Source organism: Pseudomonas fluorescens group sp., assembly GCF_020093335.1.
In the GTDB taxonomy this organism is placed as follows: domain Bacteria; phylum Pseudomonadota; class Gammaproteobacteria; order Pseudomonadales; family Pseudomonadaceae; genus Aquipseudomonas; species Aquipseudomonas petroselini.
The window spans coordinates 1-57,671 of the sequence record NZ_JAIOKW010000029.1 but is presented as its reverse complement, the minus strand read 5'-3'; the positions used below and the strand labels follow the sequence as shown (position 1 = coordinate 57,671).

Sequence of the window (57,671 nt, the reverse complement as noted above, 5' to 3'; positions counted from 1 at the left end):
GCCAACCGTTTCCATGACCTTCCAGGTAAACGACTCGCCTTTCTGCGGTAAAGAAGGCAAGTTCGTGACGTCCCGTAACATCAAGGAACGTCTGGACAAAGAGCTGCTGTACAACGTTGCTCTGCGCGTTGAAGAAGGCGACTCGGCCGACAAATTCAAGGTTTCCGGCCGTGGTGAGCTGCACCTCTCGGTACTGATCGAAACCATGCGTCGCGAAGGCTTCGAAATGGGCGTTGGTCGTCCAGAAGTGATCATCCGTCAAGTTGACGGCGTGAAGCAGGAACCGTTCGAAAACGTCACCATCGATACCCCTGAAGAATCCCAGGGCAAGGTCATGGAAGAGATGGGCCTGCGTAAGGGCGACCTGACCAACATGGTGCCGGATGGCAAAGGCCGTGTACGTCTGGAATACAACATCCCTGCTCGCGGTCTGATCGGTTTCCGTAACCAGTTCCTGACCCTGACCAACGGTGCTGGCATCCTGACCTCGATCTTCGATCGCTACGACACCATGAAGTCCGGCGACATGTCCGGCCGTCAGAACGGTGTTCTGGTATCGGTAGAAACCGGCAAGGCGCTGACCTACTCCCTGGAAACCCTCCAGGCGCGTGGCAAGCTGTTCGTTGAACACGGTCAAGAGATCTACAACGGCCAGATCGTTGGTCTGAACAGCCGTGACAACGACATGGGCGTCAACCCAACCAAAGGCAAGAAGCTCGACAACATGCGTGCTTCGGGTAAAGACGAAACCATCGCTCTGGTTCCACCTGTTCGCTTCACCCTGGAACAGGCCCTGGAATTCATCCAGGACGACGAGCTGTGCGAAGTCACGCCTAAGTCGATCCGCCTGCGTAAGAAGATCCTGGACGAAGGCGAGCGTACCCGCGCTGCCAAGAAAGCCAAGAACTGAGTTAACTCAGGCTGAATGAAAAACGCCCCCGGTCGAAAGGCCGGGGGCGTTTTTTTGTGCCTGCAGTTTGTGTGCAGAGCGCGCTCTTGTAGTGAGCGGGCTTGCCCCGCGCTGGGTGGCGAAGCCGCCCCAAAACTTGATACCTCGTTCTAACTGGAGAAACGCTGTGCCTGGGTTGGGGCGGCTTCGCCACCCAGCGCGGGGCAAGCCCGCTCACTACAGGGGATCAGAACTTATCGAGGGTCTTGAACGTGGTCTCGCGCACTACTTCCTTTGGCTTATACGCACAGTACCCCGGGCGCGGCCCGATTTTCGGGTGGTTGCGGCAGGTATCCGGGCGCTTGTCATAAATAGTGCAGAAGCGCGTCTTACGATCCAGGTACAGGCAGTCGTTGTTGCTCATGCGCTGCAGGGTAAAGATCTCGGATTTGGAATTGAAACGCTCGACGATGCCTTCCTTCTGCAACCGCTTGGCGATGTTCTTCGGCGGGTCGCCGCGCTCGAATTCATCGACGATGCCGATGCGGATCAGGTCCTTGATCTTCACTTCGACCGGCAGCGTGCAGCAGCTGGACACGCAACCACCGCACATATGCGCGGAATATTTCTGCCACGTTTCAAGACGGTCGAGTTCCGCGGCGGCGATCAATTGAGGCTTCATCAGGGTTCCAAAGGTGGGGCTATATCCGGGCGCGCGATCATACCGGGATTGGTGATTTTTTGAACAATATTTTGCTGTTTTCAGCTCAAAGGTTTGCCGGCGGGCTGAACGGGCACGACCCCTGCATCTAATTCGCGTAAAGGTGAATGAGTTAAAAAACTGCCGAACCAGAGCGTCTACCGTCTGTCAGACCGTCTAGGCTCTAGCAACTCCTTCTATCTCGCCCGAGGTCGCAATTGATGTCTCAGGAACCACTTGCACGAGAAGCAGAGGTAGCCGCATTTCGCGATGCCGTCTTGACCAAACTCACCTACGCGGTGGGCAAGGACCCGGATCACGCCTTCGACCATGACTGGTTCGAAGCCATTGCCCTGGCCGCACGCGACCAGATGGTCGACCACTGGATGGACCATACCCGGCGGATTTACCGCAAAGGCCAGAAGCGGGTGTATTACCTCTCGCTGGAATTCCTTATCGGTCGTTTGCTCTACGACAGCCTGAGCAACCTTGGCGTGCTCGAAATCGCGCGCGAAGCACTGTCCGAGCTGGGCGTCGACCTGGAGCGCATCCGCCTGCTGGAGCCCGACGCGGCGCTCGGCAACGGTGGCCTGGGCCGCTTGGCGGCGTGCTTTATGGAGAGCATGTCGACCTTGGGCATTGCCGGCCACGGTTATGGCATCCGTTATGAACACGGCTTGTTCCGCCAGGCGATTGTCGATGGCTGGCAACAGGAGCAGACCGAACGTTGGCTGGATTTCGGCAACCCGTGGGAGTTTGAACGGGCCGAAGTGATTTACCCGATCGGCTTTGGCGGCAGCGTCGAAACGCTGCCGGATGCCTCCGGCAAGCAAATCCAAGTGTGGTCGCCGAGCGAAACCGTACGCGCCGTTGCCTACGACACGCCCGTCGTCGGCTGGCGTGGCGCCAGCGTCAACACCCTGCGCCTGTGGCGTGCCCGGGCGGTGGAAGACTTGCACCTGGAGCGCTTCAACGCCGGTGACCACTTGGGCGCCGTCGCCGAAGTGGCCCGCGCTGAAAGCATCTCCCGAGTGCTGTACCCGGCCGACAGCACCGAAGCGGGGCAGGAGCTGCGCCTGCGCCAGGAATATTTCTTCGTCTCCGCGTCCCTGCAGGACCTGCTGCGCCGCCACAAAAACATGCACGGCTCAGTGCTGAGCCTGGGCGAGCACGCCGCGATCCAACTCAACGACACCCACCCGTCGATCGCCGTGGCGGAGTTGATGCGCCAATTGGTCGACCTGCACGACATTCCATGGGAAGCCGCCTGGGACGTGACGGTCGAAACCTTGTCGTACACCAACCACACCCTGCTGCCTGAAGCGCTGGAAACCTGGCCGGTCGGCCTGATGGAACGCATGCTGCCCCGGCACATGCAGATCATCTACCTGATCAACGCCCAGCATATCGACTCGCTGCGCGCCAAAGGCATCCACGACTTTGATGTGCTGCGCGCGGTGTCGCTGATCGAAGAAGACAACGGGCGTCGCGTGCGCATGGGCAACCTGGCATTCCTCGGTTCTCACAGCGTCAATGGCGTGTCCGGCCTGCACACCCAACTGATGCGCAGCACGGTGTTTTCCGAGTTGCACAAGCTGTACCCGGACCGTATCAACAACAAAACCAACGGCATCACCTTCCGCCGCTGGCTGTACCAGGCCAACCCGAAGCTCACCCAGATGCTGGTGGAGGCATTGGGCCCGGACATTCTCGACAACATGGAAACCCGCCTGGGCGAATTGGAAACCTTCGCCGAGAAGCAGACTTTCCGCAAAGCCTTCGCCGACCAACGTTTGCACAGCAAGCGCGCGCTGGCCGACATCATTCACGAGCGCCTGGGGATTGCGATCAACCCGGCGGCGATGTTCGATGTGCAGGTCAAGCGTATCCATGAATACAAACGCCAACTGCTGAACCTGTTGCACACCGTGGCGCTGTACCAGGCCATTCGTGCCGAACCTGGCACCGATTGGGTGCCGCGCGTGAAGATCTTCGCGGGCAAGGCAGCGGCGAGTTATCACCAGGCCAAGTTGATCATCAAGCTGACCAACGATATCGCCCGCACCGTCAACAACGACCCGACGGTGCGCGGGTTGCTGAAGGTGGTGTTCCTGCCTAACTACAACGTCAGCCTGGCGGAAAGCATCATCCCAGCGGCGGATTTGTCGGAGCAGATTTCCACGGCCGGCTTTGAAGCCTCGGGCACCAGTAACATGAAGTTCGGCCTCAACGGTGCGCTGACCATCGGCACCATGGACGGCGCCAACGTGGAGATGCACGAGCGCGTGGGCGCCGATCACATGTTTATCTTCGGCCTCAGTGCGCAGCAGGTGGAAGCCCGCAAGCATGCCGGTGAATTCAACGCCGGGCCGGACATCGCCGCGTCCCATCGTCTCAACGATGTGCTGCAAGCGATCCGCGGCGGGGTGTTCTCGCCGGATGACCCGGGCCGCTATGTGGGCTTGATCGACGGGTTGATCGACTACGACCGCTTCCTGGTGTGTGCCGACTTCGATTCCTATTGGGATGCCCAGGCGCGGGTCGAAGCGCATTGGCATGACTCCAAGGCGTGGTGGCGTTCGGCGGTACTCAATACCGCGCGTATGGGCTGGTTCTCTTCGGACCGGACGATCCGCGAGTACGCTACTGAGATCTGGAAAGCGCTCGACTAAACACGGCTGATCCCAAGGTGTGGGAGGGGGCTTGCCCCCGATAGCAGAGTGTCAGTTTGCAGATATGTCGACTGGTGCACCGCTATCGGGGGCAAGCCCCCTCCCACATTGGGCCCGCGTCGATATACTGAGCGCCGGTTTGCCTAGGGAATATCGACCATGCAATGGATTTTCATGCTGATTGGCCTGGTGCTCGGCTGGACGCTCGATGAGTCGTTCAGTGATGCGGGCATCGGTGCGCTGCTGGGGTTGGGCATTGGCCAGGCGATTCGCCTGGCGAAGCTGTCGGCCCAGGCGGACCAGCAGGCTCGTCAGTTGGAAACCACGCAGAAATCCCTGATAGCCCTGGGTGAGCGCCTGCGCCAACTGGAAGTGCCCACGCCCACGCCTGCGAGCACTGCGTTTGTTGAACCCTCTATTGCGCAACCAACACCTGTCGCTAAGACGCCCGAGCTGGTGTGGGAACTGCCTGCCGAGTTGACGCCCGTCGCGGTGGTCGCCGAGCCGAGCCAGCCGCTGCCGGACGATGTCTGGACGCCCGCCCCGACCCCGCGCCTGCAAGAGCCCGCCATTCCCCGTGGCCCCAACCTGATCGAGCGTGCCATCAGTAGCGCGCGCAACTGGCTGTTTGGCGGCAATACCGTGTTGCGGGTCGGCGTGGTGCTGTTGTTCCTCGGCCTGGCCTTCCTGCTGCGCTATGCCACCGAGGGCATGGTAGTGCCGATCGAGGTGCGCTACGCCGGCGTCGCCGCAGCTGCATTGGGGCTGCTCGGCCTGGGCTGGTGGCTGCGCCTGCGTAACAGCCATTACGGCTTGATGCTGCAAGGCACCGGTATCGCCGTGCTGTACCTCACGGTGTTCGCCGCGATGCGTTTGCACCCGCTGATTGATCCGAGCGCGGCGCTTGGGCTGCTGGTGGCGGTCACGGTGTTTTCGGCGATCCTGGCGATTACCCAGGATGCACTCGGGCTCGCGTGCGCAGCGGCGCTCGGCGGTTTTGCCGCACCGATCCTCACGTCGACCGGCGCCGGTAACCATGTGGCATTGTTCAGTTACTTCGCCCTGCTCAACGCCGGCATTCTTGCCATCGCCTGGTTCAAGGCTTGGCGGCTGCTCAACCTCATCGGTTTTGTCGGCACCTTTGGTATTGGCTTCGCCTGGGGCATGCGTTCCTACACACCGGAACTGCTGTGGAGTACCGAGCCGTTCCTGATCCTGTTTTTCCTGATGTACCTGGCCATCGGCCTGTTGTTCGCCCGGCGCAAATTGCTCGAGCTGCGCGACGCGCCTGAGGATGACAGCCGTGGCGCGCTGCTGCGCTGGTCGGCGGCCAAAGGTGATTATGTCGACGGCAGCATGCTGTTCGGCCCGCCGCTCGTGGGCTTCGGCCTGCAGTTCGCCCTGGTGCAGCACCTGGAATTTGCCGCAGCGTTCAGCGCCTTGGGCCTGGGCATCCTCTACATGGGCCTGGCCCGACTGCTGAGCGGCGGGCGTGCCTTGCTGCTGGCGGAAACTTGCCTGGCCTTGGGCGTAATCTTTGCCAGCCTGGCGATCCCCCTGGGCCTCGACGCACGTTGGACGGCGGCGGCCTGGGCGGTGGAAGGTGCCGGCATCTTCTGGCTCGGCTTGCGCCAGCAGCGGCCATTGGCGCGGGCCTTTGGCGTGTTGATGCAAGTGGGCTCGGCGCTGGCGTTCCTCAGTGAACTGCGCGTCGGTGAACAGGCGTTGCTCGACGGCGCTCCGCTGGGGGCGTTGCTGTTGGGCGCGGCGCTGTTGTTCAGCTTTGATCAGCTGCGTAAGGCTTCGCCCGAGCAGGCGGCGGATTGGGAGCGCAAAGGTCTGCCCGTGCTGGCGAGCCTTGGCTTGAGCTTTTTGTACCTGCTCGCGCCCTTGCTGTTGCAGACCCAAGGCACCGCCATCAGTTGGGCCATCGCTGGGCTGGTGACGCTGGTCATCGGTCTGCGCATCGGCTCGCGTACCTTCCTGTTCGCCGCGTTTGCTGTGCAATTGTTGGGCGGCGCGTTGTTCCTGCTGCGATTGCAAGGTGGCGACGGGGCGGCTGTGTTCAATGCGGGCTGGAGTGGTTTGTTGACCGCTTCACTGATCGGCCTGGCCTTGATCGGCGGCATGCTGCTGGCGGCACGCGATGACAGGGTGCGCGGCGATGTCCGACTGCTGCGCGGGTTGTCGGTGGTGCTGCTGGCGGGTCTTGTACTGATCAATCTTGCCGTGTTGTTCGTGCTGCCATGGGAAAGCGCCAGCGGCGTGTGGGCGGCCAGCGGTTTGTTGATTATCTGGCTGAGCCTTTACCTGCAACAACGCGTCAGCTTTGTGTTCGGCTTGCTGCTGCAACTGATCGGCGGCGGGTCTTTCCTGCTGGCGGTACCCGAATTGCTGGGGCCATTGACCCACGAGGGTTTGCGCCCGCTGGCCCACAGCGGTTTCTGGACGCCGATGGTGCTGGGCCTGGCCGCACTGGTCGGCGCCTGGCGCTTGCAGCGTGAACCGCATGCGCCGGTGTTTGCCGTGTTGAAACTGCAACGCCTGTCCGACCTGCTGTTGGTGTGGGGCGCGGCGTGGTGGACGTTGGCGCTGGTCAGCGAAGTGTTGCGCTTTATTCCACAGGAATTGCAGGGCGCGTTCCTGCTGGGCGGCGCGGCGATCAGCGTGGCGATCTGGATGCTGCTGGCATCGCGTTTGAACTGGGCGTCGCTGGGCACATTGTGCACGTTGCTGATGCCGGCGGTGGGCGTGGTGTTGCTGGTGTGCGCGCATACCTATTACCACCCGGCGGCGCAGTACGGCTGGCTGGCATGGCCGGCGGTGTTTGCGGTGCATTTCATCTCGCTGCGGCGTTTGGCGGCGATCGCTCCCGCCAAGGCGCTGAGCGTGGCCCACGTGCTGGGCTGCTGGATGCTGATCGGCCTGTTGGCGCTGGAGTTGCGCTACGGTCTGCTGAGGCTGTCGGCCGAGTACAACGCCTGGCGCTGGCTGGGTTGGGCGATTCTGCCAAGCCTGTATCTCGTGCTGGCTGCTGCGCCGCGCAATTGGCCATGGCCGGTGGCGGCGTATCCAAAGGAATATCGAGTGTTGGCGGCCTTGCCATTGGCGGTGCTGATGCTCGGCTGGTTCTGGCTGGCGAACAGCTTCAGCGACGGTACGGCCAAGCCGCTGCCCTTTGTGCCGCTGATCAACCCTCTGGACCTGGGCCTGTTGTTCGCGCTGCTGGGTGTGTACCTGTGGTCCCGCAGTGTGGCGCCACAGCGCGGGCCGCGCGCCGAGCTGATCGCCCAGGGTGTCGCGGGCGTCTCGCTGTTTGCTTTCTTTACCGCGCTGGTGATGCGCACCGCCCATCATTGGGGCGGCGTGCCGTTTCACTTGGACGCGTTGCTTGAGTCCATGCTGGTACAGGCAGGTCTGTCGATCGTCTGGACCTTGATCGCCCTCGGCCTGATGATCGGCGGCCACCTGCGCCATCGTCGTGACGTGTGGCTGATCGGCGCGGCGCTGATTGCGGTGGTGGTGGCCAAGCTGTTCTTTGTCGAACTGAGCAACCGCGGCGGCCTGGCGCGGATCGTGTCGTTTATCGGTGTGGGCGGGTTGTTGCTGGTGGTAGGTTACTTTGCACCACTGCCGCCCAAGCGTGCCGAACCTGCGTTGGAAACTGAAGGAGCATCCTCTTGATCGGTAAGTTGAGCGTGGTCGTGGTCGGCTTGTGTACGGCCTTGTCAGTGTGGGCGCAGGAAACGCCTGCCGACTTCACCACCCAGGTGCCACTGAGCATCAGCGGCAGTGGGCCCTGGTATCGCCTGGAACTGCCGCTGGCCGTGCAATTGAATGCGCGCCAGGCTGATCTCAGCGATGTGCGGGTATTCAACGCTGCCGGCGAGCCGCAAGCCTACGCGTTATCGCGTCAGTCCTCACAGCGCACCGAAAGCCGCAATGTCACCGACGTTAAGTGGTTTCCGCTGTACGCCGCCGACACCCAGCAAGCCTTGCCCGACGTGGTGATGAAGGCCACTACCGCAGGCACCCTGGTTGAAATCAAGCCGTCCACCGCGACGAAACCCGGCAAGCAAGTGCTGCGTGGCTGGGTGCTGGACGCCAGTGCAATCAAGGCGCCGCTGCGGCAACTGAGCCTGGACTGGAGCCGCGAGCAGGAGGGCTTCCAGCGTTTCAGCATTGAAGCCAGTGATGACTTGCAGCACTGGGACGCCTGGGGCGATGGACAGGTGGCGCGCTTGTCGTTCGCCGACGAACGGGTCGAGCAGCATGACGTGAGCCTGCCTGGGCAACCGGCGCGTTACTTGCGGCTGGTCTGGCAAGGCCAGGCGGCGCCGTTGCTGACCTCGGCCAAGCTGGTGAGCGCGACCAGTAGCAGCTTGCCGCTGCCATGGGTCTGGTCGCAGCCACTGGCAGGCATGCGGCTCAAGGCCGGTGAATACAGTTGGCAGTTGCCCATGGGGCTGAGTATCGAGCGGCTGCGCATCGAGTTGAAGCAACCCAACACGTTGGCGCCCGTGACGTTGGCGGGGCGCAGGGACAGCAAACAGGCGTGGCAGCCGCTGAGCAACGGTTTGCTGTATCGCCTGACCCAGAATGGCAAAGACGTGGTGCAGGATGAACTGCAGCTGCCGGGCCAACCGGTTGCCGAGCTGAAATTGCAGGTGGATGAACGCGGCGGTGGCCTGGGCGTTGAAGCCCCGGCGCTGCGATTTGCGGTGCGCGCCACGCAGTTGGTGTTCCTGGCTCGGGGTGAGCCGCCGTTTACGCTGGCGCTGGGGAGTGCGTCGGCCAAGGCGGCGAACCTTCCGCTTTCCACCCTGATCCCGGACTACAACGCCGAGCGTCTCAAGACAGTGGGGCAGGCCAAGGTTGTCGGTGAAGTGGTGGTCACGTCACCTGCCGCCGCCGCTGCTGTCGAGGCCGGGACGGACTGGAAAAAGCTCGGCCTCTGGGCCGTGCTGCTGCTCGGCGTGGCGGCACTGGGCGCCATGGCCTACAGTTTGCTGCGCAAGCCGCCGGTGGCACGTTAAATAAAGTCCATGAACTCTATTGGGTTTAAATCCTCTGATAGGAGGAAATACGCCCCGACTCGCGCTAAACTGCGCGGGTTTTTAGCCCCCCATTCTCCGGAGCCTTCCATGTCCCGCGTTACCTTGAGTCGCTATTTGATTGAGCAGACCCGCAGCAACAACACGCCTGCCGATCTGCGCTTCCTTATCGAAGTGGTGGCGCGTGCCTGCAAGGAAATCAGCCACGCCGTGTCCAAAGGCGCACTGGGTGGTGTCCTGGGCAGCATGGGCACTGAAAACGTGCAAGGCGAAGTGCAGAAGAAGCTCGACGTCATCTCCAACGAGATCCTGCTCGAAGCCAACGAATGGGGCGGTCACCTGGCCGGCATGGCGTCCGAAGAAATGGACAATGCCTACCAGATCCCGGGCAAATACCCGAAAGGCGCGTACCTGCTGGTGTTCGACCCACTGGACGGCTCGTCCAACATCGACATCAACGCACCGGTTGGCACCATCTTCTCGGTACTGCGTTGCCCGAACGAATACCTGAGCCAGAACGAAGCCCTGAACGAAAAGGCCTTCCTGCAGCCAGGCACCGAGCAGGTGGCTGCCGGTTACGCCATCTACGGCCCACAGACCATGCTGGTGCTGACCCTGGGCGACGGCGTCAAAGGCTTCACCCTGGACCGCGAAATGGGCAGCTTCGTACTGACCCACGAAGACATCACCATTCCTGCATCCACCCAGGAATTTGCGATCAACATGTCCAACCAGCGCCACTGGGAAGAGCCGGTCACGCGTTACGTGGGCGAGTTGATGGCGGGCGAAGAAGGCCCGTTGAAGAAGAACTTCAACATGCGTTGGGTCGCCGCGATGGTGGCTGACGTGCACCGTATCCTGACGCGTGGTGGCTTGTTCATGTACCCACGTGACAGCCGCGAGCCGTCCAAACCAGGCAAACTGCGCCTGATGTACGAAGCCAACCCAATGTCCTTCCTGGTCGAGCAAGCGGGCGGCGCGTCCACCGACGGCCACCAGCGCATTCTCGACATTCAGCCCGAAGGCCTGCACCAGCGTGTGGCGGTGTTCTTGGGTTCCAAGGAAGAAGTTGAGCGCGTGACGGCCTACCACAAGAAGTAAGTCTTCGCGATAAGTGATCGGCGTTGTTGTGAGCCGGTTCACCCTTGAAGAAGCCCCGAAACGTTTCAGCGTTTTCGGGGCTTTTTTGTTTTTGCTCATCGGGAACCAGAAACCTCTTTTCCCTTCTAAGCTTCTGGCAGACCCCCATGCTGCTCAGTCCCTCCAGGAGTTTTTCCATGTCGTTACGCCGTCTCTCCCTGCTGGCTTTTTGCGTGCTGTTGGCCGCTTGCAGCAAGGTCAACCAAGAAAATTATCAAAAATTGTCGGCTGGCATGGCCAAGACAGAGGTCGAGTCGTTGCTGGGCAAGCCGACTGATTGTTCCGGCGCACTGGGCATGTCCAGTTGCACCTGGGGCGATAAAAACAGCTTTATCAGCGTTCAATATGCCGGTGACAAGGTTCTGATGTTTTCCGGGCAAGGCCTGAAGTAAACCGGGGCGAAAGCCTGCGGGAGAAGAAGAATGATCCGTTTTGTTTTGTTCCTTTGCGCCAGCCTGTTTTTGGCGGGCTGCGCCAGCCATTCTGGCGATGATCTGCAACCCAAGACCGCGAACAACGTCAACCTCAAGCGTTACCAGGGCACCTGGTATGAGTTGGCGCGATTGCCGATGTACTTCCAACGCAACTGCGCACAGTCCGAGGCGCGCTACACGCTGCTGCCGGATGGCGATATGTCGGTGTTCAACCGCTGCCTGACGACCGAATGGAAGTGGGAAGAAGCCAAGGGCACGGCTACGCCGCAAGTGCCGGGCAAGACCGACAAGCTCTGGGTGGAATTCAATAACTGGTTTACCGCCCTATTGCCGGGCGTTGCCAAGGGCGATTACTGGGTGCTGTACGTCAGCGATGACTACAAGACCGCGATTGTCGGCAGCCCGAGCCGGCGTTACATGTGGATATTGTCGCGCACGCCGACGGTCAATGCGGACACCCGCGAAGACCTGCTGAGCAGGGCGCGGCAGCAGGGGTATGACACCACACGGCTGATCTGGCGCACGTCGGACAAGCAGATGGCGAAGACTTCGCAGTAACTCTGGACCAGCGCCAATCCAATGTGGGAGGGGGCTTGCTCCCGATTGCAATGTGTCAGTCAGCACGTCTGAAACTGATACACCGCCATCGGGAGCAAGCCCCCTCCCACATGGGTTATGGGTTGCCGGTTAGCCCAGCAAATCCCTCAAGACCTGCGTGAACGCACGGCCGCTTTCTTCCTCGCCGGCATGATGCCCGTCCCGCACCACCCACTTGCCGTTGACCAGCACATCACGCACTTGCCGATCACCGCCTGCGAACAGCCAGCGATTGAGAATCCCGTCCTCTGTCGCTGTCGCCAGGTAAGGGTCGTTACCGTCCAGCACAATCCAATCCGCACGCTTACCCACTGCCAACTGACCAATCGGTTGTCCCAATGCCTGGGCACCACCGTCCAGGGCGGCATCAAACAGCGTGCGGCCGACCATCGGTTGATCGCTGCGATACAAGCGATTGCGCCGTTGATCACGCAAGCGCTGCCCATATTCCAGCCAACGCAGTTCTTCCACCACGCTCAATGAAACATGGCTGTCGGAACCGATGCCCATGCGTCCGCCCTGGGCGAGGTAGTCCACCGCCGGGAAAATCCCGTCACCGAGGTTGGCCTCGGTGGTCAGGCACAAGCCGGCAATGGCGCGGCTCTTGGCCATCCGTGTCACTTCGTCTGCGTCGGCATGCGTGGCGTGCACCAGGCACCAGCGTTCATCGATGTCGACATTGTCATAGAGCCATTGCAGCGGGCGCTTGCCGCTCCAGGCCAGGCAGTCGTCGACTTCTTTCTGTTGTTCGGCGATGTGGATATGCACCGGGCACGCCTTGTCGCTGGCGGCCAGCACGTCACTGATTTGCTGTGGCGTGACCGCGCGCAACGAGTGGAAGCACAGGCCCAACTGCTGCGCCGGTTGCGCCGCGAGGACCGGCTGCAGGCGTGCTTGCAGGTCCAGGTAGTGTTCAGTGCTGTTGATAAACCGGCGCTGGCCCTCATTGGGCGCCTGGCCGCCAAAACCGGAATGGGTATAGAGCACCGGCACCAGCGTCAGGCCGATCCCGCTGCTGGCCGCTGCCTGGCTGATCTGACGCGACAGTTCCGTGCGGTCGGCATACGGCTGGCCGCTGACGTCATGGTGCACATAGTGAAACTCGGCCACGGACGTGTAGCCGGCCTTGAGCATCTCGATGTACAGCTGGCGCGCGATCACCTGCAATTGATCCGGGCTGATCTTGCCCACCATGCGGTACATCAGGTCGCGCCAGGTCCAGAAACTGTCATTCGGGTTGCCGGCGACTTCGGCCAAACCGGCCATGGCACGTTGGAATGCATGGGAGTGCAGGTTCGGCATGCCCGCCAATACCGGGCCTCTCAGCCGTTCGGCACCCTCTGCGCTGGCATTGGCCTCAACCTGTGTCAGCAGCCCATCGGCGCTGACTTCAAGACGTACATCATTGGCCCATCCATTAGGCAGCAGCGCGCGTTCGGCAAAGAAAGCGGACATGATCAAGGCACCCCGGTCGTGTGTTTATTTGTATATACATATACAGACGTTTGCCTGCTCGGTAAACTCCGGCAATCTATGCATCTTTTCCCCCTGCAAGGATTCCCTGTGCCGACTCCGCCCGCCAAGTCTCCACTGGCTGCCCACATGGACGAAAGTCCGGCGCCCTTGTATGCCCGTGTCAAACAGATGATCAGCCAGCAGATCCTCAACGGCAACTGGCCGCCCCATTACCGCGTGCCGTCGGAGAGCGAACTGGTCAGCCAGCTGGGTTTCAGCCGCATGACCATCAACCGCGCCCTGCGCGAGCTCACCGCCGAAGGTCTGCTGGTGCGCATGCAAGGCGTGGGCACCTTCGTCGCCGAGCCCAAGAGCCAATCCGCGCTGTTTGAAGTGCACAACATTGCCGATGAGATCGCCTCTCGCGGTCATCGCCATACGTGCCAGGTCATTACCCTGGGTGAAGAGGCCGCCGGTTCCGAGCGCGCTGTCGCCCTGGAAATGCGCGAAGGCGGTCGGGTGTTCCACTCGCTGATCGTGCACTTCGAAAACGATATCCCCGTGCAAATCGAAGACCGCTTCGTCAACGCCCTGGTCGCGCCGGAATACCTGCAGCAGGATTTCACCCAGCAGACGCCCTATGCCTATTTGAACCAGGTGGCGCCGCTGACCGAAGGTGAGCACGTGGTTGAAGCCATCCTCGCCGACGCCGCCGAATGCAAGTTGCTGCAGATCGAGCCTACCGAGCCATGCCTGTTGATTCGCAGGCGCACCTGGTCTGGCCGTCAGCCGGTGACTGCCGCGCGTTTGATCCACCCCGGTTCCCGTCATAGCTTGGAAGGACGTTTCAGTAAATGAGTGCAATAAGCGTCTGGCGCGCCGTCGATTACGTGCGCATGCCGTGGAAAAACGGCGGTGGCAGTACCGAAGAAATCACCCGTGATGCAGGCACTGGCCTAGAGGGCTTTGGCTGGCGCCTGTCGATTGCCGATATTGGAGAGTCGGGCGGGTTTTCCAGCTTCGCCGGCTACCAGCGCGTGATCACCGTGATCCAAGGTGCCGGCATGGTGTTGACCGTTGATGGTGAAGAGCAGCGCGGGTTGTTACCGCTGCAACCCTTTGCGTTCAGGGGTGACAGCCAGGTGTCCTGCCGATTGATCACGGGGCCGATCCGCGATTTCAACCTGATCTATTCGCCAGAGCGTTACCACGCGCGGTTGCAGTGGGTGGATGGCGTGCAGCGGTTTTTCAGCACGGCGCAGACGGTGTTGGTGTTCAGCGTGGCGGATGAAGTGAAGGTGTTGGGCGAGAAACTCGGCCATCACGATTGCCTGCAAGTGGACGGTAACGCTGGCTTGCTGGATATCTCGGTCACGGGCCGTTGCTGCCTGATCGAACTGACCCAGCGCGGTTAAAAAATGTGGGAGGGGGCTTGCCCCCGATGGCGGTGGATCAGTCGGTACATCTATGACTGAAACACTGCTATCGGGGGCAAGCCCCCTCCCACATTTGTTTTTGCGCTGTTTACATAATCTGTTTCCAGTCCTCGCACCAATTTGTTACCGAATGCCCCAGCGTGGCGCAAAACCTCGCTCTGGTGACAAACCTCCCTCGCCGTAAACCTGCCTCTTAAGAAATTTCATCATGCCTTGAAGCCTTAATTTCCAAGGCTTGCACGCACTTTCCAAAAAAATCCAAACACCTCGCCCGGAAAGTTGGCCGCTCGATTGCATATGCTTGTATGTACAAGTAAAGATGTGTGCGTAAGAGTCGTCTTCGCACTCACCAAGCATGCGCGTCGATCGCCGAGGAGTCCTAGCTGTGACCAAGCCTACAAAATACCGTGACGTCGAAATCCGTGCCGCCCACGGTAACAAGCTCACCGCCAAAAGCTGGCTGACTGAAGCGCCGCTGCGCATGCTGATGAACAACCTCGACCCGCAAGTGGCCGAGAACCCAAAAGAATTGGTGGTGTACGGCGGTATCGGCCGTGCGGCACGTAACTGGGAGTGCTACGACCAGATCGTCGAGAGCCTCACCCACCTGAACGACGACGAAACCCTGCTGGTGCAATCTGGTAAACCGGTCGGTGTGTTCAAGACCCACAGCAATGCCCCGCGTGTACTGATCGCCAACTCCAACCTGGTGCCGCACTGGGCGAGCTGGGAACACTTCAACGAACTGGATGCCAAGGGCCTAGCCATGTACGGCCAGATGACCGCCGGCAGCTGGATCTACATCGGCAGCCAAGGCATCGTCCAGGGCACCTATGAAACCTTCGTCGAAGCCGGTCGCCAGCACTACGATTCAAACCTCAAAGGCCGTTGGGTCCTCACCGCCGGTCTCGGCGGCATGGGCGGTGCCCAGCCGTTGGCTGCAACCCTGGCCGGTGCGTGCTCGCTGAACATCGAGTGCCAGCAGGTCAGCATCGATTTCCGCCTGAACAGCCGTTACGTCGACGAACAAGCCACCGACCTCGACGACGCCCTGGCGCGTATCGCCAAATACACCCAGGAAGGCAAGGCTATCTCCATCGCCCTGCTGGGTAACGCGGCGGAAATCCTGCCGGAACTGGTCAAGCGTGGCGTACGCCCGGACATGGTCACCGACCAGACCAGCGCCCACGACCCACTCAACGGCTACCTGCCGGCCGGCTGGACCTGGGACGAATACCGCGCCCGCGCCAAGACCGAGCCCGCCGCCGTGATCAAGGCCGCCAAGCAATCGATGGCCGTGCACGTCAAAGCCATGCTCGCGTTCCAGAAACAAGGCATCCCGACCTTCGACTACGGCAACAACATCCGCCAGATGGCCCAGGAAGAAGGCGTGGAAAACGCATTCGACTTCCCAGGCTTCGTACCGGCCTACATCCGTCCACTGTTCTGCCGTGGCGTCGGCCCGTTCCGTTGGGCGGCTCTGTCCGGCGACCCGCAAGACATCTACAAGACCGACGCCAAAGTCAAAGAGCTGATCCCGGACGACGCCCACCTGCACAACTGGCTGGACATGGCCCGCGAACGCATCAGCTTCCAGGGCCTGCCGGCGCGTATCTGCTGGGTTGGCCTGGGCCAGCGCGCCAAGCTCGGCCTGGCGTTCAACGAAATGGTGCGCAGCGGCGAGCTGTCGGCGCCGGTCGTGATCGGCCGTGACCACCTGGACTCCGGCTCGGTCGCCAGCCCGAACCGCGAGACCGAAGCTATGCAGGACGGCTCCGACGCTGTGTCCGACTGGCCGCTGCTCAACGCCTTGCTCAACACCGCCAGCGGCGCGACCTGGGTCTCGCTGCACCACGGCGGCGGCGTGGGCATGGGCTTCTCCCAGCACTCCGGCATGGTGATCGTCTGCGACGGTACCGACGAAGCGGCTGAGCGGATCGCCCGCGTACTGCACAACGACCCGGCCACCGGGGTGATGCGTCACGCCGATGCCGGCTACCAGATCGCGATCGACTGCGCCAAGGAACAGGGCCTGAACCTGCCGATGATCAAGTAACCCAGGGGGGAGGGGCAAGCCCCCTCCCACATTTGATCTGCAGTGAACCAGAAAACAATCCATCAGAGGTTGAACAACATGGCTGCAAATGACACCACCCCGTTGATCGAAAGGCGTTCGATCGACTACATCCCGGAAGTGGAAAGACACGGTCGTCTGTTGAGCCAGTTCACCCTATGGATGGGCGCCAACCTGCAAATCACCGCGATTGTCACCGGGGCCCTGGCCGTGGTGCTGGGCGGTGATGTGTTCTGGTCGTTGATCGGTCTGTTGATCGGTCAACTCATCGGCGGCGGTGTCATGGCGCTGCATGCGGCGCAAGGTCCCAAGCTTGGCCTGCCCCAGATGATCTCCAGCCGGGTTCAGTTCGGCGTTTACGGCGCGGCCATCCCGATCGTGCTGGTGTGCCTGATGTACCTCGGTTTCACCGCCACCGGCACCGTGCTTTCCGGCCAGGCGCTGGGCCAGTTGTTTGGGGTCAGTGACAGCGTCGGCATCCTGATCTTCGCCAGTGTCATTGTGCTGGTCACCGTGCTGGGTTACCGGGTAATCCATTTCATCGGCCGCGTCGCCAGCGTCATTGGCGTGATTGCCTTTGTCTACCTGTTCAGTCGCCTGGTGAGCCAGACCGACGTTGGCGCCCTCCTGCAAATCCGCCACTTCAGTTGGAGCAGCTTCCTGCTGGCGGTGTCGCTCGCGGCCTCCTGGCAGATCGCTTTCGGCCCTTACGTGGCGGACTATTCACGTTACCTGCCGAGCGCGACGTCTTCGGTGAAAACCTTCCTTGCCGCCGGCGCCGGTTCGGTCATTGGCGCGCAGGTGGCGATGGTCCTCGGCGTGTTTGCCGCGGCCATGTCCAACGGGCAGTTCGCCGGTCACGAAGTGGCCTACATCGTGGGTTTGAGCGGCACCGGTGCCACCGCTGCGCTGCTGTATTTCAGCATCGCGTTCGGCAAGGTCACCATCTCTACGCTGAACTCCTACGGCAGCTTCATGTGCATTGCGACCATCATCAGCGGCTTCCGTGGCCGCCTGGAGGTCACGCGCCTGCAGCGTCTGGTGTTCGTGTTGGTCATCGTCGGTACCGCGACCCTGATCGCGTTGCTGGGCCAGCACTCGTTCCTCGGTGCGTTCAAGTCTTTCATCCTGTTCCTGCTGGCGTTCTTTACGCCCTGGAGTGCGATCAACCTGGTGGACTACTACTGCATCACTCGCGAGCGTTATGACGTGCCGGCGCTGGCCGACCCGAACGGTCGCTACGGCCGCTGGAACCTGCTCGGTATCAGCGTCTATGTGTTCGGCGTGCTGGTGCAATTGCCGTTCATCTCCACCAAGTTCTACACCGGCCCCTTGGTGGCCGCGCTGGGTGACGTGGACATTTCCTGGATCATCGGTCTGGTACTGCCTGCAGCCCTGTATTACCTGTGTGCGAAAAAATGGCACGGCACAGTGCCCGATCACCTGATCCTGCCGGTAGAGCAGGGCGCTACACCAACAACAAACGGGCTGGCCGCACAAGCCTGATGGGACGTGGACAGGGCAGGATGCCTACTGACTGCCGTAATCCATTTCAAGATTGGGAGCGTCACAACAATGAAAATGCATAAGACCCTGCTGGCCACCTTGCTCTCTGCAGGTTTGCTGGCCAGCGCTGGCGCCCAGGCGGCCGGCTGGTGCGAATCCGGCAAACCAGTGAAATTTGCCGGCCTGAACTGGGAAAGCGGCATGCTGCTCACCGACATCCTGCAAACCGTGCTGGAAAAAGGCTACGACTGCAAAACCGACAGCCTGCCGGGTAACTCCATCACCATGGAAAACGCCCTGAGCAGCAACGATATCCAAGTGTTTGCCGAAGAATGGGTCGGCCGCAGTGAAGTCTGGAACAAGGCCGAGAAGGCCGGCAAAGTCGTCGGCGTCGGTGCCCCGATTGTCGGCGCCATCGAGGGCTGGTACGTGCCGCGCTACGTGATCGAAGGCGACGCCAAGCGCAAGTTGGAACCCAAGGCGCCGGACCTGAAGAACATCGCCGACCTGGCCAAATACGCCTCGGTGTTCAAGGACCAGGAAGAGCCGTCCAAGGGCCGCTTCTACAACTGCCCGGCCGGCTGGACCTGCGAGCTGGACAACAGCGAAATGCTGAAGAGCTACGGCCTGGAAAGCACCTACACCAACTTCCGCCCAGGCACCGGCCCGGCACTGGATGCGGCGGTGCTGTCGAGCTACAAGCGCGGCGAGCCGATCCTGTTTTACTACTGGTCGCCCACGCCGCTGATGGGCCAGGTCGACCTGGTCAAGCTGGAAGAAAAACCCGGCGTGGATAAAAGCGTGAGCATCAAGGTTGGCCTGTCCAAGGCTTTCCACGAGCAAGCCCCGGAATTGGTGGCCGTGCTGGAAAAGGTCAACCTGCCCATCGACCTGCTGAACCAGAACCTGGGTCGCATGGCCAAGGAGCGAATTGAGTCGCCGAAACTGGCGAAAATTTTCCTCAAGGAACATCCTGAAGTCTGGCACGCCTGGGTGAGTGAAGACGCAGCCAAGAAAATCGACGCGGCCTTGTAGGTCAAGCGTGCCCGGCTACCCTGAGGGGCAGCCGGGCGCCTGGCCACAACCCACTGGATCGAGAGCACGCTATGTTTCCTGAGAGTTTTACGTTTTCCATCGCCGACTGGGTCAACGGTTGGGTGGACTCACTGGTCACCAACTACGGTGATGTGTTCCGGCACATCTCCGACACCCTGCTATGGGCCATCGTCAACCTGGAAGGGTTGCTGCGCGCAGCCCCCTGGTGGCTGATGCTGGCCATCGTCGGCGCGGTTGCCTGGCACGCCACCCGCAAGGTGGTGACCACGGCGGTGATCGTCGGTTTGCTGTTCCTGGTGGGCGCGGTTGGCCTGTGGGACAAGCTGATGCAAACCCTGGCGCTGATGATGGTCGCCACGGTGATCTCGGTGCTGATCGGCATTCCGTTGGGCATTCTGTCGGCGCGCAGCAATCGCCTGCGTTCGGTGCTGATGCCGTTGCTCGACATCATGCAGACCATGCCCAGCTTCGTGTACCTGATCCCGGTGCTGATGCTGTTCGGCCTGGGCAAGGTCCCGGCGATTTTTGCCACGGTGATCTACGCCGCGCCGCCGCTGATCCGCCTCACCGACTTGGGCATTCGCCAAGTTGACGGCGAAGTCATGGAAGCGATCAACGCCTTTGGTGCCAACCGCTGGCAGCAACTGTTCGGCGTGCAGCTGCCGCTGGCGTTGCCGAGCATCATGGCCGGTATCAACCAGACCACCATGATGGCGCTGTCGATGGTGGTGATCGCCTCGATGATCGGCGCCCGTGGCTTGGGTGAAGACGTACTCGTCGGCATCCAGACCCTCAACGTTGGCCGAGGCCTCGAAGCCGGACTGGCGATCGTGATTCTCGCCGTGGTCATCGACCGCATTACCCAGGCCTATGGTCGTCCACGACACGAGGCGAGCAAATGACTACTGTCAGTAAAATCGAAGTTAAAAACGTCTTCAAGATCTTCGGCGCGCGCTCCAAGGATGCGCTGGCCATGGTCGGGCAGGGCAAGACCAAGGACCAGGTCCTGGCCGAGACCGGTTGTGTGGTCGGCGTGAACGACCTGTCCCTGAGCATCGGCACCGGTGAGATCTTCGTGATCATGGGCCTGTCGGGCTCGGGCAAATCCACCTTGGTGCGCCACTTCAATCGCTTGATCGACCCGACCAGCGGCGCGATCCTGGTGGACGGCGAAGACATCCTGCAACTGGACATGGAAGCCCTGCGCCAATTCCGTCGGCACAAGATCAGCATGGTGTTCCAGAGCTTCGGCCTGCTGCCCCACAAGAGCGTGCTCGACAACGTCGCCTACGGCCTCAAGGTGCGTGGTGAAACCAAGCAGGTGTGCGCCGAACGCGCCCTGCACTGGATCGAAACCGTGGGCCTCAAGGGCTACGAAAACAAATACCCGCACCAGCTTTCCGGCGGCATGCGCCAGCGTGTGGGCCTGGCTCGCGCACTGGCGGCCGACACCGACATCATCCTGATGGACGAAGCCTTCAGCGCCCTCGACCCGCTGATCCGCGCCGAGATGCAGGACCAGCTGCTGGAGCTGCAAAAGACCCTGCACAAAACCATCGTATTTATCACCCACGACCTCGACGAGGCCGTGCGCATCGGCAACCGCATTGCGATCCTCAAGGACGGCAAGCTGATCCAGGTCGGCACGCCTCGGGAGATCCTGCATTCGCCGGCGGATGAGTATGTGGATCGGTTTGTTCAGCGGCGGGCGGCGGTGGTCTGACCCAAAAGATCGGGTGCGGCGGCTGGCCCTATCGCAGGCAAGCCCCTCCCACATTGGCCCTGTGTTAACCCGATCAAAGGTGGGAGGGGGCTTGCCCCCGATAGGGCCGGTAAGGCTGCACAAGAATTGAAGAGAGTATGAAGATGCCCCAGGCAACAACAATCACCCTCCCCGACACCCCAATGCGCTGGCAGGACGTAGTCGCCGTCGCCCGCCACGGCGCGGTGCTCGAACTCTCGGGCCAGGCCTGGGCGCGCATCGACAACGCCCAGGCCATCGTGCAGCGCATCGTCACCCGCGGTGAGCGCGCCTATGGCGTGAACACCGGCCTGGGCGCGCTGTGCAATGTGTCGCTCAAGGGCGAGCAACTCAGCCAGCTGTCGCGCAACACCTTGCTCAGCCATGCCTGCGGCGTCGGCCCGGCATTGAGCGACGAGCAGACCCGCGCGATCATCTGCGCGGCCATCATCAACTACAGCCACGGCAAATCCGGCCTGCATCCGCAAGTGGTGCACTCGCTGCTGGCGCTGCTCAACCACGGCATCACACCGCAAGTGCCGTCCCAGGGCTCAGTGGGTTACCTGACCCATATGGCCCACGTCGGTGTGGCCTTGCTGGGTGTGGGCAATGTGAGTTACCGCGGTCAGATCGTTCCCGCTCAAGAGGCATTAAGTGCGGAAGGCTTGCAGCCGGTGGTGCTCGGCGCCAAGGACGGCCTGTGCCTGGTCAACGGCACGCCGTGCATGACCGGCCTGAGCTGCCTGGCCCTGGCTGATGCGCATCACTTGCTGCAATGGGCCGACGTGATCGGCGCCATGAGTTTCGAAGCCCAGCGCGGGCAGATCGATGCGTTCGATGAAGAAATCATCGCGCTCAAGCCGCACCCTGGCATGCAGCACGTGGGGATGAACCTGCGCGCCTTGCTCGATGGCAGCGAAGTGATCGCCAGCAGCAAAGGCATTCGCACCCAGGACGCCCTGAGCATCCGCTCGATCCCGCAGATCCACGGTGCGGCGCGCGACCAGGTGGAGCACGCCACCCGTCAAATCGAGACCGAACTCAACAGCGCCACCGATAACCCGTTGGTGCTCGGCACACCGGACAACTATCGCGTGGTGTCCCAGGCCAACCCGCATGGGCAATCCGTGGCGTTGGCGGCGGACATACTGGCGATTGCCATGGCTGAAATCGGCTCAGTGGCCGAACGCCGCCTGGATCGCCTGATCAACCCGCACGTCAGCGGCCTGCCGGCGTTCCTGGTGAGCAACCCCGGGGTCAACTCCGGGATGATGATCGTGCAGTACGTCGCCGCTTCACTGTGTGGGCAAAACCGCCAACTGGCGCAACCGGCGGTGCTCGACAACTTCGTCACCTCGGGCCTGCAGGAAGACCACCTGAGCATGGGCACCAATGCCGCGCTCAAGCTGCATCAGGTATTGGCCAACGTTACTCAGATCCTCGCCATCGAGTATTTGCTGGCGGCCCAGGCGTTCGAATTTTTGAAAGACCAGCACTTCGGCGTGGGCACCGACCGCGCCTGGCGCCTGTTGCGTGAAGTGGTGCCGGCTTATGAACAGGACCGCTGGCTGGCGCCGGACATTGCGGCGGCTGCCCAGGTGCTCAAAGACACCGCATTACCCAATTTGCACTGAAGACTTATTCAACAGAAGTATTCAAAAAGAACAATTCACAAGGAGTATGAATGTGACTGCGCTAAACCTGATTCCAGGCCAGCTGAGCCTTGCCCAACTGCGCGCCATCTACCAGCAGCCGGTAACCCTCCGCCTGGATGACAGCGCCACGGCGCAGATCGAAGCCAGTGTGGCCTGCGTGGAGCAGATTCTCGCCGAGAACCGCACCGCCTACGGCATCAACACCGGTTTTGGCCTGCTGGCCTCGACCCGCATCGCCAGCGAAGACCTGGAAAACCTCCAGCGTTCGCTGGTGCTGTCCCACGCCGCGGGCGTCGGTGAGCCGATCAGCGATGCGCTGGTGCGACTGGTCATGGTGCTCAAGGTCAACAGCCTGAGCCGTGGGTTCTCCGGGATCCGCCGCCAGGTGATCGACGCGCTGATCGCGCTGATCAACGCCGAGGTGTACCCGCACATCCCGTTGAAAGGTTCGGTCGGCGCGTCCGGCGACCTGGCGCCGCTGGCGCACATGTCCTTGGTGCTGCTCGGCGAAGGCAAGGCGCGTTACAAAGGCGAATGGCTGGAAGCGACCGAAGCGTTGAAAGTCGCGGGCCTGACGCCGCTGACCCTCGCCGCCAAGGAAGGCCTGGCGCTGCTCAACGGCACCCAGGTGTCCACCGCCTATGCCCTGCGTGGGCTGTTCGAAGGCGAAGACTTGTTCGCCGGCGCCCTGGCCTGCGGCGGCCTCACCGTGGAGGCGGTGCTGGGTTCGCGTTCGCCGTTCGATGCGCGCATCCACGCGGCTCGCGGCCAACGCGGCCAGATCGATTCCGCTGCGGCCTATCGCGACCTGCTGGGTGAAAGCAGCCAGGTGTCCCAGTCGCACCAGAACTGCGACAAGGTCCAGGACCCGTACTCCCTGCGCTGCCAGCCACAAGTCATGGGCGCGTGCCTGACCCAGTTCCGCCAGGCTGCTGAAGTGCTGGTGGTCGAAGCCAACGCCGTGTCGGATAACCCGCTGGTGTTCGCCGCTGAAGGCGACGTGATTTCCGGCGGCAACTTCCACGCCGAACCGGTGGCCATGGCTGCCGACAACATGGCGCTGGCCATCGCCGAAATCGGTTCCCTGAGCGAGCGTCGTATCTCGCTGATGATGGACAAGCATATGTCGCAACTGCCGCCGTTCCTGGTCGGCAATGGCGGGGTGAACTCCGGTTTCATGATCGCCCAAGTGACCGCCGCCGCACTCGCCAGCGAGAACAAGGCACTGGCTCATCCCCATAGCGTCGACAGCCTGCCGACTTCCGCCAACCAGGAAGACCATGTGTCGATGGCCCCGGCTGCCGGCAAACGCCTGTGGGAAATGGCCGAGAACACCCGTGGCATTCTCGCCGTGGAGTGGCTGGCCGCGTGCCAGGGCCTGGACCTGCGCGAAGGTCTGAAAACCTCACCGAAGCTGGAAAAAGCACGTGGGATTTTGCGCGACAAAGTGGCGTTCTACGACAAGGACCGCTTCTTCGCCCCGGACATCAACGCCGCCAGCGAATTGCTCGCCACTCGCTGCCTGAATGAGCTGGTGCCGGCCAATCTCCTGCCGAGCCTGTAACCGCAACACCCTGTAGTGAGCGGGCTTGCCCCGCGCTGGGCTGCGCAGCGGCCCCAAAACCTGCCGTCGCGTTCTGTCTGAAGACATGCGGTGGCCATTTCAGGGCTGCTTCGCAGCCCAGCGCGGGGCAAGCCCGCTCACTACAGTTGTCAGGCGCCAGGTTTGGATTTTTCTCAGGATAAGAATAATTAAGGACGAGAAATGCAACAGCAAGAAAAGGGTTTGAAACGCGGGCTCAGCGCCCGACATATTCGCTTCATGGCACTCGGTTCCGCGATCGGCACCGGGCTGTTCTATGGCTCTGCCTCTGCGATCCAGATGGCGGGCCCCGCTGTGCTGCTGGCCTACCTGATCGGCGGCGCCGCCGTGTTCATGGTGATGCGCGCCCTCGGCGAAATGGCCGTGCACAACCCGGTCGCCGGCTCCTTCGGCCAGTACGCCAGCACCTACCTGGGCCCAATGGCGGGGTTTATCCTCGGTTGGACCTACGCCTTTGAAATGATCATCGTCTGCCTGGCCGACGTCACCGCCTTCGGCATCTATATGGGCTTCTGGTTTCCCGACGTCGCGCGCTGGGTCTGGGTCCTCGGCATTGTGTTTCTGATCGGCGGCCTGAACCTGTGCAACGTCAAAGTGTTTGGCGAAATGGAGTTCTGGCTGTCGCTGCTCAAGGTCGGCGCCATCGTCGCGATGATCCTCGGCGGTTTCGGCATCATGCTGTTCGGCATCCATTCGGCCGGTGACACCCAGGCCAGCGGTCTCAGCAACCTGTGGGCCCACGGTGGCTTCATGCCCAATGGCATCGGCGGCCTGATCGCCTCATTCGCGGTGGTAATGTTCGCTTTTGGCGGCATTGAAATCATCGGTATCACCGCCGGCGAAGCCAAGGACCCGCAACGCGTGATCCCCAAGGCGATCAACGCGGTGCCGCTGCGTATCCTGTTGTTCTACGTATTGACCTTGTTTGTGTTGATGGCGATCTACCCATGGCCGCAGATCGGCAGCCAGGGCAGCCCGTTCGTGCAGATCTTCAGCAACCTGGGCATCGGCTCGGCGGCGACCATCCTCAACATCGTGGTGATCTCGGCAGCCGTCTCGGCCATCAACAGCGACATCTTCGGCGCCGGCCGCATGATGTACGGCCTGGCCCAACAAGGGCAGGCGCCCAAGGGCTTTGCGCAGTTGTCCAAGCACGGCGTGCCGTGGATGACCGTGGTGGTGATGGGCGCGGCGCTGCTGGGCGGTGTGGTGCTCAACTACCTGATCCCGGAAAACGTGTTCCTGCTGATCGCCTCGATTGCGACCTTCGCCACTGTGTGGGTCTGGCTGATGATCCTGTTCACCCAGGTCGCGATGCGCCGCTCGATGACCCAGGAACAAGTCGCCGAGCTGAAATTCCCCGTGCCGTTCTGGCCTTATGCGCCAGCGGCCGCCATCGTCTTCATGCTGTTCGTGTTTGGCGTGCTGGGTTACTTCCCGGACACCCAGGCCGCTTTGCTGGTCGGTGCCGTGTGGATCGTGCTGCTGGTGGTTGCCTACCTGTTGTGGGTCAAGCCTGCAGCCGGGCAAGCGGCCAAGGTGCACTACGACCCGGCTTTGTCTCATCGTTAATCTAGGGAGGCGTTGATGAAAACGCTTTGGCAACACTGCCACGTCGCAACCATGGCCCAGGGCAAATACTCGATCATCGAGGACGCCGCCCTGGTGACCGCCGGTTCGCTCATCGAGTGGGTCGGCCCCCGCAGCCAGGTACCGACGGCGGATTACGCCCAGGTGCATGACCTGCACGGCGCGTGGGTCACCCCCGGGCTGATCGACTGTCACACCCACACGGTGTTCGGTGGCAACCGCAGCGGCGAATTCGAGCAGCGCCTCGAAGGTGTCAGCTACGCCGAGATCGCCGCCAAGGGCGGCGGTATTGCCAGCACCGTGCGTGCCACCCGCGCTGCGACGGAAGATGAGCTGTTTGCCAGCGCTGAAAAGCGCTTGCGCAGTCTGCTGCGCGACGGCGTCACCACGGTGGAGATCAAGTCCGGCTATGGGCTGGACCTGGTCAACGAACGCAAATTGCTGCGCGTCGCTCGTCGCCTCGGCGAAGCGTTGCCGGTCAGCGTGCGCGCCACGTGCCTGGCGGCCCACGCGTTGCCGCCGGAGTACAAGGACCGCGCCGACGATTACATCGACCACATCTGCACCGAAATGCTGCCGGCTTTGGCGGCCGAAGGCTTGGTGGACGCGGTGGATGCGTTCTGCGAATACTTGGCGTTCTCCACCGAGCAGGTGGAGCGCGTGTTCAAAGTCGCCCAGCAACTGGGCCTGCCGGTGAAGCTGCACGCCGAACAGCTTTCGTCGCTGCACGGCTCCAGCCTCGCGGCGCGTTACCACGCGTTGTCGGCGGACCACCTGGAATTCATGACCGAAGAAGACGCCATCGCCATGGCCGCCTCCGGCACCGTCGCGGTCTTGCTGCCCGGCGCGTTCTACTTCCTGCGCGAAACCCAGTTGCCGCCGATGGAGGCCTTGCGCAAACACGGTGTGAAAATCGCCATCGCCAGCGATCTCAACCCCGGCACGTCCCCAGCGCTGTCGGTGCGCCTGATGCTCAACATGGCCTGCACGCTGTTCCGCATGACCCCGGAAGAAGCCCTCGCCGGTGCTACGCAACATGCCGCCACTGCCCTGGGCATGGGCGACACTCATGGTTCGTTGGAAGTGGGCAAGGTCGCGGACTTTGTGGCCTGGCAGATCGATCGCCCTGCCGACCTGGCCTATTGGCTGGGTGGCGAGCTGGATAAACGCGTCGTGCGCCACGGCGTCGACGTCACTGTTTGAGGAGTATTGCTTGTGGATAAGGTTCTGAACTTCACACAAGGCCGCGTGCCGCTGCTGATCAGCATGCCCCACGCCGGCCTGCGCCTCACACCCGCCGTCGAGGCAGGGTTGATCCCCGAGGCGCAAAGCCTGCCGGACACCGACTGGCACATCCCCACGCTGTATGACTTCGCCGAAGCCCTGGGTGCCAGCACCCTGTCGGCCGAATATTCGCGGTTTGTGATCGACCTGAATCGGCCCTCCGACGACAAGCCACTGTATGCCGGTGCAACCACCGGCCTGTACCCGGCCACGTTGTTCGAGGGTGTGCCGTTGTTCCGTGAAGGGCTGGAACCGAGCGAGACCGAGCGCGCCAGTTACCTGCAAAAGATCTGGGGCCCCTATCACCGCACGCTGCAAGAAGAACTGGCGCGGCTCAAGGCCGAGTTCGGTTATGCCTTGCTGTTTGACGCGCATTCGATTCGCTCGGTGATCCCGCACCTGTTCGACGGCAAGTTGCCGGACTTCAACCTTGGCACCTTCAACGGCGCTGCCTGTGATCCAGGACTGGCCAGCCAGTTGGAGGCCATCTGCGCCACCCATCCGCAGTACACCCATGTACTCAACGGACGTTTCAAGGGCGGCCATATCACCCGGCATTACGGTGACCCGGCGCAGGATATCCATGCTGTGCAGCTGGAGTTGTGCCAGAGCACTTACATGGAAGAGGTTGAGCCGTTCCGTTATCGCCCGGACGTGGCCGAGCCGACGCGGGTGGTGCTCAAGCAATTGCTGGAAGGGGTGTTAGCTTGGGGGCAAGCGCGCTATCGGTGAGTGGTGGTGTTGCTGAAATAGCTATCGGGGGCAAGCCCCCTCCCACATTGAACCGCGGTCATCCAGACAAAACGCGGGCAAGTGTGGGAGGGGGCTTGCCCCCGATGACGGTCTCACTGTCGCTCCTTTGCCGGCAGGCTCTACACGCCGCGGGCGTATCCACTCTGTGGACCCCGATGGCCGGGGGAGAGAAGGGCTGACACAGGTCTAAGCGCGCAAGGACATGCTCATTGCACAATTCGGGTTTATAGTGCCAGACGGCAAAATAAAAGACGTCCCCCCAGGGATGAACCCGACCCCTTACGGAGCGCGCAATGCAGACTTGGTACCCGCAGATCAAACCCTACGCCCGGCACGATCTGGCAGTCGATGACACCCACACGCTGTACGTCGATGAAAGTGGCTCCCCCGAAGGTTTGCCCGTCGTATTCATCCATGGTGGCCCTGGCGCAGGTTGCGACGCACAGAGCCGCTGCTATTTCGACCCGAACCTGTACCGCATCGTCACCTTCGACCAGCGTGGTTGCGGGCGCTCCACCCCTCGCGCCAGCCTGGAAAACAACACCACCTGGGACCTGGTCGCCGACCTGGAGCGCATCCGCGAGCACCTGGGCATCGACAAATGGGTGCTGTTCGGCGGTTCCTGGGGCTCGACCCTGGCCCTGGCCTACGCGCAAACCCATCCAGAGCGTGTGCATGGCCTGATCGTGCGTGGCATTTTCCTGGCCCGCCCGCAGGATATCGAATGGTTCTACCAGGCCGGTGCCAGCCGTCTGTTCCCGGATTACTGGCAGGATTACATCGCGCCAATCCCGGCGGAAGAGCGCCACGACATGATCGCGGCCTATCACAAGCGTCTCACCGGCAACGACCAAATCGCCCAGATGCACGCGGCCAAGGCCTGGTCCGGCTGGGAAGGCCGCATGCTGGGGCTGTGCCCGAGCCCGCAGCACGTGGAGCGGTTTTCCGAGCCGCAGCGCGCGCTGTCCATCGCGCGTATCGAATGTCACTACTTCACCAACAACTCCTTCCTGGAGCCCAACCAACTGATCCGCGATATGCACAAGATTGCGCATCTGCCTGGCGTAATCATCCACGGTCGCTACGATATGATCTGCCCGTTGGATAACGCTTGGGAGCTGCATCAGGCGTGGCCCAACAGCGAGCTGCAGGTGATTCGCGAGGCAGGCCATGCGGCGTCGGAGCCCGGTATTACCGATGCGCTGGTCCGCGCGACCGCTGAAATGGCACGGCGCCTGCTTGATCTTCCGCCTGAAGAAGCATGAAGGGCCTGTTGCAACGGGTGCGAGGCGCCCGGGTCGAGGTGGCGGGCGAAATCGTCGGCGCCGTCGATCAGGGGTTGCTGGTGCTGGTGGCTGTCGAGCCTTCGGATACGCCGGAGAGTGCCGATAAACTGCTGCACAAGCTGCTGAACTACCGGGTATTCAGTGACGACGAAGGCAAGATGAACCTATCGCTCAAGGATATCGACGGCGGTTTGTTGCTGGTGTCGCAGTTCACCCTGGCGGCGGATACCAAGAGCGGGCTGCGGCCGAGCTTCTCCACAGCGGCCCCGCCGGCCCTGGGAGCAGCGCTTTTCGATCATTTGCTGTTACAAGCGCAACAATTGCATGGCAAGGTGGCGTCGGGGCGTTTTGGCGCCGATATGCAGGTGCATTTGGTCAATGACGGGCCTGTCACCTTCCTCTTACAGACGTGAATGTATTAAAAACGACTTTTAATGCCTAAAAACGTAGGGTTTCGCTACAAATACTTCGTTATCCCTGATGCGTTGTTTCGCGGGCTACTAGATAATCGCGCGCTACGGGGATCAGCGTTGTTTGGTCCATTTTTGACTTAGGTAGAGACTTGTCCGACAACCGATGGGGAATCATTTTGCCCAAGGGGAGTCGGAACAATGCTCGCCAACCTGGCATATAGATAGCTGGCCGTTGGTTTTTTGATCTGTTTTCGGCGAGGGTTGCTCGTGATTGTTAGTCCCTGTAATGCACCAAAATTGTCAGCCAAACGGTTACGAAACGCACTGGTGACGGGCTCTGCCCTGTTTTGCCTGTTCGGCGCGGGTCAACTGTGGGCATTCAGTCTGGATGATGTGTCGGCCAAGGCAAAAGAGCTGGCCGGGCAGAAATACGAAGCTCCGCGCAGCAATCTGCCGAACGAATTCCGCGAAATGAAATTCGCGGACTACCAGAAGATTCGTTTCCGCAACGAAAAAGCCGAGTGGGCCGATCAGAACACCCCGTTCAAGCTGTCCTTCTATCACCAGGGTATGCACTTCGATACACCGGTGAAAATCAATGAAGTCACCGCCGACAGCGTCCAGGAAATCAAGTACGACCCGACGCGTTTCGATTTCGGCGACGTGAAGTTTGATCCTAAAGCCACCGAACAACTGGGTTATGCCGGCTTCCGTGTGCTGTACCCGATCAACAAGGCCGACAAGCAAGACGAAATCATGACCATGCTCGGCGCGAGCTACTTCCGCGTGGTCGGCAAGGGTCAGTCGTATGGCCTGTCCGCCCGTGGCATGGCGATCGATACTGCCTTGCCGTCCGGCGAAGAATTCCCGCGCTTCACCGAGTTCTGGATCGAACGTCCAAAGCCGGGTGAGAAACAACTGGTGATCTTTGCCCTTTTGGACTCGCCACGGGCTACCGGCGCTTATCGCCTGATCCTGCGTCCGGGCACCGACACCATTGTCGATGTGAAATCCCAGATGTTCCTGCGCGACAAGGTCACCAAACTGGGCGTAGCCCCGTTGACCAGCATGTACCTGTTCGGTGCGAACCAGCCGTCCAAAGTGCTGAACTACCGTCGCGAGCTGCACGATTCCAGCGGCCTGTCGATCCATGCCGGCAATGGCGAGTGGATCTGGCGTCCGCTGAACAACCCTAAACACCTGTCGGTCAGCAACTTCACCGTAGAGAACCCGAAAGGTTTCGGCCTGCTGCAACGCGGCCGCGACTTCAGCCACTACGAAGACCTCGACGACAACTACGACAAGCGCCCAAGCGCCTGGATCGAGCCTGAGGGCGACTGGGGCAAAGGCACCGTCAACCTGGTAGAGATTCCGACCGCCGATGAAACCAACGACAACATCGTTGCCTTCTGGAGCCCGGAAAAACTGCCGGAAGTGGGCCAGCCGCTGGACGTTTCCTACCGCCTGCACTGGACCATGGACGAGAAAGCCTTGCACCCGGCCGACAGCGCCTGGGTCAAGCAGACCCTGCGCTCCACCGGTGACGTGAAGCAATCCAACTTGATCCGCCAGCCTGACGGCAGCGTGGCCTACCTGGTCGACTTCGAGGGCCCGTCCCTCAAGGCGCTGCCGGCGGATGCCCCGGTGCGCAGCCAGGTCAGTGTCAGCGACAACGCCGAGCTGGTTGAAAACAGCGTGCGCTACAACGAGCACACCAAAGGCTGGCGCTTGACCCTGCGCATGAAGATCAAGGACGCAGGCAAGCCGACCGAAATGCGCGCGGCGCTGGTGCAGGATGTTGCACCGCCGGCCCCTGAGCAGGACTCGAGCCACGTGCTCAAGGCTGACAAGGTCCTGGCCAAGCAACACGAGAAACAGGCCAAGAAAGACGCGAAAGACAAGGAAGCCAAGCAGCCAGAAGCTGCCCCAGCCACGCCGGAGCCGATCAAGACCGAACAAGTCCTGACCGAAACCTGGAGCTATCAGTTGCCTGCCGATGAGTAATTCTCAAGTAACGCCTGAGACTCTGTCCGAGTACCTGGCGCATCTACCGATGACCGCTGAGCAGCGCGCCGAACTGGCGGGCTGCACATCCTTCACCGAGTTGCACGAGCGTTTGTCGTCGTCGACGTTCGACGCGCCCACCGACGCCGCCCAGGCGTCGGTAGGCCGCCGTTTGACCCTCAACACGGCCGAAGAGCTGCAAGACGCCGAAATGCTGGTGCTGGATGCCAGCGGCCGTGTGTGCCTCAAGGCCACGCCGCCGATTCGTCGTACCCGTGTGGTGCCGGAGCCGTGGCGTACCAATATCCTGGTGCGCGGCTGGCGTCGTCTCACCGGCCGCAGCAACCCGCCGGCCCCGCCGAAGGATGAGCGCGTATTGCCGGCCGCCCGCTGGCGCACCGTGGGTTCGATCCGCCGTTACATTCTGCTGGTGCTGATGCTCGGCCAGACCATCGTCGCCGGCTGGTACATGAAAGGCATCATGCCGTACCAGGGCTGGTCGCTGGTCGACTTCGACGAAATCCGCAACCAGACCTTGTTGCAAACCGCTACCCAGGTACTGCCTTACGCCCTGCAAACCAGCATCCTGATCATGTTCGGGATTTTGTTCTGCTGGGTCTCGGCGGGTTTCTGGACCGCGTTGATGGGCTTTCTGGAGCTGCTCACCGGCCACGATAAATACCGGATCTCCGGTAAGAGTGCCGGCGACGAGCCGATTCCGAAAGACGCCCGCACCGCGTTGGTGATGCCGATCTGCAACGAAGACGTGCCGCGTGTATTCGCGGGTCTGCGCGCGACGTTCGAGTCGGTCGCCGCCACCGGTGACCTCGACCGCTTCGACTTCTTCGTGCTCAGCGACAGTAATGACGCCGACATCTGCATCGCCGAACAGCAAGCCTGGCTCGACGTGTGCCGTGAAGCGGGTGGTTTCGGCAAGATCTTCTATCGCCGCCGTCGCCGTCGCGTAAAGCGCAAGAGCGGCAACCTCGACGACTTCTGCCGTCGTTGGGGCGGTGACTACAAATACATGGTCGTGCTCGACGCCGACAGCGTCATGAGCGGCGAATGCCTGACCAGCCTGGTGCGCCTGATGGAAGCCACGCCGGACGCCGGGATTATCCAGACCGCGCCGCGTGCGTCGGGCATGGACACCCTGTATGCACGCATGCAGCAGTTCGCGACCCGCGTCTACGGCCCGCTGTTTACCGCCGGCCTGCACTTCTGGCAGTTGGGTGAATCCCACTACTGGGGTCACAACGCGATTATCCGCATGAAGCCGTTTATCGAGCATTGCGCCCTGGCGCCATTGCCGGGCAAAGGCGCGTTCGCCGGTTCTATTCTGTCCCACGACTTTGTTGAAGCTGCGCTGATGCGTCGTGCCGGCTGGGGCGTGTGGATTGCCTACGACCTGCCGGGCAGCTACGAAGAACTGCCGCCGAACCTGCTGGACGAACTCAAGCGTGACCGTCGCTGGTGCCACGGTAACCTGATGAACTTCCGCCTGTTCCTGGTCAAGGGTATGCACCCGGTGCACCGCGCGGTGTTCCTGACCGGTGTGATGTCCTACCTGTCGGCACCGTTGTGGTTCCTGTTCCTGGTGCTGTCCACGGCCCTGCTGGCAGTGAACACCCTGATGGAGCCGCAGTACTTCATGGCGCCACGCCAGCTTTACCCACTGTGGCCGCAATGGCATCCGGACAAAGCGGTGGCGCTGTTCTCCACCACCATCGTGCTGTTGTTCCTGCCGAAGCTGCTGAGCATCATCCTGATCTGGGCCAAAGGCGCGAAAGAGTTCGGCGGCAAGTTCAAGGTGACCTTGTCGATGCTGCTGGAGATGCTGTTCTCCATGCTGCTGGCACCGGTACGGATGATCTTCCACACCCGTTTCGTACTCGCCGCGTTCCTCGGCTGGGCCGCGACCTGGAACTCGCCGCAGCGTGACGATGACTCCACCCCATGGGGTGAAGCGATCAAGCGCCATGGCACCCAGACCTTGCTCGGCTTCTTTTGGGCGTTGCTGGTGGTGTGGTTGAACCCAAGCTTCCTGTGGTGGCTGGTGCCGATCGTGGGGTCGCTGATGCTGTCGATCCCGGTGTCGGTGATTTCCAGCCGTGTCGGGCTGGGCCTCAAGTCCCGCGACGAGAGCCTGTTCCTGATCCCTGAGGAATACAATCCGCCGCAAGCGCTGCTGTCCACCGACAAGTACACCCACGAAAACCGTTGGCATGCGCTGAATGACGGCTTTGTGCGCTCGGTGGTCGACCCGCAGCAGAACGCCCTGGCCTGTGCCCTGGCGACCTCGCGTCACGCGCAGGCCGAGCCGATCGAGTACCTGCGTGCCGAACGTGTGCGTCACGCGTTGAAAGTCGGTCCTGCCGGCCTCAACAACGGTGAACGCCTGGCCTTGCTCAGTGACCCGGTAGCCCTGGCTCGCCTGCACGAGCAGGTCTGGAGCGAAGGCCATGCCGAGTGGCTCGCCGCCTGGCGGGAATCGATCAAGGCTGACCCGCACGCGCCGTTGCTGCCGCTGCAACCGCTGTCGTCCCAGGCCCAACCGGCCTGATTCAGACGCCCCCGAGGGTTCTCCTCGGGGGTGTTCCGAACGCTGGTCCTACAGCGTTTTTCGTTACTTTCCCTCTCGGCTTAACCTCTTGTTATTTCGAAACAAAAGACCCTTGTTCGAGGCGTATTGCCGTGCCCGTGGCTGAGTTAGCATCGCCCCGAATTTAACCGGCTACTGGGGTCTTCATGAGCAAAGGCTATTGTTCTGCGCTGCTGATCAGCGCTGTCGCATGGATTCACATGGGCCTGGCACAGGCTGGCGCGATTGACGACGCCGTTCGACGCGGCGCGCTCAAGGTCGGCACCACGCCCACCTACGTGCCCTTCGAAATGACCGATAAACAGGGACGCATCGTCGGCTTTGAAATCGACCTGCTCAAGGTCATGAGCCAAGCCTTGGGGGTCGAGCTTGAATTGGTCACTGTGCCCTACACCGAGCTGGTGGCGGGGTTGCAGGCAAAGAAATTCGACCTGATCGGCAGCGGCATGACCGTCACCCAGGAACGCAACCTCAAGCTCAACTTCAGCGACTCGTTCATCGTGGTCGGCCAGTCGGTGGTGTTGCACCCAAGGCTTCTGGGCAAGGTCAGCAGTGTCGAGGACCTGGATGACGCCAGTTACCGGATCGCCACCACCGAAGGCACCACGGGTGAGGCGGCAGCCCGACGGTTTTTGGGGGCGGCCCGCATCAGCAGTTTTGCCACTCCGGAAGAAGGGGTACGCCAGGTGTTGGCGGGAGCGGCCGATGCTTTTATTCATGACGCACCCTACAACCTGATCGCCCTGAGCCGCCCGGAAAACAGCACGCTGCTGGCACTTGAGCAACCCTTTACCTTCGAACCCTTGGCGTTCGGCTTGAAAAAGGGCGATTTCGACAGCCTCAACTGGATCAACCATTTTCTTAATCAAGTGGCCCAGGATGGGACCTACGATCGCCTGCACGACAAGTGGTTTAAAGACACCGATTGGTGGGTGGAAATCGACTGAAAGTCATAACTGCTTACACATCAACCGGTTGCCGGTACTCCTCTGCGTAAGTGTCTGCCCCTGAGCTTTGCCGCACCGATGTGGGGCTTTTCCGACATATGCCGATAACAAATAGCCGTGAAACCTTTGTGACGAGCAACGAGTGGGTTAGGATCGCACCCCGAAATGGTGCAGCCCTTTTGCGCGCCGACCTTACAAAAATCGTTCAGGGGACTTGATGATGAAAAAGTATCTTTCGATGCTGCTGCTCGGCGTCACCGCACTGGTCGCGGCCGCTGCGGTCCAGGCGGGTGCGATCGATGATGCGGTCAAGCGCGGCACGCTGAAAGTCGGCATGGACCCGACCTACATGCCGTTCGAAATGACAGACAAGCGCGGTGAAATCATCGGCTTCGAAGTCGACATCCTCAAGGCCATGGCCAAGTCCATGGGGGTCAAGCTGGAGCTGGTATCCACCGGCTACGACGGCATTATCCCCGCCTTCCTGACCGGCAAGTTCGACATGATCGGCAGCGGCATGACCCTGACTCAGGAACGCAACCTGCGCCTGAACTTCAGCGAACCCTTCATTGTGGTCGGCCAGACCCTGCTGATCCGCAAGGAACTGGAAGGCACCATCAAGTCCTACAAAGACTTGAACGACGAGAAATACCGCCTGACTTCCAAGCTGGGCACCACCGGTGAGATGGTCGCCAAAAAGTTGATCTCCAAAGCCAAGTACCACGGCTACGACAACGAGCAGGAAGGCGTGCTGGACGTGGTCAACGGCAAGGCCGATGCCTTTGTGTATGACGCGCCGTACAACGTGGTCGCCGAGAAAAAAGTCGGCAATGGCAAGCTGGTGTTCCTGGAAGAACCCTTCACCTTCGAACCCCTGGCGTTTGGCCTGAAGAAAGGCGACTACGACAGCATCAACTTCATCAACAACTTCCTGCACCAGATCCGCAACGACGGCACCTACGATCGCATCCATGACAAGTGGTTCAAGAACTCCGAGTGGCTCAAGGACATGGAATAAGGCTGGCGCGCGCCCGACTCTTTTGGATACTGAGTAAATGAAACAGAAAAAAGCCCAATGGCCCTGGCACCTGCTGACTGTGGTCGTGCTGGTTGGCCTGGCCGGTGCGCTGTACTACGCCACCTCGCTGATGTCCTACGAATGGCGCTGGAACCGCGTACCGCAGTACTTCGCCTACCAGGCTGAAGAGTCCCAACGCGCCGCTGACATCTCCACGGTTGTCGAGCTGGTCCGCAAAGGCGACGTCGCCGAAGTGACCTTGCGCAACGACGCCGGCACCGAGCAAAAACTGACTGTTGCCGACAACAGCCTGCAAGTGGCGCGCGGTGACGATGTCGCCGAAGGCGATGTGGTGGGCGTGACCCGGCATTGGGCGTTGGGGCCATTGATGTGGGGTTTGTGGACCACGCTATGGTTATCGGTGGTGTCCGGAATCCTCGGCCTGGCGATTGGTCTGGCGACCGGCTTGTGCCGCTTGTCCAGCAACCCGACCTTGCGTGATCTGTCGACGATCTACGTCGAGCTGGTGCGCGGTACGCCGCTATTGGTGCAGATCTTCATCTTCTATTTCTTTATCGGTACGGTGCTCAACCTGTCCCGGGAATTCGCCGGGATTGCGGCGCTGTCGCTGTTTACCGGTGCCTATGTGGCTGAAATCGTCCGCGCCGGTGTGCAGTCCATCACCCGTGGCCAGAACGAAGCCGCGCGCTCCCTGGGCCTGAGTGCCAGCCAGTCGATGCGCCATGTGGTACTGCCGCAGGCGTTCAAGCGCGTGCTGCCACCGCTGGCCGGGCAATTTATCAGCCTGGTCAAGGACACGTCCCTGGTGTCGGTGATCGCGATTACCGAATTGCTCAAGAGTGGCCGTGAAGTGATCACCACTTCATTTTCGCCGTTTGAAATCCTGTTCTGCGTGGCAGGCCTGTACCTGCTGATCAACCTGCCGCTGTCGAAAATGGCCAGCCGGCTTGAGCGGAGGCTCGCGCAAAGTGATTGAAGTCCGCGATCTGGTAAAAGTCTTCGACACTCGTGGCCATGTGGTCCGTGCGGTGGACCATGTGACCACCCGGGTGGCCAAGGGCGAAGTACTGGTAGTGATCGGCCCGTCCGGCTCCGGCAAGTCCACGTTCCTGCGTTGCCTCAACGGCCTGGAGGAGTTCGACTCCGGCTCGGTGAGCATCGACGGTTTGCAACTGGCCGACCCGAAGACCGACGTGAACGCCTACCGCCGCGAAGTCGGCATGGTGTTCCAGCACTTCAACCTGTTTCCGCACATGACCGTGCTGGAAAACCTGTGCCTGGCGCAGAAAGTCGTGCGCAAGCGCGGCAAGCAGGAGCGCGAGGCCAAGGCCCTGGCGCTGCTGGAGAAGGTCGGCATTGCACAGAAGGCCAATGAGTTCCCCTCACGCTTGTCCGGTGGCCAACAGCAACGAGTCGCGATTGCCCGGGCGTTGGCCATGGAGCCCAAGGTGATGCTGTTTGATGAGCCCACCTCGGCCCTCGACCCGGAAATGGTCGGCGAAGTGCTGGACGTGATGAAGACGCTCGCCTTGGAGGGCATGACCATGGTCTGTGTCACCCACGAAATGGGCTTTGCCCGTGAAGTGGCGGACCGCGTGCTGTTCTTCGATCATGGCAAGTTGCTGGAAGATGCGGCCCCGGCCGAGTTCTTCGACTCACCGAAAGACCCTCGCGCCCAGGCGTTCCTGCGCCAGGTCCTGTAGTCAACACTTCCAGAGCGCTAAAAGTTGACCTGCAGTGAGCGAGCTTGCTCGCGCTGGGCCGCGTAGCGGCCCCCATAAACCCATCCGCGTTTTTAAGCCAAATCGCAGTGGCAGGTTTTTAGGGCCGCTTCGCAGCCCAGCGCGAGCAAGCTCGCTCGCCACAACAAGCCAGCCGCCACACATGTGGTGAGTCTCAGAGCCTGAATTTGCCGACCAGTGTCTGCAGGTCAAGGCTCAATCTCGTCAACTGAACGCTCGCCGCCGCCGTTTCCTCGCTGGCGGCTGCGGTTTGTTCGGAAACATCCCGTACCTTCAACACACTGCGATTGATCTCCTCGGCCACGGCGCTTTGTTGTTCGGCGGCGGCGGCAATCTGCGGGTTCATTTCCTGGATGATCGATACCGTCCGGGCAATCGCCGCCAGTGCGTCGCCGGCGTCGCGGGTCAGGCCGACGCTGTGGTCGGTCAGGTGGCGGCTGCTGTCCATGATGTCGGCCACCTGTTGTGTACCGGCGTGCAGGCCGCTGATCAGCCCTTCGATTTCTTCGGCCGATTCCTGGGTGCGTTGCGCCAGGCTGCGTACTTCATCGGCTACCACCGCAAACCCTTCACCGGCATTGCCCGCGCGTGCGGCTTCGATGGCCGCGTTCAGCGCCAACAGGTTGGTTTGCTGGGACACGGACTTGATCACGTCCAGCACACTGCCGATTTTTTGGCTCTCCTGCTGCAGTGCCAGCATGGCGCGGCTGGACAGGGCCATTTCACTGGCCAGATGGCCGATCTCCTCAATGGCTTGTGCAACCACCTTGTCACCGGCGCTGGCCTGTTGGTCCGCTTCATTGGCCGCGATAGACGCCTGCTCGGCGTGCCGGGCGACCTCCTGGGCGGTGGCGAGCATTTCGTTCATGGCGGTGGCCACCTGATCGGTTTCGTCCTTTTGGTTGCTGAGCCCGGCGCGGGTCTGCTCGGAGACAGTGGACAGCTGTGTGGCGGCACTGGCGATTTGTCGGGCGCTGTCGCCAATACCGCTGATCAGGCCGCGCAGGTTGCGCGCCATTTGCCCGATGCTTTGCTGCAACTGGCCCAACTCATCCCGACGTTCCACCACCCCACTGTCGCTCAGGTTGCCCTCGGCAATGCGGTTGGCGGCTGCCAAGGCTTGGTGCAGCGGCAGCGCGATTTGGCGGGCGATCCACCAGGCCGCCAACGCCCCCAGCAACAGGGCGGCAACCGTGACGCTGACAAGCAACATGCGGGTGTGTTCCGCCTCGCTGTCACGCTTGACGATCTGGCTCTGGCTCACCCGTTCGGTTTGCTCGAGTAACTGGTTGAGCTGTTGCTCGAAGCGGTTTTGCGCGGTTTCGGTGGTGACTTGAGCGTCCTTGAGCATCAGTAGCTGCGCGCGATAATCCGCCAGGTCGGTTTCAAGCAACGTCGAGTCTACCGGCAGGCGCGTGACAGCGGCTTGAGCGATGGCCAGGGTGTCGAGCGCCTTGCCGAGCGTTTCTGCATAGGCCTGTAATGATTCCGCGGCCCAGGCAGGGCTGCGGGCACGCTCCTCCGCCTGCTCTATGGTTTGACGCAGGTTCTCGATGGCATCGAGTGCCTGCTGATCCTGCTGGTCGGGCAGTTCACTGGCCAACTGAGCGAGTGTATCGCCGGCCTGGAGTGTGGCCTTTTGCAGCAGGGGGTGGATGTTTTCGCGTCGTTCGATCAGCGGCGCAAGCTCCACGAGTACGGCTTTGAAACCGGCCACCAGGCGTCTCGCTTCCTGCAGGCTCTGCAGGTCGGCCGGGTCTTTGACGTGGTCTTGCAAGTAGTCGAGGTGCTGGTCGATTGTTCCAATCTGCAGGGTCATTTTGCCCAGGCTGGTGGCGTCTGTCAGGGTGCGGTACACGATACGATCGGCGCGCATGGCCTCTGCGACAGCGGCCAGTTGGCCCAGCACGATCAAGTTGCTTGAGCGGAAAAGCACCGCATTCAAGGCTTGCCAGCCAGTCATGGCGATGGCGAGGCTGAGGACCAGCACCTGGCCGAACCCCAGGGCAAGTTTGAGTCGGACGCTGGCGTTGACCAGCAAGCGGGTCAGCCGAGGAAACATGGTGAACCTCCAAATCTGATAAAGCGCGTAGACACGCTAATTCGATTCGGAGTGATGGCGGGCTGATAACTGTGTAGGAATTTTCACAAGTTGCGGCGGCCTCGACCGGCCGCCGCCGTAAGAACCGTCAGATACGGAAGCGCCCGACCAGGGTTTGCAGGTAGATACCCAGGCGCGCCAGCTCAGCGCTGGAGGCTGCGGTTTCTTCGCTGGCCGAAGAGGTTTGTTCCGACACATCGCGCACGTTCAACACACTGCGGTTGATCTCCTCGGCCACCGCGCTTTGCTGCTCGGCCGCCGTGGCGATCTGCGAATTCATCGCCTGGATGGTCGAGACCGTACGGGTGATGTTCGCCAGGGCGCTACCGGCACGGCGGGTCAGCTCGACGCTGCTGTCGGTCAGGCCACGGCTGTTGTCCATGATGCTTGCGACCTGTTGGGTGCCGTTTTGCAGGCCGACGATCAGCTCTTCGATCTCTTCGGTGGACTTCTGTGTGCGCTGGGCCAGGCTGCGTACCTCGTCCGCCACCACGGCGAAACCTCGCCCGGCTTCGCCGGCACGTGCGGCTTCAATCGCGGCGTTGAGGGCCAGCAGGTTGGTTTGCTGGGCCACGGACTTGATCACGTCGAGCACGCTGCCGATTTTGTCGCTTTCGCGCTTCAGGTCGCCCATGGCCGCCGTGGAGTTGCCCACTTCGGTGGCCAAGCGTTCGATCTGGGCGATGGCTTCGCCGACCACTTTGTCGCCTTCACGGGCCTGCTGGTCAGCGGCCACGGCAGCTTCGGAGGCTTCCTCGGCGTTGCGCGCCACTTCTTGCACGGTGGCGGCCATTTCGTTCATGGCGGTGGCGACCTGGTCGGTCTCGACCTTCTGGCTGTTGACCCCGGCGCTGGTTTGCTCGGTCACGGCGGACAGCTGTTCAGCGGCGCTGGCGATTTGGGTGACGCCGTCGCTGATGCCACCGATCAGCTCACGCAGGCCGACGGTCATGCTTTGCATGGCGCGTTGCAGTTGACCCAGTTCATCCTGGCGTAGAGAGGTCAGGTTGTGGCTCAGGTCACCCGAGGCCACGCGTTCGGCCACCTGGAGTGTCTGGTTGAGCGGGATGATGATCTGGCGGGTGATAGCCCAGGCGGCGACGAGGCCGAAGATCAGCGCCAGTACGGTGGCCAACAGCAACAGCTGCTTGGCGTTTGCCGCATCGGCGTCACGCACCACCGTTTGCGAGGTGGTCAGCTTGTTACTGCGGTCCAGCAGTATGTCGCCCTGCACGCCCATGATTTTCAGCGCTGCAGCGCTGGCAACCTGAGAGTCGCGGTATTGGCTGACCGCTGCGCGATAGGCTTGCAGTGACACGCTGGCCTGTTGCAGGTTGGTCGAATATTGTTCAGGGATTTGGCCCGTGAGGCTGGCGATTTTTTTCAGGGCATTATCGATGGCGTCCAGCGCGGGCTGCTCTGCTTCGACCTTGCCGCTGTAGGTATAGCCGCGCACCTGAAAGCGCGCTTGCTGGATCAATTTGCTCACATCGACAACGCTGTTGAACTGGCTGACGCTGTCACCTTGCAGCAGGGATTTTTCGACTTCGTTTACCTTGAGTACCGCGTTGTCAGCGGTATCGCCCAATTTGCTACGGGCGTTTTCGCGATTGGCTCCGGCCTGGACCATGGCATCAAATGCCCGTTTGTACTGGTCGACCCCTGCCAGTTGATCATCGATCAGGGCAATATCGGCGGGCTGCTCGATTAGGGTGCGCGCGGTTTTCAGGCCACCTTCCAGCTTGCCAAGCAGCTCATTGACGGCTGCCGGCCCCTGTTCGCCACGGCGCATTTCGAAGTCCAGGCGCGCAATGCGCAGGTCCTTGCTCAGGTCGTTGAGGCTGGCGATATAACCCAGTTTGTCCCCGCGACTGATCACGCCTGAGAGCCCGGTCCAGCCGGTGAAGGTGATCATTAGCGTCAGCAGTAATACCAGGCCGAAGCCCACGCCAAGTTTGGTTTTGACGCTGACATTCCCCAGCTTTTCGGCTAACCAACGATACATACTGCAAACTCCCGTGGAACAAGGCTTGGACTTATTCACGGGTTATCGGCAGATACGCAGGAATCTGTAGTGACACAGGGGAGCTGCGTCGTTTGCCAGGTTTGTGGTTAGAAGAGCCGGGCGAGCAGGGCGGTGACGGCCGTTTCGACCCGTAGGATGCGTGCACCGAGTTGCACCGGCTGCAGCCCTGCTTGGGTCAGCAGGTCCACTTCGTAGGGAATCCAGCCACCCTCAGGCCCGATCGCCAGGGTCACCGGCTCATCCAGCCCACGTGGGCACGCCGGGTAATCGCCTGGGTGACCGATCAGGCCCAGGGTGCCTTCGGTCATGGCCGGCAGGCGGTCTTCGACGAAGGGCTTGAAGCGCTTTTCGATAACAATCTCGGGTAACACCGTGTCCCGGGCCTGTTCCAAGCCGAGGATCAATTGCTCGCGAATCGCCTCGGGCTCCAGGAACGGGGTCTGCCAGAAGCTCTTCTCGACCCGGTAGCTGTTGACCAGCACCACCTTGGGCACGCCCATGGCGGCCACGGTCTGCAGCACCCGGCGCAGCATTTTCGGGCGCGGCAGGGCCAGCAGCAGCGTCAGCGGCAGTTTGGCCGGTGGAGGTTGGTCGAAGCTCACTTGCAGTTCGGCTTCGCGGGCTTCCAGGCGCACCAGTTGTGCATTGCCCATCAACCCGCCGATGCGCCCGACACGCAGGCTGTCGCCTACGACGGCGCGGTGGACTTCCTGCATGTGCACCAGGCGCCGATCACGCAGCACCACACGGTCGGCCGCGATAAAGTCGGCCTCTTCCAGCAGCAGCAGGTTCACGGCTGGGTCGCTGGCGGCTGGTCGTCGTCGGCGGTTTGGTCATCCGGGTGTTCGCCGCGCTTGGTGATCAAGCTGCTGAACAGGATGCCAATCTCGAACAGCATCCACATCGGCACGGCCAGCAGGGTCTGGGAGAAAATATCCGGCGGGGTGAGGATCATGCCGACCACGAAGCAGCCGATGATCACGTAGGGGCGGATCTTCTTCAGGTATTGCACGTTGACCACGCCGATCCACACCAGCAACACCACGGCCACCGGGATTTCGAAGGCCACGCCAAAGGCGAAGAACAGCGTCATCACGAAGTCGAGGTAGCTGGTGATATCGGTCATCATTTCCACGCCGGCCGGGGTGGCGGCGGCGAAAAATTTGAAGATCAACGGGAACACCAGGAAGTAGGCGAACGCCATGCCGGTGTAGAACAGTAGGATGCTCGACACCAGCAACGGCACCGCGATGCGCTTCTCATGCTTGTACAGGCCCGGCGCGATAAAGCCCCAGATCTGATGCAGGATCACCGGGATCGCCAGGAACAGCGAGACCATCATGGTCAGCTTCAACGGCGTCAGGAACGGTGATGACACATCGGTGGCGATCATCGTCGCGCCGGCCGGCAGGTACTGGCGCAGCGGCGTGGAGACGAAGGTGTAGATCTGCTGGGTAAAGGCGAATAACCCGGCAAAGATGATGAAGATGGCCGCTACGCAACGCAGCAGGCGGGTACGCAGCTCGGTGAGGTGCGAGACCAGCGGCATATGCTGGTCGTTTTCCGGTTTATCAGCGCTCATGGGGCTCGCGGCGGCAATGTGGGGTCATGGGGCGCGGGCGACGCGGCAGGCGTCGGCGCAGGCTCGGTTGGCGCGGTGGGCTGCACGGGAGCGGCCTCAACGGTTGGCGCGATGGTGTTGTCAGCCACCGGCTCCACCGGTTTGGCGGGTTCCTGCACGGGTGACAGAATCTTCCGGGCTTCCTGCTCCAACGACAGAATATGTTCGTTGTGCAGTTGCCGGCGGATTTCGTCGGCGCCGATTTCCCTTTCAACTTCCTGTTTGATGGCGTTGAAACTGCGTTTCAGGCGCCCGATCCACAGGCCGGCCGTGCGTGCCGCACCAGGCAGGCGTTCCGGCCCCAGTACCAGCAGGGCTACCAGGCCGACGAGCAGCAGTTCAGAGAAGCTGATACCAAACATTAGTCAGTGCTCACGAGTCTTTGCGGGTCGGCTCTTCGACTTTTTCAGCCTGCACGTCGAAGGTACGACGCTCGGTGATCGGCTGGGTGGCCTGCGGGTGCACAGGCTGGGCCGGCGGTACGGGATTGACCACCGGGTCGGCCGGTTTTTCGTCGTCGTTCATGGCTTTACGGAAGCCCTTGATCGACTCGCCGACGTCCGTGCCGAGGTTCTTGAGTTTCTTGGTGCCGAATACCAGTACCACGACCACCAGAATGACGATCCAGTGTTTCCAGTCAAAAATGCCCATGCTGCAATTCCTCAGTCAACGTTATTCAAGCGGACGGGCGCGAAGCCTTTTCGGCATGCCCGGACAAGCCGAAGCGACGGTCCAGTTCATCCAGCACTGCCTGTGGATGCTGCCCCAGTTGGGCGAGCATGACCAGGCTGTGGAACCACAAGTCGGCGGTTTCGTAGATCACATCGCTGCAGTCGCCGCTGATTTGCGCGTCCTTGGCGGCGATGATCGTCTCGACGGATTCTTCGCCGAGTTTTTCCAGGATCTTGTTCAAGCCCTTGTGGTACAGGCTGGCGACGTAGGAGCTGTCGGCGTCCGCGCCTTTGCGGTCTTCCAGCACCTGGGCCACACGGTTCAGGGTATCGCTCATGTTCAGTGTCCTGCCGAGTAGATGGCGTGCGGGTCTTTGAGCACCGGTTCCACGACTTTCCATTCGCCGTTCTCGAACACGCGATAGAAGCAGCTGTGACGGCCGGTGTGGCAGGCGATGTCGCCGATCTGCTCGACCTTCAGGATCACCACGTCGGCGTCGCAGTCGATGCGCATCTCGTGCAGGGTTTGCACGTGCCCGGACTCTTCGCCCTTGCGCCACAGTTTGCCACGCGAGCGTGACCAGTAGATGGCGCGCTGCTCAGTGGCAGTGAGGCTCAGGGCCTCGCGGTTCATCCAGGCCATCATCAGCACGCGCCCGGTCTTGTAGTCCTGGGCAATGGCCGGCACCAGGCCGTCACTGTCCCACTTGATCTCGTCCAGCCAGTCTTTCATGTTCGGCTCCGGCAATTTGCGACAGTGTATAACCGGATTGGCTATCGACGCACGATCAGATAAACACCCACGGCGACCATGATGCCAGCCGGCCAGTGGCCCAGTTGGTTCAGCGGACCACCGATGGCCAGCATCACCCCGCCGACCAGGTGCGCAGCGCCCAGCAGGCGCAGGAACCAGTCGTCCTTGCGCTTCTTCCAGGGTGGCGCCGGGTCCTTGGCGTGGGGCTGGGACATGCGCTCCAACAGGTCGCGCGTCATGTTGGCCAAGTGCGGCAGTTGTTCCATCTGGCTGTGCAGGTTGCCCAGCACGGTTTTCGGGCTCATCCGCTCGCGCATCCAGCGTTCGAGGAACGGCTGGGCGGTATTCCACAGGTCGAGGTCCGGGTACAGCTGGCGGCCCAGGCCTTCGATGTTGAGCAGGGTTTTCTGCAACAGCACCAACTGTGGCTGCACTTCCATATTGAAGCGCCGCGCGGTCTGGAACAGGCGCATCAAGACCTGGCCGAAGGAAATATCTTTTAACGGTTTTTCAAAGATCGGCTCGCACACGGTACGGATCGCCGCTTCGAATTCGTTGAGCTTGGTCTCAGCCGGCACCCAGCCCGAATCGATGTGCAATTGCGCCACGCGCCGGTAGTCGCGCTTGAAGAAGGCGAACAGGTTGCGGGCCAGGTAGTCCTGGTCTTCCGGCGTCAGGCTGCCGACGATGCCGCAGTCGATCGCGATGTACTGCGGGCTCCACGGGTTGACGGTGCTGACGAAGATATTGCCCGGGTGCATGTCGGCGTGGAAGAAACTGTCGCGGAACACTTGGGTGAAGAAAATCTCCACGCCACGCTCGGCGAGCATCTTCATATCGGTACGCTGGTCGGCCAGCGTCGCGAGGTCGGTGACCTGCACGCCGTAGATGCGCTCCATCACCAGCACTTTGGGGCGGCACCAATCCCAATACACTTGCGGCACGTACAGCAGTGGCGAGCCTTCGAAGTTGCGCTTGAGTTGGCTGGCATTCGCGGCTTCGCGCAGCAGGTCGAGTTCGTCGTAGATGGTTTTTTCGTAGTCGGCGACCACATCCACCGGGTGCAGCAGGCGCGCATCGGCCGAGAAACGCTCGGCAGCGCGGGCGAGAATGAACAGCCACGCCAGGTCCTGGCCAATGATCGGCTTGAGGCCGGGGCGGATCACCTTCACCACCACTTCTTCGCCGGTCTTGAGCTGCGCCGCGTGCACTTGTGCGACCGAAGCAGAGGCCAGCGGGTCGACGTCGAAGCGGCTGAACACCTCGCTGATCTTCTTGCCCAGCTGTTCTTCGATGAGCTTCATCGATTGCTGGGAATCGAACGGCGGCACGCGGTCCTGCAACAGCATCAGCTCGTCGGCGATGTCTTCGGGCAGCAGGTCGCGGCGGGTCGAGAGGATCTGCCCGAACTTGATGAAGATCGGCCCCAGGTCCTGCAACGCCAGGCGCAGGCGCGCGCCACGGCTCAGCTCCAGCTGTTTGCGCGGGAACCAGCGCCACGGCAGTACATAACGTACAGCGAGCAGGAACCACGGCAGCGGCAGGGCGAACAGCAGGTCATCGAGGCGGTAGCGGATTACGACGCGCTGGATACGAAACAAACGGCGGACGGCGAGCAGCTTCATGCGTTATCGCTTGGATCAAGGGAACGGCTCAGGCGCTCGAAGCGGGCCTCGAGGCGTTCCAGGTCGATTTTGGCCTTGTCGAGTTCACGAAAGCGCGCTTGCGCTTCCCGTTCTCCGACCAGGGTGCGCGATTCTTCGCTCAGGTATTCGGCGAGGTTCTGGTTGAGGCTGGCGAACCCCTGCTGGTACCAACGCGAGCGGCTGCGCAGGTGCCCGCTGATCAACTGGGTGGCGACGGGGCCGATCCAGCGCGACAGCTCGTATTCCCAGTCCAGCTCCAGGTCCTGCAGCACGGCGGCCAGGTCCATCAGCACCGAGCTGTCACCTTCCAAATGCACTTCAGTGCCGTGGAGGATCGCGGTTTTGTTGCGGCTCAGCGCCAGGTGCAACAGGCTGGACGCCGGCGCACGCAGGGTGCAATCGGCCTCGGCAGCCCATTGGGTCGCGAGCAGCAGGCCTTCATCGCTGGGCAGGATAAACAGCTGCAAGGCGGGGCTGCTGCAGTCGACGGCGATGACCTTGCCGTTCAAGTGCGCAAGCCGCGCCAGGGCGGTGCTGTCCAGGCGCAGCACACGGTTGAGGCCGTGTTCAACGCTGGCGAGAAGACCTTTGAGCAGCATCAGGGCTTGATGCCGCGGTGCAGGGCCACGATGCCCGAGGTCATGTTGTGGTAGGTCACGCGGTCGAAACCGGCCTCTACCATCATCGACTTCAGGGTTTCCTGATCGGGGTGCATGCGGATCGATTCGGCCAGGTAGCGATAGCTCTCCGCGTCATTGGTGATCAGCTTGCCCATCAACGGCATGAAGGCGAAGGAGTAGGTGTCGTAGACCTTGGACATCAGCGCGTTGGTCGGCTTGGAGAACTCCAGCACCAACAGGCGGCCGCCCGGCTTGAGCACGCGCAGCATCGAGCGGATCGCGTCTTCCTTGTGGGTCACGTTGCGCAGGCCGAAAGCGATGGTCACGCAATCGAAGTGGTTGTCGGGGAACGGCAGCTTTTCCGCATCGGCCTGGACAAATTCGATATTGCCGGCCACGCCCTTGTCGAGCAGGCGGTCACGACCGACCTTGAGCATCGAGCCGTTGATGTCCGCCAATACCACTTGGCCGGTCGGACCCACGAGCTTGGAGAATTTGGCCGCCAGGTCGCCCGTACCGCCGGCGATATCCAATACGCGGTTGCCGGTGCGTACACCCGACAGCTCGATGGTGAAGCGCTTCCACAGGCGGTGCATGCCGCCGGAGAGCACGTCGTTCATCAGGTCGTACTTGGCCGCTACGGAGTGAAACACCTCAGCGACTTTTTCCGCTTTCTGGCTTTCCGGGACGTTCTTGAAGCCGAAGTGAGTGGTGGGTTCGGCATCGCTGCCTTTGCGCTGATCAGTCATATCGCTGTCACCAAAAGAGAATGCGGGACATGATAATCCCCAAGGCCTGCTTTGTCTTGGCAAGGCTGAAGGTAAGATGGGCGGTCACCGAGACCTTTTGCCGCATCGAAGGTATCCAAGTCCCTATAAAGAGGAGTCATTGCAATGGCCCGTATAACCGTTGAGCGTGCACATTCCCTGGGTAAAGAAGGCGCACGGGCAAAGGCCGATAAGTTGGCGCTCAAACTCAAGGAGCAATATGGCCTGGAGCCTTCGTGGTCCGGCGATACCTTGAACCTCAAGCGTTCGGGGGTTAAAGGCACGGTATTAGTCGCCGATGATTCGCTGCGCATTGATGTGGAACTGGGGCTGTTGATGTCGGCCATGAGTGGCACCATCAAGTCCGAAATCGAGAAGGCCCTGGATAAGGCGCTGGTTTGATCCGATTGTTCTTAGGGTGCCGATTCTAATTTTCCAGCCTACTTTGTGCCCAAGCCCTCAACTCCTGTGGGCCGTTCCTCCCCCCTATTTTGCGTGAGGTGCACCATGGCCAAAGTTATCCTGAAGAAAAAAATCGACGCCCAGACCACTACCCTGAGTGACGTTAAATCCTACGCCCGCAAGATCTGGCTGGCAGGACTCGGTGCCTACGCCAAGGTCGGAAGCGAGGGCAGCGAGTACTTTAAAGAGCTGGTTAAGTCGGGCCAACATGTTGAAAGTAAAGGTAAAAAAGTTGCAGTTGAACAACTTGAGGCCGCCAACAGTCAGATTGACCAAGTAAAGAGTAATGTCTCCTCTGTCAAAGGTCTGGTAGAAGTTCAGCTGGATAAAGTTGAAAAAGCTTTTGATACTCGTGTTGCAAGTGCCTTGAATCGAATCGGCATTGCGTCTAAACATGACGTGGAGACACTCTCTGCTAAGCTCGAAGAGCTGACGGCATTGCTCGAACGTGTCGCGCGTAAACACTAAGGAGACATCGGGATGGCTGTTAAAAAGACTACTCAGAAAGAAGGCAGCTCGTGGGTCGGGGAAGTTGAAAAATATTCCCGTAAGATCTGGCTTGCTGGTTTAGGCGTGTACTCGAAGGTTAGCAGTGACGGTGGCAAATACTTCGAGACTTTGGTCAAGGACGGCGAGAAGGCCGAGAAACTGACCAAAACCACGGTTGGTAAAAAAGTTGAAGCCGCCAAGGCAACTGCCGGTTCCGCCAAGTCGAGCATTTCTGACACGTGGGGCAAGTTGGAAGAGACTTTCGACAAACGCCTCAACAGTGCCATTTCGCGACTGGGCGTGCCGAGCAAAGCTGAATTGAAAACGTTGCACAGCAAGGTTGATACCCTGACCAAGCAAATTGAAAAACTCACCGGCGCCAAAGTGGCTCCGGCGAAAACCGCAGCGGCCAAACCGGCTGCCAAGCCTGCCGCTAAAACGGCCGCTGCCAAACCGGCTGCAAAAGCTGCCGCCAAGCCCGCCGCCAAAGCTGCCGCTAAGCCAGCAGCCAAGCCAGCGGCCAAAACCGCAGCCGCTAAGCCGGCCGCCAAGCCTGCTGCTAAACCGGTAGCGGCTAAAGCGGCTGCCAAGCCTGCCGCTAAACCCGCAGCCAAGGCAGCAGCAAAACCTGCCGCCAAGCCTGCGGCCAAAACCGCCGCTGCAAAACCCGCTGCCAAACCGGCCGCTGCGAAACCTGCAGCCAAGCCCGTCGCCGCGAAGCCGGCGGCCAAGCCTGCCGCAGCCAAACCAGCGGCAAAACCTGCCGCCGCGAAGAAGCCTGCCGTAGCGAAAAAACCAGCAGCACCGAAGCCTGCTGTTGCGGCCAAGCCTGCTACCGCGCCAACCGCTTCCACAGCCAACTCGGTGTCCGCACCGACCCCTGCTGCTGTGACCCCGACTGCAACGCCGGCAACCCCGACGCCATCCAGTCAGTCCTGATCTTTTCAGGGCACAAAAAGTGCCCGGCCTGCAAAGGTCGGGCATTTTTTATGTGTGGGGGTCATCGAGGTATTTCAGCGCGAACTTCTCGGTTGCCTGCCGCGCCGGTGGCAGCAAGTGCGGCGCTACCAGCATCATGATCTGGTAGACCACCACCTGCACCTCACCTTCGCGATCGAGGATCCGCTGGTAATCCAGGGAAAACAGCAGGGTCAGGGTGATCTGCTCCACCAACTGCCCCAACGCCTGGGTGCCGCTGACCAACTGGCCCGCCGCCTTCAACCGCGCGAGCAATGACGCCAGCGTACGTTTGAGCGCCGTCAGCAGGTTGCGAATGCCCTTGGCCAATTTCGGCAGGCGCCCCGCCAGATTCGACAGGTCTTGAAACAGAAACCGGTAATGGGCCATGCGCTCGACGATCAGGTGCAGGAACAGCCAGTAATCCTCGGCTTCCAGTTGGGCATCCGCCGGCGGGTCGAGCAAGGGCGCCAGCTCATTCTGGAACCGCTCGAACAGCCCGAGCACCAGTGGCTCCTTGCCATGGAAGTGGTAGTAGAGGTTGCCGGGGCTGATCCCCATTTCATTGGCCACCTCCATGGTCGACACGTTCGGCTCGCCCTTCTGGTTGAACAACTGCAGGGCACATTCAAGGATACGGTCGCGCGTCTTCATCCAGTCTTCTTAATGTGATCGTTGAGCTCAGCGCACCCGCACATAGGTGCCCGGCGCCGCTTCCATCGGTGGGTAATTCTGGTTGCCCAGGGCGGTGAGGGTTTCGCGTTGTACGCCTGAGCGCTGCTGGATCCACTCCAGCCACTGCGGCCACCAACTGCCTTCGACGTGGTTGGCGTCGTAGTACCAGGCACGCGGGTCGCTGCTCAGCTTGGGGTTCTCGACGTAGTTGGCTTTGGGGTTGCCCGGTGGGTTGAGAATGCTCTGGATATGCCCGCTGTTGGACAGCACGAAGCGCCGCTCACCGCCGAGCAATTGGGTGGAGCGATACACCGCGTCCCATGGCGTGATGTGGTCGTTGATCCCGGCCACGCTGAAGCTGTCTACCGTGACCTTTTGCAGGTCAATGGGTGTACCGCACACCTCCAGTCCGCCGGGGTGGCTCAGCGGGTTGTGCTTGAAGAAGTCCAGCAGGTCACCATGCAGCGCGGCAGGCAGGCGCGTGTTGTCGTTGTTCCAGTACAGGATGTCGAAGGCCGGCGGTTCCTTGCCCAGCAGGTAGTTGTTGATCCAGTAGTTCCAGATCAGGTCGTTGGGGCGCATCCAGGCGAACACCTTGGCCATGTCGCGGCCGTCGAGCACGCCTTGCTGATAGGAGCGGCGCTTGGCGGCTTCCAGGGTTTGCTCATCGGCGAACAGCGTGGCGGGGCTGTCGATCTGGCTGTCCAGCAGGCTCACCAGGTAGCTGGCGCTGGAGATCCGCCGCAGTTGGCGTTTGGCTTGCAGGTGGCCTTGCAGGGCGGCAATGGTCAGGCCGCCGGCGCAGGCGCCCATCAGGTTGACTTCGCGGGCGCCAGTGATGGCACGGCAGACGTTGAGCGCTTCTTCCAGCGCCGCCACGTAAGTGGAGAGGCCCCATTCGCGATGCCGCACATCCGGATTGCGCCAGCTGACCATGAACGTCTGCAGGCGGTTTTTCAGGGCGTATTGCACAAAACTGTTGGCCGGGCTCAGGTCGAAAATGTAGTACTTGTTGATTTGCGGCGGCACGATCAGCAGGGGCTTGGCGTACTGTTTTTCGCTCATGGGCTTGTACTGGATCAGCTCCAGCAGCTCATTGCGAAACACCACTGAGCCGGGCGTGGTGGCCACGGTTTTGCCGACTTCAAAGGCCTGCTTGCTGACCTGCCGCGGCAGGCCGTTGTTGTGCAGCAGGTCGTCGAACAGGTTGCTCACACCACGCACCACGCTGTTGCCGCCGGAGTTGAGCAGCTCCTTGACGGCCAGCGGGTTGAGCAGGGTATTGGAGGGCGAGACCGCATCGTTGAACAGCGAGAAGGCAAAGTTCGCACGGGCGCGGTCATCGGCACTCAGCGTGCTGTCATCGATCCAGTGACGGGTCTGTTTCTGCCAGGCCAAATACGCTTGCAGGCTGCGTCGGTAGAACGGGTTGAGCTTCCACGTCGGGTCAATGAAGCGGCTGTCGTGAGGGTTGGGTTCATGCACCGTCTCCCCCAGCAGGACGCGACCCAGTTGACCGCCCAGCGCCAGGGCGTGACGGGCGGTATGCACCGGGTTTCGCAAACCATGGGCGGCAACGCTGCGCAGGGTCGACAGCAAATCCCGACCTCGCAGGCCGGTGATTGCATTTTGCGCATTGATGAACGCGGCAGGGGTGGGCGCCGGGTTCGTCACGGGTCTTTCTCGCATGAGCCAACACTCCTTCGTCAAGCCATCAACAGGCACGCCAATTCAGAACCATAGTCGGTTCTCGGCAAGTTGCGCGGCAGTGTGGTCCTTACACTACCGGTCGCGGGTGAATCACCGCGCGCATGCGCTCCTCCTCGAGAAACTTCATGATGATCGGTGCAACGGCTTCGGCCCGGGTGATCAGGAACAGGTGGCCGTCATCGATGATGTGCAACTGTGCATTGGGGATGCGCCAGGCGAGCATGCGCATGTTGATCAGTGGGATCAGCGGGTCGTCGTCTCCCGCCAGCACCAGCGTCGGTTGGCGGATCTTGTGCAGCCAATGGATGCTGGTCCAGCCCAACCCGGCGAACAGCTGCCAGTAGTAGCCCAGTTTGCCCGCCGAGCGCACTTTGCTCGCGTGCTCGGCGGCCAGTTTCGAATCGCGGCGGAACGAACCGCCGTAGATCATCGGCGCAATGCGCACCACGTGTGACGGTTGGATGTAACGGCGTGGGCTGGCCATCAGCCACAGCACTTTGGGCTTGCCCGGCACCATCACCGCACCCGCCGCCGTGGCCGCGAGGATCAGCTTTTTGCAGCGCTCCGGGTAGTCGTAGGCAAATTGCTGTGCCAATGCGCCGCCCCAGGACACGCCCACCGCATTGACCTGGCCATAGTCCAGGTAATCGAGCATGCGTGCGGTGAGTTTGGCCAGGCCGGGAAAGCGGTACGGCCGGTTCGGTGTGGATGAACCGCCCACGCCGGGCACGTCGAAGGCGATCACTTCCAGGTCCGGGTCCAGCGCCTGGACGAACGGAAACACCAACTCAAGGTTGGCGCCGATGCCATTGAAGATCAGCAACGGCGTCAAGTGAGGCTTGCCCGGGCGTACCGCCGTGCGGATGGTCTGGCCATCCAGGTCGATGGTACGGAAGATGAACGGTTGCGGCATGCTCAAGCCCTGTGAAATGGTGGGGTTGGAATGCAATCAATGTGGGAGGGGGCTTGCCCCCGATGCAGGGTGTCAGTCAGTACATCTGTTATTGATGCGCCGCCATCGGGGGCAAGCCCCCTCCCACCTTTGAACGCATTTCAATCTAGCGCTCGTGTACATATGTGCCTGGCGCCGCCTCTGCTGCGGTGTAGGTTTTGTTACCCAGGCTTGTGGGTGCCTTCTTCATCTTGCCCGCCCGCTCCGCCTGCCACACTTGCCAGTGCAGCCACCACGAATCCGTGTGCTTGGTCGCATTCTCCTGCCACTCAAGCGGCTTGCCCGCCAGGCTGTCGCTGGTCTGGTAGCGCGCCTTGGGGTTGCCCGGTGGGTTGAGGATGCTCTGGATATGCCCACTGCTGGACAGCACGAACTCGACCTTGCCACCAAACAGCTGTGCCGACTTGTAGCAGGACTGCCACGGCGTGATGTGGTCGTTGGTGCCGGCCAGTGAGTAGATATCGGCGGTGACCTGCTTGAGGTCGATAGGCGTGCCGCACACTTCCAGGGCGTTGGCGCGCACCAGTGGGTTATTTTTGAACAATTCGATCAGGTCGCCGTGGAAGGCGGCCGGCAGGCGTGTGGTGTCGTTGTTCCAGAACAGGATGTCGAACACCGGCGGCTCGTTGCCCAGCAGGTAGTTATTGACCCAGTAGTTCCAGATCAGGTCATTGGGGCGCATCCAGGCAAACACCTTGGCCATGTCGCGGCCTTCCAGCACGCCGGCCTGGTAGGAGTGGCGCTTGGCCGCTTCCAGGGTCTGCTCATCGACGAACAGCGCCACCTGGGTGTCCAGGGTGGTGTCCAGCACGCTCACCAGCAGGGTCAGGGCGTTGACCTTCTTCTCCCCCAGCGCGGCGTAGTGGCCCAGCAGGGCAGTGCAGGTGATGCCGCCGGAGCAGGCGCCGAGCATATTCACGTCTTTGCTGCCGGTAATCGCTGTGACCACGTCGACCGCTTCCTTCAGCGCTTCGATATAGGTCGACAGGCCCCACTCGCGCTGGGCCTTGGTCGGGTTGCGCCAGCTGACGATAAACGTCTGTTGGCCATTGCGCAGGCAGAAGCGCGCCAGGCTCTTCTCCGGGCTCAGGTCGAAGACATAGAATTTGTTGATCTGCGGCGGCACCACCAGCAGCGGGCGTTCGTGCACCTGTTCGGTGATCGGCTTGTACTGGATCAGCTCCAGTACGTCATTGCGAAACACCACCGCGCCTTCGGTGGTGCCCAGGGTCTTGCCCACTTCAAAGGCGCCCATGTTGACCTGGCTCGGCATACCGCCGTTGTGCACCATGTCCTTGGCCAGGTGGGACAGGCCATCGAGCAGGCTCTTGCCGCCGGTCTCGAAGAAGCGTTTGACCGCCGCCGGGTTGGCCGCGCTGTTGGTGGGGGCCATGGCTTCGGTCATCAGGTTGATCACGAAGTGGCCGCGGCTGATGTCCTGTTCCGACAGGTTGCTGTCGCCGATCCAGTCGTGCAGTTCCTTGCGCCACGCCAGGTAGGTTTGCAAATACCGTTTGTAGAGCGGGTTCTGGCTCCAGGCCGGGTCGTGGAAGCGGCGGTCGTCGCTTTCGGGGGTCAGTTGGGATTTGCCGAACATCACGTTCTTCAACTCGACGCCAAAATGCGCGACATGCTTGACGCTGTGCAACGGTTGCTTGATGGCTTGGGTCAGCACCATCTTCGCCGACGCCAATAAATCCTTTTTGCGTAACGCGATGATCGGGTTAAGCCCCAGGGTGTTTTCCGAGGCCTGGCGTTTCAAGTCATCGTTGTTCTTGTTACTCATCTACGACGCTCCATTGTCCGAAAGACGAGTACCGGGTACCGCTGCGTACGAAGTTTCGATACACAACACAAGCCTGGTACTGCGACTCGGGTGACCGTTGATACCGCATCGTCAAATGCAGGGAACTTGCCAGCTCCATTGGTTACCCGAGTTTAATTTTTTTCGCAAGCGGACCAATCTTTGGTCACGCGACAGGGCATTCAAGCAGAAGCAATTAGAAAATGCCCACTAATGAGCAAGAGGCCTGGGCTAGAGCATCAGGCGCACGACCGACTCGCTCGGGTCGCGGGTTTTGCCGGCCGCTTTGAGCTCGGCGAGATAATCAGCCCACAGTGCATCCTGACGCACGGCCAACTGGTAGAGGTAGTCCCAGGTGAACAGTCCGCTGTCATGCCCGTCGTCGAAGGTCAATTTCAGTGCGTACTGGCCGGCCGGTTCGATCTTGGTCAACCGGACGTTGAGCTTGCCGAATTGCAGGATGGGTTTACCGTGGCCCTGGACCTCGGCGGAAGGCGAGTGGGTGCGCAGCAGTTCGGCAGGCAGTTGATACACCTCGTCGGGCCCGTAGGTGAGGCCGAGGGTGTTGGAGGTTTTGTGCAGGTTTACCGCGGTGGGGAATTTGGACATAGGTAGTGATCCTGAAGAAACCGGCTTCAACATGTGGGAGGGGGCTTGCCCCCGATAGCAGTGTGTCAGTCAGCATATATCTGTCTGACAAACCGCTATCGGGGGCAAGCCCCCTCCCACATTGAAGCGAAGCGATTCTGTGTGAGGCTTACAGAATGTAGCGCGACAAGTCTTCGTTCTGCGCCAATTCGCCCAAGTGGCTGTTGACGTAATCCGCGTCGATCTTGATCACTTCGCCATTCTGCGCACCTGCCAGGTCACCGGCGCTGAAGGACACTTCCTCCAGCAAGCGCTCCAGCAAGGTGTGCAGGCGACGCGCACCGATGTTCTCGGTCTTCTCGTTGACCTGCCAGGCGATCTCCGCCAGGCGCTTGATGCCGTCCGGTTGGAACTCGATGCCCAGGCCTTCGGTTTTCAGCAGCTCACGGTACTGCTCAGTGAGCGACGCATGCGGCTCGCTGAGGATGCGTTCGAAATCGCCCGGGGTCAGCGCCTTGAGCTCTACGCGAATCGGCAGACGGCCTTGCAGCTCCGGCACCAGGTCGCTTGGCTTGCTCAGGTGGAACGCACCGGAGGCGATGAACAGGATGTGGTCGGTCTTGACCATGCCCAGCTTGGTGTTCACGGTGCAGCCTTCGATCAGCGGCAGCAGGTCGCGCTGTACGCCTTCACGGGACACGTCCACGCCGCCCGAGTTACCGCGCTTGGCGACCTTGTCGATCTCGTCGATAAACACGATGCCGTGCTGCTCGACCGCCTCCAGGGCCTTGGCCTTGAGTTCTTCCTCATTCACCAGGCGCCCGGCTTCTTCGTCGCGCACCAGTTTCAGCGCTTCCTTCACCTTGAGCTTGCGGCTTTTCTTCTTGCCCTTGCCCATGTTGGCAAACAGGTTCTGCAACTGGCTGGTCATTTCTTCCATGCCAGGCGGCGCAGAGATGTCGACGCCGGAGACTTCGGCGACTTCGATCTCGATTTCCTTGTCGTCCAGCTGGCCTTCACGCAGACGCTTGCGGAACAACTGGCGGGTATTGGAATCCGAGGCCGGCGCGGCGTCTTCGTTGAAGCCCATGCGGGCCGGTGGCAGCAGGGCATCGAGGATGCGTTCTTCGGCGGCGTCTTCGGCGCGGTGGCTGACCTTGGTCATTTCCTGTTCGCGCAGCAGCTTCAAGGCGGCGTCGGCGAGGTCACGAATGATCGACTCGACGTCGCGGCCGACGTAGCCCACTTCGGTGAACTTGGTGGCTTCGACCTTGATGAACGGCGCGTTGGCCAGCTTGGCCAGGCGACGGGCGATTTCGGTTTTACCGACGCCGGTCGGGCCGATCATCAGGATGTTCTTCGGCGTTACTTCAACGCGCAGTTCTTCGGGCAGTTGCATCCGGCGCCAGCGGTTACGCAGCGCAATGGCAACGGCGCGCTTGGCATCGTCCTGGCCGATGATATGGCGGTTGAGTTCATGGACGATTTCGCGGGGAGTCATGGACATAGTGTTTGGCGGCCTCAAGCGCGAATAAGCCTACGGCTTACTCGGCGAGGTCCTGCTCCTCAATGGTCTGGTTGTGGTTGGTGAACACGCAGATATCACCGGCGATGCCCAGGGCGGTCTCGACGATTTCGCGGGCCGACAGGTCGGTTTTCTTCAACAGTGCGCTGGCTGCGGCTTGGGCGTAGCCACCGCCGGACCCCATGGCGATCAGGCCATGTTCAGGCTCAACCACATCGCCGTTACCGGTGATGATCAGGGAAGCGTCTTTGTTGGCGACGGCCAGCATGGCTTCCAGGCGGCTGAGGGAGCGGTCGGTGCGCCATTCTTTGGCGAGTTCGACGGCGGCACGCACGAGGTGGCCCTGATGTTTTTCCAGCTGGCCTTCGAAGCGCTCGAACAGGGTGAAGGCGTCGGCGGTAGCGCCGGCAAAGCCTGCGAGAACCTGGCCGTGGTACAGGCGACGCACTTTCTTGGCGTTGCCTTTCATCACGGTATTACCCAGGGAAACCTGGCCGTCGCCGCCCATGACGACTTTGCCGTGGCGACGTACTGAAACGATGGTGGTCAAGGGGAGAGTCTCCACGCAGCGGGGCGAAAATGCCCTGATGGAAACTGATATGGGGGTGGTGGGGGGGCTGTCTCTTATACA

General features: G+C 61.3%; 49 protein-coding genes and 2 pseudogenes (1 of these 51 running past the window's edge). 30 read left to right on the top strand and 21 right to left on the bottom strand.

The genetic code is table 11. The annotated features are described in order from the left end of the window. Positions 1–910, top strand: partial view of a translational GTPase TypA gene (gene typA, locus K7431_RS23305; protein WP_003217997.1) — the 3' portion only. Its footprint begins 911 nt before the window's first position; the window shows 910 of its 1,821 coding nt (coding positions 912–1,821); its start codon lies off the left edge, out of view; it ends in the stop codon at positions 908–910. A 226-nt stretch (positions 911–1,136) separates the two neighbouring features. On the opposite strand, the gene K7431_RS23300 is transcribed toward typA, so the two are convergent. Then, on the bottom strand, positions 1,137–1,571 hold the full coding sequence (locus K7431_RS23300; RefSeq protein WP_012721764.1) for a YkgJ family cysteine cluster protein: 435 nt from the start codon (positions 1,569–1,571) through the stop codon (positions 1,137–1,139). Between the two features lie 239 nt (positions 1,572–1,810). Between K7431_RS23300 and K7431_RS23295 the strand changes: the two genes are divergently transcribed. From K7431_RS23295 to K7431_RS23270, 6 genes are all read left to right on the top strand, one after another. After that, positions 1,811–4,261: a glycogen/starch/alpha-glucan phosphorylase gene (locus K7431_RS23295; protein WP_012721765.1), complete on the top strand. Its 2,451-nt coding sequence runs from the start codon at positions 1,811–1,813 to the stop codon at positions 4,259–4,261. 159 nt (positions 4,262–4,420) lie between these two features. Next, positions 4,421–7,945 (top strand): DUF2339 domain-containing protein, encoded by a 3,525-nt coding sequence (locus K7431_RS23290; RefSeq protein ID WP_012721766.1) that lies wholly within the window; start codon positions 4,421–4,423, stop codon positions 7,943–7,945. Continuing rightward, positions 7,942–9,297, top strand: coding sequence for a DUF3999 domain-containing protein (locus K7431_RS23285; protein WP_012721767.1), 1,356 nt, complete (start codon positions 7,942–7,944; stop codon positions 9,295–9,297). The genes K7431_RS23290 and K7431_RS23285 overlap by 4 nt, the downstream gene beginning before the upstream one ends. 108 nt (positions 9,298–9,405) lie before the next feature. Next, entirely contained in the window at positions 9,406–10,416 is a 1,011-nt protein-coding gene (locus tag K7431_RS23280) for a class 1 fructose-bisphosphatase (RefSeq protein WP_003237460.1), read from the top strand. A 176-nt stretch (positions 10,417–10,592) separates the two neighbouring features. Continuing rightward, positions 10,593–10,847 (top strand): hypothetical protein, encoded by a 255-nt coding sequence (locus K7431_RS23275; RefSeq protein WP_012721768.1) that lies wholly within the window; start codon positions 10,593–10,595, stop codon positions 10,845–10,847. 30 nt (positions 10,848–10,877) lie between these two features. After that, on the top strand, positions 10,878–11,447 hold the full coding sequence (locus tag K7431_RS23270; protein WP_012721769.1) for a lipocalin family protein: 570 nt from the start codon (positions 10,878–10,880) through the stop codon (positions 11,445–11,447). A gap of 129 nt (positions 11,448–11,576) precedes the next feature. Here the strand turns inward: K7431_RS23270 and K7431_RS23265 are convergent, their stop codons facing one another. Further along, complete coding sequence (locus K7431_RS23265; protein WP_012721770.1) at positions 11,577–12,941, bottom strand: formimidoylglutamate deiminase; 1,365 nt, start codon at positions 12,939–12,941, stop codon at positions 11,577–11,579. A gap of 147 nt (positions 12,942–13,088) precedes the next feature. On the opposite strand from K7431_RS23265, the gene hutC reads away from it, so the two are divergent. The 20 genes and pseudogenes from hutC to K7431_RS23165 all read left to right on the top strand — a co-directional run bounded on the left by hutC (position 13,089) and on the right by K7431_RS23165 (position 37,633). After that, entirely contained in the window at positions 13,089–13,799 is a 711-nt protein-coding gene (hutC, locus tag K7431_RS23260; RefSeq protein WP_224265956.1) for a histidine utilization repressor, read from the top strand. Next, on the top strand, positions 13,796–14,356 hold the full coding sequence (locus K7431_RS23255; RefSeq protein ID WP_012721772.1) for a HutD/Ves family protein: 561 nt from the start codon (positions 13,796–13,798) through the stop codon (positions 14,354–14,356). The genes hutC and K7431_RS23255 overlap by 4 nt, the downstream gene beginning before the upstream one ends. 406 nt (positions 14,357–14,762) lie before the next feature. Continuing rightward, positions 14,763–16,433: a urocanate hydratase gene (gene hutU, locus K7431_RS23250; protein WP_012721773.1), complete on the top strand. Its 1,671-nt coding sequence runs from the start codon at positions 14,763–14,765 to the stop codon at positions 16,431–16,433. Between the two features lie 78 nt (positions 16,434–16,511). Beyond that, positions 16,512–17,957, top strand: a complete 1,446-nt coding sequence (locus K7431_RS23245; RefSeq protein WP_012721774.1) for a purine-cytosine permease family protein — start codon at positions 16,512–16,514, stop codon at positions 17,955–17,957. A gap of 69 nt (positions 17,958–18,026) precedes the next feature. Beyond that, positions 18,027–18,992 carry an ABC transporter substrate-binding protein gene (locus tag K7431_RS23240; RefSeq protein WP_012721775.1) on the top strand — a complete coding sequence of 322 codons (966 nt, stop codon included), beginning with the start codon at positions 18,027–18,029 and terminating at the stop codon, positions 18,990–18,992. Positions 18,993–19,063: 71 nt separating this feature from the next. Beyond that, the gene (locus K7431_RS23235) at positions 19,064–19,915 is read left to right on the top strand and encodes an ABC transporter permease (protein WP_012721776.1); all 852 of its coding nucleotides are present in this window, start codon (positions 19,064–19,066) and stop codon (positions 19,913–19,915) included. After that, complete coding sequence (locus K7431_RS23230) at positions 19,912–20,736, top strand: quaternary amine ABC transporter ATP-binding protein (protein WP_005783958.1); 825 nt, start codon at positions 19,912–19,914, stop codon at positions 20,734–20,736. The genes K7431_RS23235 and K7431_RS23230 overlap by 4 nt, the downstream gene beginning before the upstream one ends. Before the next feature lie 143 nt (positions 20,737–20,879). Further along, positions 20,880–22,388 carry a histidine ammonia-lyase gene (hutH, locus tag K7431_RS23225; protein ID WP_043206107.1) on the top strand — a complete coding sequence of 503 codons (1,509 nt, stop codon included), beginning with the start codon at positions 20,880–20,882 and terminating at the stop codon, positions 22,386–22,388. A gap of 46 nt (positions 22,389–22,434) precedes the next feature. Next, positions 22,435–23,973, top strand: coding sequence for a histidine ammonia-lyase (hutH, locus tag K7431_RS23220; RefSeq protein ID WP_012721778.1), 1,539 nt, complete (start codon positions 22,435–22,437; stop codon positions 23,971–23,973). A 201-nt stretch (positions 23,974–24,174) separates the two neighbouring features. Beyond that, on the top strand, positions 24,175–25,584 hold the full coding sequence (locus K7431_RS23215; protein ID WP_012721779.1) for an amino acid permease: 1,410 nt from the start codon (positions 24,175–24,177) through the stop codon (positions 25,582–25,584). Positions 25,585–25,599: 15 nt separating this feature from the next. Next, complete coding sequence (hutI, locus tag K7431_RS23210) at positions 25,600–26,805, top strand: imidazolonepropionase (protein ID WP_043204653.1); 1,206 nt, start codon at positions 25,600–25,602, stop codon at positions 26,803–26,805. A 12-nt stretch (positions 26,806–26,817) separates the two neighbouring features. Next, on the top strand, positions 26,818–27,618 hold the full coding sequence (gene hutG, locus K7431_RS23205) for an N-formylglutamate deformylase (protein ID WP_012721781.1): 801 nt from the start codon (positions 26,818–26,820) through the stop codon (positions 27,616–27,618). Between the two features lie 314 nt (positions 27,619–27,932). After that, positions 27,933–28,904: a prolyl aminopeptidase gene (gene pip / locus K7431_RS23200; RefSeq protein ID WP_012721782.1), complete on the top strand. Its 972-nt coding sequence runs from the start codon at positions 27,933–27,935 to the stop codon at positions 28,902–28,904. Continuing rightward, positions 28,901–29,338 carry a D-aminoacyl-tRNA deacylase gene (gene dtd, locus K7431_RS23195; protein ID WP_012721783.1) on the top strand — a complete coding sequence of 146 codons (438 nt, stop codon included), beginning with the start codon at positions 28,901–28,903 and terminating at the stop codon, positions 29,336–29,338. Before pip ends, dtd begins: the two co-directional genes overlap by 4 nt. Positions 29,339–29,605: 267 nt before the next feature. Then, the gene (locus K7431_RS23190) at positions 29,606–31,342 is read left to right on the top strand and encodes a glucan biosynthesis protein G (RefSeq protein WP_043206109.1); all 1,737 of its coding nucleotides are present in this window, start codon (positions 29,606–29,608) and stop codon (positions 31,340–31,342) included. Continuing rightward, positions 31,335–33,907, top strand: a pseudogene (gene mdoH / locus K7431_RS23185) (glucans biosynthesis glucosyltransferase MdoH); the annotation flags it as partial. The gene K7431_RS23190 and the pseudogene mdoH, both read left to right, overlap by 8 nt. A gap of 183 nt (positions 33,908–34,090) precedes the next feature. Then, complete coding sequence (locus K7431_RS23180) at positions 34,091–34,891, top strand: transporter substrate-binding domain-containing protein (protein ID WP_012721786.1); 801 nt, start codon at positions 34,091–34,093, stop codon at positions 34,889–34,891. A 220-nt stretch (positions 34,892–35,111) separates the two neighbouring features. Then, on the top strand, positions 35,112–35,909 hold the full coding sequence (locus tag K7431_RS23175) for a transporter substrate-binding domain-containing protein (protein WP_043206111.1): 798 nt from the start codon (positions 35,112–35,114) through the stop codon (positions 35,907–35,909). A gap of 37 nt (positions 35,910–35,946) precedes the next feature. Then, positions 35,947–36,906: an amino acid ABC transporter permease gene (locus tag K7431_RS23170; protein WP_012721788.1), complete on the top strand. Its 960-nt coding sequence runs from the start codon at positions 35,947–35,949 to the stop codon at positions 36,904–36,906. Then, entirely contained in the window at positions 36,899–37,633 is a 735-nt protein-coding gene (locus K7431_RS23165) for an amino acid ABC transporter ATP-binding protein (RefSeq protein ID WP_012721789.1), read from the top strand. The genes K7431_RS23170 and K7431_RS23165 overlap by 8 nt, the downstream gene beginning before the upstream one ends. A 193-nt stretch (positions 37,634–37,826) precedes the next feature. On the opposite strand, the gene K7431_RS23160 is transcribed toward K7431_RS23165, so the two are convergent. The 12 genes and pseudogenes from K7431_RS23160 to ubiE all read right to left on the bottom strand — a co-directional run bounded on the left by K7431_RS23160 (position 37,827) and on the right by ubiE (position 47,860). After that, on the bottom strand, positions 37,827–39,734 hold the full coding sequence (locus K7431_RS23160) for a methyl-accepting chemotaxis protein (protein ID WP_012721790.1): 1,908 nt from the start codon (positions 39,732–39,734) through the stop codon (positions 37,827–37,829). Positions 39,735–39,861: 127 nt separating this feature from the next. Then, a complete protein-coding gene (locus K7431_RS31285; protein WP_370636174.1) occupies positions 39,862–40,566 on the bottom strand; it encodes a methyl-accepting chemotaxis protein in 705 nt (234 codons plus the stop codon). A 201-nt stretch (positions 40,567–40,767) separates the two neighbouring features. Continuing rightward, positions 40,768–41,688, bottom strand: a pseudogene (locus K7431_RS31280) (methyl-accepting chemotaxis protein); the annotation flags it as partial. 197 nt (positions 41,689–41,885) lie between these two features. Beyond that, entirely contained in the window at positions 41,886–42,593 is a 708-nt protein-coding gene (locus tag K7431_RS23150) for a 16S rRNA (uracil(1498)-N(3))-methyltransferase (protein WP_012721792.1), read from the bottom strand. Then, the gene (gene tatC, locus K7431_RS23145) at positions 42,590–43,381 is read right to left on the bottom strand and encodes a twin-arginine translocase subunit TatC (protein WP_012721793.1); all 792 of its coding nucleotides are present in this window, start codon (positions 43,379–43,381) and stop codon (positions 42,590–42,592) included. The genes K7431_RS23150 and tatC overlap by 4 nt, the downstream gene beginning before the upstream one ends. Then, positions 43,378–43,782 (bottom strand): Sec-independent protein translocase protein TatB, encoded by a 405-nt coding sequence (tatB, locus tag K7431_RS23140; protein ID WP_012721794.1) that lies wholly within the window; start codon positions 43,780–43,782, stop codon positions 43,378–43,380. Before tatB ends, tatC begins: the two co-directional genes overlap by 4 nt. A gap of 10 nt (positions 43,783–43,792) precedes the next feature. Beyond that, complete coding sequence (locus K7431_RS23135) at positions 43,793–44,071, bottom strand: twin-arginine translocase TatA/TatE family subunit (RefSeq protein ID WP_012721795.1); 279 nt, start codon at positions 44,069–44,071, stop codon at positions 43,793–43,795. 25 nt (positions 44,072–44,096) lie between these two features. Continuing rightward, a complete protein-coding gene (locus K7431_RS23130; RefSeq protein WP_003209299.1) occupies positions 44,097–44,429 on the bottom strand; it encodes a phosphoribosyl-ATP diphosphatase in 333 nt (110 codons plus the stop codon). Between the two features lie 2 nt (positions 44,430–44,431). After that, positions 44,432–44,824 carry a phosphoribosyl-AMP cyclohydrolase gene (hisI, locus tag K7431_RS23125; protein ID WP_012721796.1) on the bottom strand — a complete coding sequence of 131 codons (393 nt, stop codon included), beginning with the start codon at positions 44,822–44,824 and terminating at the stop codon, positions 44,432–44,434. A gap of 41 nt (positions 44,825–44,865) precedes the next feature. Beyond that, positions 44,866–46,470, bottom strand: a complete 1,605-nt coding sequence (gene ubiB / locus K7431_RS23120; protein ID WP_012721797.1) for a ubiquinone biosynthesis regulatory protein kinase UbiB — start codon at positions 46,468–46,470, stop codon at positions 44,866–44,868. Then, positions 46,467–47,090: a ubiquinone biosynthesis accessory factor UbiJ gene (locus K7431_RS23115; protein WP_012721798.1), complete on the bottom strand. Its 624-nt coding sequence runs from the start codon at positions 47,088–47,090 to the stop codon at positions 46,467–46,469. The genes ubiB and K7431_RS23115 overlap by 4 nt, the downstream gene beginning before the upstream one ends. Next, positions 47,090–47,860, bottom strand: coding sequence for a bifunctional demethylmenaquinone methyltransferase/2-methoxy-6-polyprenyl-1,4-benzoquinol methylase UbiE (gene ubiE, locus K7431_RS23110; protein ID WP_003171186.1), 771 nt, complete (start codon positions 47,858–47,860; stop codon positions 47,090–47,092). Before ubiE ends, K7431_RS23115 begins: the two co-directional genes overlap by 1 nt. A gap of 144 nt (positions 47,861–48,004) precedes the next feature. Here ubiE and K7431_RS23105 point away from each other — a divergent pair, with 144 nt between their 5' ends. The 3 genes from K7431_RS23105 (at position 48,005) to K7431_RS23095 (ending at position 49,768) form a co-directional block, all read left to right on the top strand. Then, positions 48,005–48,280: a polyhydroxyalkanoic acid system family protein gene (locus K7431_RS23105; RefSeq protein ID WP_012721799.1), complete on the top strand. Its 276-nt coding sequence runs from the start codon at positions 48,005–48,007 to the stop codon at positions 48,278–48,280. A gap of 105 nt (positions 48,281–48,385) precedes the next feature. After that, a complete protein-coding gene (locus K7431_RS23100; protein ID WP_012721800.1) occupies positions 48,386–48,808 on the top strand; it encodes a phasin family protein in 423 nt (140 codons plus the stop codon). A gap of 12 nt (positions 48,809–48,820) precedes the next feature. After that, entirely contained in the window at positions 48,821–49,768 is a 948-nt protein-coding gene (locus tag K7431_RS23095; RefSeq protein ID WP_012721801.1) for a phasin family protein, read from the top strand. 48 nt (positions 49,769–49,816) lie between these two features. On the opposite strand, the gene K7431_RS23090 is transcribed toward K7431_RS23095, so the two are convergent. From K7431_RS23090 to hslV, 7 genes are all read right to left on the bottom strand, one after another. Next, positions 49,817–50,440, bottom strand: coding sequence for a TetR/AcrR family transcriptional regulator (locus K7431_RS23090; RefSeq protein ID WP_012721802.1), 624 nt, complete (start codon positions 50,438–50,440; stop codon positions 49,817–49,819). A 27-nt stretch (positions 50,441–50,467) separates the two neighbouring features. After that, the gene (gene phaC, locus K7431_RS23085) at positions 50,468–52,150 is read right to left on the bottom strand and encodes a class II poly(R)-hydroxyalkanoic acid synthase (RefSeq protein ID WP_012721803.1); all 1,683 of its coding nucleotides are present in this window, start codon (positions 52,148–52,150) and stop codon (positions 50,468–50,470) included. A gap of 88 nt (positions 52,151–52,238) precedes the next feature. Further along, entirely contained in the window at positions 52,239–53,084 is an 846-nt protein-coding gene (phaZ, locus tag K7431_RS23080) for a poly(3-hydroxyalkanoate) depolymerase (RefSeq protein ID WP_012721804.1), read from the bottom strand. A gap of 145 nt (positions 53,085–53,229) precedes the next feature. Beyond that, positions 53,230–54,909, bottom strand: coding sequence for a class II poly(R)-hydroxyalkanoic acid synthase (gene phaC / locus K7431_RS23075; RefSeq protein WP_012721805.1), 1,680 nt, complete (start codon positions 54,907–54,909; stop codon positions 53,230–53,232). A 249-nt stretch (positions 54,910–55,158) separates the two neighbouring features. Beyond that, positions 55,159–55,536, bottom strand: a complete 378-nt coding sequence (locus K7431_RS23070; RefSeq protein ID WP_012721806.1) for a gamma-butyrobetaine hydroxylase-like domain-containing protein — start codon at positions 55,534–55,536, stop codon at positions 55,159–55,161. Positions 55,537–55,684: 148 nt separating this feature from the next. Next, positions 55,685–57,022, bottom strand: a complete 1,338-nt coding sequence (hslU, locus tag K7431_RS23065; protein ID WP_012721807.1) for an ATP-dependent protease ATPase subunit HslU — start codon at positions 57,020–57,022, stop codon at positions 55,685–55,687. A 37-nt stretch (positions 57,023–57,059) separates the two neighbouring features. Continuing rightward, positions 57,060–57,590, bottom strand: a complete 531-nt coding sequence (gene hslV, locus K7431_RS23060; RefSeq protein ID WP_003171209.1) for an ATP-dependent protease subunit HslV — start codon at positions 57,588–57,590, stop codon at positions 57,060–57,062. Between the last annotated feature and the right edge of the window lie 81 nt (positions 57,591–57,671).

What these genes read in the sequence shown, in the direction of transcription:
- K7431_RS23215 (WP_012721779.1), top strand. Translation starts at nt 24,175, where the DNA reads ATGCAACAGCAAGAAAAGGGTTTGAAACGCGGGCTCAGCGCCCGACAT.
- K7431_RS23090 (WP_012721802.1), bottom strand. Translation starts at nt 50,440, where the DNA reads ATGAAGACGCGCGACCGTATCCTTGAATGTGCCCTGCAGTTGTTCAAC.
- K7431_RS23170 (WP_012721788.1), top strand. Translation starts at nt 35,947, where the DNA reads ATGAAACAGAAAAAAGCCCAATGGCCCTGGCACCTGCTGACTGTGGTC.
- K7431_RS23240 (WP_012721775.1), top strand. Translation starts at nt 18,027, where the DNA reads ATGAAAATGCATAAGACCCTGCTGGCCACCTTGCTCTCTGCAGGTTTG.
- K7431_RS23070 (WP_012721806.1), bottom strand. Translation starts at nt 55,536, where the DNA reads ATGTCCAAATTCCCCACCGCGGTAAACCTGCACAAAACCTCCAACACC.
- hutC (WP_224265956.1), top strand. Translation starts at nt 13,089, where the DNA reads ATGGACGAAAGTCCGGCGCCCTTGTATGCCCGTGTCAAACAGATGATC.
- K7431_RS23270 (WP_012721769.1), top strand. Translation starts at nt 10,878, where the DNA reads ATGATCCGTTTTGTTTTGTTCCTTTGCGCCAGCCTGTTTTTGGCGGGC.
- tatC (WP_012721793.1), bottom strand. Translation starts at nt 43,381, where the DNA reads ATGAGCGCTGATAAACCGGAAAACGACCAGCATATGCCGCTGGTCTCG.
- K7431_RS23100 (WP_012721800.1), top strand. Translation starts at nt 48,386, where the DNA reads ATGGCCAAAGTTATCCTGAAGAAAAAAATCGACGCCCAGACCACTACC.
- K7431_RS23115 (WP_012721798.1), bottom strand. Translation starts at nt 47,090, where the DNA reads ATGCTGCTCAAAGGTCTTCTCGCCAGCGTTGAACACGGCCTCAACCGT.
- K7431_RS23130 (WP_003209299.1), bottom strand. Translation starts at nt 44,429, where the DNA reads ATGAGCGATACCCTGAACCGTGTGGCCCAGGTGCTGGAAGACCGCAAA.
- phaC (WP_012721803.1), bottom strand. Translation starts at nt 52,150, where the DNA reads ATGCGAGAAAGACCCGTGACGAACCCGGCGCCCACCCCTGCCGCGTTC.
- pip (WP_012721782.1), top strand. Translation starts at nt 27,933, where the DNA reads ATGCAGACTTGGTACCCGCAGATCAAACCCTACGCCCGGCACGATCTG.
- K7431_RS23275 (WP_012721768.1), top strand. Translation starts at nt 10,593, where the DNA reads ATGTCGTTACGCCGTCTCTCCCTGCTGGCTTTTTGCGTGCTGTTGGCC.
- K7431_RS23175 (WP_043206111.1), top strand. Translation starts at nt 35,112, where the DNA reads ATGAAAAAGTATCTTTCGATGCTGCTGCTCGGCGTCACCGCACTGGTC.
- ubiB (WP_012721797.1), bottom strand. Translation starts at nt 46,470, where the DNA reads ATGAAGCTGCTCGCCGTCCGCCGTTTGTTTCGTATCCAGCGCGTCGTA.
- hutI (WP_043204653.1), top strand. Translation starts at nt 25,600, where the DNA reads ATGAAAACGCTTTGGCAACACTGCCACGTCGCAACCATGGCCCAGGGC.
- K7431_RS23095 (WP_012721801.1), top strand. Translation starts at nt 48,821, where the DNA reads ATGGCTGTTAAAAAGACTACTCAGAAAGAAGGCAGCTCGTGGGTCGGG.
- hisI (WP_012721796.1), bottom strand. Translation starts at nt 44,824, where the DNA reads ATGAAAGACTGGCTGGACGAGATCAAGTGGGACAGTGACGGCCTGGTG.
- K7431_RS23295 (WP_012721765.1), top strand. Translation starts at nt 1,811, where the DNA reads ATGTCTCAGGAACCACTTGCACGAGAAGCAGAGGTAGCCGCATTTCGC.
- K7431_RS23230 (WP_005783958.1), top strand. Translation starts at nt 19,912, where the DNA reads ATGACTACTGTCAGTAAAATCGAAGTTAAAAACGTCTTCAAGATCTTC.
- K7431_RS23180 (WP_012721786.1), top strand. Translation starts at nt 34,091, where the DNA reads ATGAGCAAAGGCTATTGTTCTGCGCTGCTGATCAGCGCTGTCGCATGG.
- K7431_RS23265 (WP_012721770.1), bottom strand. Translation starts at nt 12,941, where the DNA reads ATGTCCGCTTTCTTTGCCGAACGCGCGCTGCTGCCTAATGGATGGGCC.
- K7431_RS23290 (WP_012721766.1), top strand. Translation starts at nt 4,421, where the DNA reads ATGCAATGGATTTTCATGCTGATTGGCCTGGTGCTCGGCTGGACGCTC.
- K7431_RS23235 (WP_012721776.1), top strand. Translation starts at nt 19,064, where the DNA reads ATGTTTCCTGAGAGTTTTACGTTTTCCATCGCCGACTGGGTCAACGGT.
- K7431_RS23160 (WP_012721790.1), bottom strand. Translation starts at nt 39,734, where the DNA reads ATGTTTCCTCGGCTGACCCGCTTGCTGGTCAACGCCAGCGTCCGACTC.
- phaZ (WP_012721804.1), bottom strand. Translation starts at nt 53,084, where the DNA reads ATGCCGCAACCGTTCATCTTCCGTACCATCGACCTGGATGGCCAGACC.
- ubiE (WP_003171186.1), bottom strand. Translation starts at nt 47,860, where the DNA reads ATGACTGATCAGCGCAAAGGCAGCGATGCCGAACCCACCACTCACTTC.
- K7431_RS23300 (WP_012721764.1), bottom strand. Translation starts at nt 1,571, where the DNA reads ATGAAGCCTCAATTGATCGCCGCCGCGGAACTCGACCGTCTTGAAACG.
- phaC (WP_012721805.1), bottom strand. Translation starts at nt 54,909, where the DNA reads ATGAGTAACAAGAACAACGATGACTTGAAACGCCAGGCCTCGGAAAAC.
- K7431_RS23245 (WP_012721774.1), top strand. Translation starts at nt 16,512, where the DNA reads ATGGCTGCAAATGACACCACCCCGTTGATCGAAAGGCGTTCGATCGAC.
- K7431_RS23135 (WP_012721795.1), bottom strand. Translation starts at nt 44,071, where the DNA reads ATGGGCATTTTTGACTGGAAACACTGGATCGTCATTCTGGTGGTCGTG.
- K7431_RS23255 (WP_012721772.1), top strand. Translation starts at nt 13,796, where the DNA reads ATGAGTGCAATAAGCGTCTGGCGCGCCGTCGATTACGTGCGCATGCCG.
- tatB (WP_012721794.1), bottom strand. Translation starts at nt 43,782, where the DNA reads ATGTTTGGTATCAGCTTCTCTGAACTGCTGCTCGTCGGCCTGGTAGCC.
- dtd (WP_012721783.1), top strand. Translation starts at nt 28,901, where the DNA reads ATGAAGGGCCTGTTGCAACGGGTGCGAGGCGCCCGGGTCGAGGTGGCG.
- K7431_RS23105 (WP_012721799.1), top strand. Translation starts at nt 48,005, where the DNA reads ATGGCCCGTATAACCGTTGAGCGTGCACATTCCCTGGGTAAAGAAGGC.
- K7431_RS31285 (WP_370636174.1), bottom strand. Translation starts at nt 40,566, where the DNA reads ATGGCCGCCACCGTGCAAGAAGTGGCGCGCAACGCCGAGGAAGCCTCC.
- K7431_RS23280 (WP_003237460.1), top strand. Translation starts at nt 9,406, where the DNA reads ATGTCCCGCGTTACCTTGAGTCGCTATTTGATTGAGCAGACCCGCAGC.
- hutH (WP_012721778.1), top strand. Translation starts at nt 22,435, where the DNA reads ATGAATGTGACTGCGCTAAACCTGATTCCAGGCCAGCTGAGCCTTGCC.
- hslU (WP_012721807.1), bottom strand. Translation starts at nt 57,022, where the DNA reads ATGTCCATGACTCCCCGCGAAATCGTCCATGAACTCAACCGCCATATC.
- hutH (WP_043206107.1), top strand. Translation starts at nt 20,880, where the DNA reads ATGCCCCAGGCAACAACAATCACCCTCCCCGACACCCCAATGCGCTGG.